51 protein-coding genes (1 of these 51 running past the window's edge) are annotated in these 57,671 nt (G+C 45.8%); 24 read left to right on the top strand and 27 right to left on the bottom strand.

Features of this window, described 5'->3' with window-relative positions; genetic code table 11:
• The 3 genes from KOD92_RS06360 to KOD92_RS06350 form a co-directional block, all read right to left on the bottom strand.
• Window positions 1-500: the beginning of an acyltransferase family protein gene (locus tag KOD92_RS06360; protein WP_215232718.1), read on the bottom strand. 538 nt of this gene lie to the left of the window's left edge; 500 of the gene's 1,038 nt are visible here — the first part of the coding sequence; its start codon is at window positions 498-500; its stop codon lies off the left edge, out of view.
• Window positions 501-582: 82 nt separating this feature from the next.
• Window positions 583-1,056 (bottom strand): DUF6644 family protein, encoded by a 474-nt coding sequence (locus KOD92_RS06355; RefSeq protein ID WP_215232717.1) that lies wholly within the window; start codon window positions 1,054-1,056, stop codon window positions 583-585.
• The gene (locus KOD92_RS06350; RefSeq protein WP_215232716.1) at window positions 1,056-1,409 is read right to left on the bottom strand and encodes a DUF6152 family protein; all 354 of its coding nucleotides are present in this window, start codon (window positions 1,407-1,409) and stop codon (window positions 1,056-1,058) included. Before KOD92_RS06350 ends, KOD92_RS06355 begins: the two co-directional genes overlap by 1 nt.
• Before the next feature lie 123 nt (window positions 1,410-1,532).
• On the opposite strand from KOD92_RS06350, the gene KOD92_RS06345 reads away from it, so the two are divergent.
• Window positions 1,533-2,075, top strand: a complete 543-nt coding sequence (locus tag KOD92_RS06345) for a DUF4468 domain-containing protein (protein ID WP_215232715.1) — start codon at window positions 1,533-1,535, stop codon at window positions 2,073-2,075.
• On the opposite strand, the gene KOD92_RS06340 is transcribed toward KOD92_RS06345, so the two are convergent.
• The 3 genes from KOD92_RS06340 to KOD92_RS06330 form a co-directional block, all read right to left on the bottom strand.
• Entirely contained in the window at window positions 2,068-2,895 is an 828-nt protein-coding gene (locus KOD92_RS06340) for an SGNH/GDSL hydrolase family protein (RefSeq protein ID WP_215232714.1), read from the bottom strand. The genes KOD92_RS06345 and KOD92_RS06340 overlap by 8 nt on opposite strands.
• 63 nt (window positions 2,896-2,958) lie before the next feature.
• Entirely contained in the window at window positions 2,959-3,831 is an 873-nt protein-coding gene (locus tag KOD92_RS06335) for a sugar phosphate isomerase/epimerase family protein (RefSeq protein ID WP_215232713.1), read from the bottom strand.
• 96 nt (window positions 3,832-3,927) lie between these two features.
• Window positions 3,928-4,692, bottom strand: coding sequence for a DeoR/GlpR family DNA-binding transcription regulator (locus tag KOD92_RS06330; protein ID WP_215232712.1), 765 nt, complete (start codon window positions 4,690-4,692; stop codon window positions 3,928-3,930).
• A gap of 178 nt (window positions 4,693-4,870) precedes the next feature.
• Here KOD92_RS06330 and KOD92_RS06325 point away from each other — a divergent pair, with 178 nt between their 5' ends.
• From KOD92_RS06325 to KOD92_RS06285, 9 genes are all read left to right on the top strand, one after another.
• Window positions 4,871-6,130: an MFS transporter gene (locus KOD92_RS06325; RefSeq protein ID WP_215232711.1), complete on the top strand. Its 1,260-nt coding sequence runs from the start codon at window positions 4,871-4,873 to the stop codon at window positions 6,128-6,130.
• Between the two features lie 42 nt (window positions 6,131-6,172).
• On the top strand, window positions 6,173-7,177 hold the full coding sequence (locus KOD92_RS06320; protein ID WP_215232710.1) for a 2-hydroxyacid dehydrogenase: 1,005 nt from the start codon (window positions 6,173-6,175) through the stop codon (window positions 7,175-7,177).
• Window positions 7,178-7,188: 11 nt separating this feature from the next.
• Window positions 7,189-8,637 carry an FGGY-family carbohydrate kinase gene (locus tag KOD92_RS06315; protein ID WP_215232709.1) on the top strand — a complete coding sequence of 483 codons (1,449 nt, stop codon included), beginning with the start codon at window positions 7,189-7,191 and terminating at the stop codon, window positions 8,635-8,637.
• Window positions 8,634-10,067, top strand: a complete 1,434-nt coding sequence (locus KOD92_RS06310) for an FGGY-family carbohydrate kinase (RefSeq protein ID WP_215232708.1) — start codon at window positions 8,634-8,636, stop codon at window positions 10,065-10,067. Before KOD92_RS06315 ends, KOD92_RS06310 begins: the two co-directional genes overlap by 4 nt.
• A gap of 31 nt (window positions 10,068-10,098) precedes the next feature.
• Window positions 10,099-10,695, top strand: a complete 597-nt coding sequence (locus tag KOD92_RS06305; RefSeq protein WP_215232707.1) for a histidine phosphatase family protein — start codon at window positions 10,099-10,101, stop codon at window positions 10,693-10,695.
• Complete coding sequence (locus KOD92_RS06300; RefSeq protein ID WP_229254566.1) at window positions 10,692-11,654, top strand: glycerophosphodiester phosphodiesterase family protein; 963 nt, start codon at window positions 10,692-10,694, stop codon at window positions 11,652-11,654. Before KOD92_RS06305 ends, KOD92_RS06300 begins: the two co-directional genes overlap by 4 nt.
• Window positions 11,655-11,786: 132 nt before the next feature.
• Window positions 11,787-12,482 (top strand): ABC transporter ATP-binding protein, encoded by a 696-nt coding sequence (locus KOD92_RS06295; RefSeq protein WP_215232706.1) that lies wholly within the window; start codon window positions 11,787-11,789, stop codon window positions 12,480-12,482.
• Between the two features lie 55 nt (window positions 12,483-12,537).
• Window positions 12,538-13,980 (top strand): ABC transporter permease, encoded by a 1,443-nt coding sequence (locus KOD92_RS06290; RefSeq protein WP_215232705.1) that lies wholly within the window; start codon window positions 12,538-12,540, stop codon window positions 13,978-13,980.
• Between the two features lie 2 nt (window positions 13,981-13,982).
• Window positions 13,983-15,329: a DUF3526 domain-containing protein gene (locus KOD92_RS06285; protein WP_215232704.1), complete on the top strand. Its 1,347-nt coding sequence runs from the start codon at window positions 13,983-13,985 to the stop codon at window positions 15,327-15,329.
• A 10-nt stretch (window positions 15,330-15,339) separates the two neighbouring features.
• Here KOD92_RS06285 and KOD92_RS06280 read toward each other — a convergent pair whose 3' ends face one another.
• Entirely contained in the window at window positions 15,340-16,059 is a 720-nt protein-coding gene (locus KOD92_RS06280; RefSeq protein WP_215232703.1) for a DUF3891 family protein, read from the bottom strand.
• Window positions 16,060-16,259: 200 nt separating this feature from the next.
• Between KOD92_RS06280 and KOD92_RS06275 the strand changes: the two genes are divergently transcribed.
• Window positions 16,260-16,439, top strand: coding sequence for a hypothetical protein (locus KOD92_RS06275; protein ID WP_215232702.1), 180 nt, complete (start codon window positions 16,260-16,262; stop codon window positions 16,437-16,439).
• An 8-nt stretch (window positions 16,440-16,447) separates the two neighbouring features.
• Here the strand turns inward: KOD92_RS06275 and KOD92_RS06270 are convergent, their stop codons facing one another.
• Window positions 16,448-17,296 (bottom strand): transglutaminase family protein, encoded by an 849-nt coding sequence (locus tag KOD92_RS06270; RefSeq protein WP_215232701.1) that lies wholly within the window; start codon window positions 17,294-17,296, stop codon window positions 16,448-16,450.
• A gap of 194 nt (window positions 17,297-17,490) precedes the next feature.
• On the opposite strand from KOD92_RS06270, the gene KOD92_RS06265 reads away from it, so the two are divergent.
• Both KOD92_RS06265 and KOD92_RS06260 read left to right on the top strand, forming a co-directional pair.
• Window positions 17,491-19,734 carry a glycosyltransferase family 4 protein gene (locus KOD92_RS06265; protein ID WP_215232700.1) on the top strand — a complete coding sequence of 748 codons (2,244 nt, stop codon included), beginning with the start codon at window positions 17,491-17,493 and terminating at the stop codon, window positions 19,732-19,734.
• Window positions 19,731-20,741: a glycosyltransferase family 4 protein gene (locus tag KOD92_RS06260; protein ID WP_215232699.1), complete on the top strand. Its 1,011-nt coding sequence runs from the start codon at window positions 19,731-19,733 to the stop codon at window positions 20,739-20,741. The genes KOD92_RS06265 and KOD92_RS06260 overlap by 4 nt, the downstream gene beginning before the upstream one ends.
• On the opposite strand, the gene KOD92_RS06255 is transcribed toward KOD92_RS06260, so the two are convergent.
• Window positions 20,730-22,211, bottom strand: coding sequence for a glycoside hydrolase family 130 protein (locus KOD92_RS06255; protein WP_215232698.1), 1,482 nt, complete (start codon window positions 22,209-22,211; stop codon window positions 20,730-20,732). The genes KOD92_RS06260 and KOD92_RS06255 overlap by 12 nt on opposite strands.
• 187 nt (window positions 22,212-22,398) lie before the next feature.
• Here KOD92_RS06255 and KOD92_RS06250 point away from each other — a divergent pair, with 187 nt between their 5' ends.
• The 3 genes from KOD92_RS06250 to KOD92_RS06240 all read left to right on the top strand — a co-directional run bounded on the left by KOD92_RS06250 (window position 22,399) and on the right by KOD92_RS06240 (window position 27,154).
• On the top strand, window positions 22,399-25,230 hold the full coding sequence (locus tag KOD92_RS06250; RefSeq protein ID WP_215232697.1) for a TonB-dependent receptor: 2,832 nt from the start codon (window positions 22,399-22,401) through the stop codon (window positions 25,228-25,230).
• A gap of 18 nt (window positions 25,231-25,248) precedes the next feature.
• Window positions 25,249-26,307, top strand: coding sequence for a phytase (locus KOD92_RS06245; protein WP_215232696.1), 1,059 nt, complete (start codon window positions 25,249-25,251; stop codon window positions 26,305-26,307).
• Between the two features lie 160 nt (window positions 26,308-26,467).
• Entirely contained in the window at window positions 26,468-27,154 is a 687-nt protein-coding gene (locus KOD92_RS06240; RefSeq protein WP_215232695.1) for a hypothetical protein, read from the top strand.
• Window positions 27,155-27,172: 18 nt separating this feature from the next.
• Here KOD92_RS06240 and KOD92_RS06235 read toward each other — a convergent pair whose 3' ends face one another.
• Together KOD92_RS06235 and KOD92_RS06230 are read right to left on the bottom strand one after the other, a co-directional pair.
• Window positions 27,173-27,607 (bottom strand): VOC family protein, encoded by a 435-nt coding sequence (locus KOD92_RS06235; RefSeq protein ID WP_229254565.1) that lies wholly within the window; start codon window positions 27,605-27,607, stop codon window positions 27,173-27,175.
• Window positions 27,608-27,701: 94 nt separating this feature from the next.
• A complete protein-coding gene (locus tag KOD92_RS06230) occupies window positions 27,702-28,856 on the bottom strand; it encodes a polysaccharide lyase (protein WP_215232694.1) in 1,155 nt (384 codons plus the stop codon).
• A gap of 972 nt (window positions 28,857-29,828) precedes the next feature.
• On the opposite strand from KOD92_RS06230, the gene KOD92_RS06225 reads away from it, so the two are divergent.
• The gene (locus KOD92_RS06225; protein WP_215232693.1) at window positions 29,829-30,272 is read left to right on the top strand and encodes a glycosyltransferase family 28 protein; all 444 of its coding nucleotides are present in this window, start codon (window positions 29,829-29,831) and stop codon (window positions 30,270-30,272) included.
• Entirely contained in the window at window positions 30,269-30,760 is a 492-nt protein-coding gene (locus KOD92_RS06220; protein ID WP_215232692.1) for a glycosyltransferase, read from the top strand. The genes KOD92_RS06225 and KOD92_RS06220 overlap by 4 nt, the downstream gene beginning before the upstream one ends.
• A gap of 156 nt (window positions 30,761-30,916) precedes the next feature.
• Here KOD92_RS06220 and asnB read toward each other — a convergent pair whose 3' ends face one another.
• The 11 genes from asnB to KOD92_RS06165 form a co-directional block, all read right to left on the bottom strand.
• Window positions 30,917-32,779, bottom strand: coding sequence for an asparagine synthase (glutamine-hydrolyzing) (gene asnB / locus KOD92_RS06215; protein WP_215232691.1), 1,863 nt, complete (start codon window positions 32,777-32,779; stop codon window positions 30,917-30,919).
• Between the two features lie 38 nt (window positions 32,780-32,817).
• Window positions 32,818-33,900, bottom strand: coding sequence for a glycosyltransferase family 4 protein (locus KOD92_RS06210; RefSeq protein ID WP_215232690.1), 1,083 nt, complete (start codon window positions 33,898-33,900; stop codon window positions 32,818-32,820).
• Between the two features lie 43 nt (window positions 33,901-33,943).
• Window positions 33,944-34,444, bottom strand: coding sequence for a serine acetyltransferase (locus KOD92_RS06205; protein ID WP_215232689.1), 501 nt, complete (start codon window positions 34,442-34,444; stop codon window positions 33,944-33,946).
• A 31-nt stretch (window positions 34,445-34,475) separates the two neighbouring features.
• Complete coding sequence (locus tag KOD92_RS06200) at window positions 34,476-35,459, bottom strand: glycosyltransferase family 2 protein (protein ID WP_215232688.1); 984 nt, start codon at window positions 35,457-35,459, stop codon at window positions 34,476-34,478.
• 26 nt (window positions 35,460-35,485) lie between these two features.
• Window positions 35,486-36,439 carry a glycosyltransferase family 2 protein gene (locus KOD92_RS06195; RefSeq protein ID WP_215232687.1) on the bottom strand — a complete coding sequence of 318 codons (954 nt, stop codon included), beginning with the start codon at window positions 36,437-36,439 and terminating at the stop codon, window positions 35,486-35,488.
• Window positions 36,440-36,491: 52 nt separating this feature from the next.
• Complete coding sequence (locus KOD92_RS06190) at window positions 36,492-37,715, bottom strand: acyltransferase family protein (protein WP_215232686.1); 1,224 nt, start codon at window positions 37,713-37,715, stop codon at window positions 36,492-36,494.
• Window positions 37,716-37,727: 12 nt separating this feature from the next.
• Window positions 37,728-39,026: a hypothetical protein gene (locus KOD92_RS06185; protein ID WP_215232685.1), complete on the bottom strand. Its 1,299-nt coding sequence runs from the start codon at window positions 39,024-39,026 to the stop codon at window positions 37,728-37,730.
• A 46-nt stretch (window positions 39,027-39,072) separates the two neighbouring features.
• Entirely contained in the window at window positions 39,073-40,425 is a 1,353-nt protein-coding gene (locus KOD92_RS06180; protein WP_215232684.1) for a flippase, read from the bottom strand.
• A gap of 49 nt (window positions 40,426-40,474) precedes the next feature.
• Complete coding sequence (locus KOD92_RS06175; protein WP_215232683.1) at window positions 40,475-42,835, bottom strand: GumC family protein; 2,361 nt, start codon at window positions 42,833-42,835, stop codon at window positions 40,475-40,477.
• Window positions 42,836-42,843: 8 nt separating this feature from the next.
• Window positions 42,844-43,662, bottom strand: coding sequence for a polysaccharide biosynthesis/export family protein (locus KOD92_RS06170; protein WP_215232682.1), 819 nt, complete (start codon window positions 43,660-43,662; stop codon window positions 42,844-42,846).
• A 230-nt stretch (window positions 43,663-43,892) separates the two neighbouring features.
• On the bottom strand, window positions 43,893-44,789 hold the full coding sequence (locus KOD92_RS06165; RefSeq protein WP_215232681.1) for a polysaccharide lyase: 897 nt from the start codon (window positions 44,787-44,789) through the stop codon (window positions 43,893-43,895).
• A 739-nt stretch (window positions 44,790-45,528) separates the two neighbouring features.
• On the opposite strand from KOD92_RS06165, the gene KOD92_RS06160 reads away from it, so the two are divergent.
• Both KOD92_RS06160 and KOD92_RS06155 read left to right on the top strand, forming a co-directional pair.
• On the top strand, window positions 45,529-46,464 hold the full coding sequence (locus KOD92_RS06160) for a nucleotide-diphospho-sugar transferase (protein ID WP_215232680.1): 936 nt from the start codon (window positions 45,529-45,531) through the stop codon (window positions 46,462-46,464).
• Window positions 46,465-46,560: 96 nt separating this feature from the next.
• Window positions 46,561-47,928 (top strand): exopolysaccharide biosynthesis polyprenyl glycosylphosphotransferase, encoded by a 1,368-nt coding sequence (locus KOD92_RS06155; protein WP_215232679.1) that lies wholly within the window; start codon window positions 46,561-46,563, stop codon window positions 47,926-47,928.
• Between the two features lie 81 nt (window positions 47,929-48,009).
• On the opposite strand, the gene KOD92_RS06150 is transcribed toward KOD92_RS06155, so the two are convergent.
• The 4 genes from KOD92_RS06150 to KOD92_RS06135 all read right to left on the bottom strand — a co-directional run bounded on the left by KOD92_RS06150 (window position 48,010) and on the right by KOD92_RS06135 (window position 50,461).
• On the bottom strand, window positions 48,010-48,537 hold the full coding sequence (locus KOD92_RS06150; protein WP_215232678.1) for a hypothetical protein: 528 nt from the start codon (window positions 48,535-48,537) through the stop codon (window positions 48,010-48,012).
• A gap of 95 nt (window positions 48,538-48,632) precedes the next feature.
• Complete coding sequence (locus KOD92_RS06145; RefSeq protein ID WP_215232677.1) at window positions 48,633-49,622, bottom strand: YsnF/AvaK domain-containing protein; 990 nt, start codon at window positions 49,620-49,622, stop codon at window positions 48,633-48,635.
• Between the two features lie 42 nt (window positions 49,623-49,664).
• Window positions 49,665-50,096, bottom strand: a complete 432-nt coding sequence (locus KOD92_RS06140) for a YsnF/AvaK domain-containing protein (protein ID WP_215232676.1) — start codon at window positions 50,094-50,096, stop codon at window positions 49,665-49,667.
• The gene (locus KOD92_RS06135) at window positions 50,096-50,461 is read right to left on the bottom strand and encodes a YtxH domain-containing protein (RefSeq protein WP_215232675.1); all 366 of its coding nucleotides are present in this window, start codon (window positions 50,459-50,461) and stop codon (window positions 50,096-50,098) included. Before KOD92_RS06135 ends, KOD92_RS06140 begins: the two co-directional genes overlap by 1 nt.
• 352 nt (window positions 50,462-50,813) lie before the next feature.
• Here KOD92_RS06135 and KOD92_RS06130 point away from each other — a divergent pair, with 352 nt between their 5' ends.
• The 4 genes from KOD92_RS06130 to KOD92_RS06115 all read left to right on the top strand — a co-directional run bounded on the left by KOD92_RS06130 (window position 50,814) and on the right by KOD92_RS06115 (window position 57,037).
• On the top strand, window positions 50,814-54,632 hold the full coding sequence (locus KOD92_RS06130) for a choice-of-anchor Q domain-containing protein (RefSeq protein ID WP_215232674.1): 3,819 nt from the start codon (window positions 50,814-50,816) through the stop codon (window positions 54,630-54,632).
• 106 nt (window positions 54,633-54,738) lie between these two features.
• Window positions 54,739-55,275 carry a glycosyl-4,4'-diaponeurosporenoate acyltransferase CrtO family protein gene (locus KOD92_RS06125; protein WP_215232673.1) on the top strand — a complete coding sequence of 179 codons (537 nt, stop codon included), beginning with the start codon at window positions 54,739-54,741 and terminating at the stop codon, window positions 55,273-55,275.
• 140 nt (window positions 55,276-55,415) lie between these two features.
• On the top strand, window positions 55,416-56,027 hold the full coding sequence (locus KOD92_RS06120) for a DinB family protein (RefSeq protein ID WP_229254564.1): 612 nt from the start codon (window positions 55,416-55,418) through the stop codon (window positions 56,025-56,027).
• A 290-nt stretch (window positions 56,028-56,317) separates the two neighbouring features.
• Entirely contained in the window at window positions 56,318-57,037 is a 720-nt protein-coding gene (locus KOD92_RS06115) for a hypothetical protein (RefSeq protein WP_215232672.1), read from the top strand.
• Between the two features lie 168 nt (window positions 57,038-57,205).
• Here the strand turns inward: KOD92_RS06115 and KOD92_RS06110 are convergent, their stop codons facing one another.
• Complete coding sequence (locus tag KOD92_RS06110; protein ID WP_215232671.1) at window positions 57,206-57,466, bottom strand: GrpB family protein; 261 nt, start codon at window positions 57,464-57,466, stop codon at window positions 57,206-57,208.
• Between the last annotated feature and the right edge of the window lie 205 nt (window positions 57,467-57,671).

The following is a 57,671-nucleotide window of genomic DNA, read 5'->3' as shown; positions in this document are numbered from 1 at the left end:
TCAAAATACCAGTCATTTACATAACTGATCAAAAGGCAAATAATGCCTATCAGCACAATGCCGGAAGTGTTAAATTTCGTCAGGATGAGATTACAAAACTGCTGCGTAAGAAACAGGCAGGGAACAAACCAGAATACGCCCAGATAGCCTGTCAGATAGCCACCGCCTAATACCAGCCGGCTCATACCCTGATTGGAAGTCCCGGTGAATCTGACTATGAAAAAAATAGTAAGTAAATAAATGAAATACGGAATAAGGAATTGGGCGGATTTTTCTATAAAAAACTGCCAGTAATTAATCCGGAGTGAAGACAAATAGCCTGATAGAAAGAAAAACAAGGGCATGTGAAACATGTAGATCAGCCTCACGGTGAGACTATCAAAGTCTTGATCCAGGACTATCACATGCGCTACTACCACACAGATAATGCCGAATCCTTTCAACATATCTATCTGCGCATAGCGGGACGCAGCTTGTTGCTTCGCAATTTTAAGAGTCAATAGAGGAGTATGTAGAGTAGTTAGGTTTCTGTGAACCTATTCAGCAATATTCCGAAAGAGATCGATCAATTCCAAAAAACGATCAATATGCCAGCAGCCTCCCGCAGGCAACCACCGCAATCCAGACAGAAATCGAAATCAATGCAGACAGTTTGGAAGAACCTGGAAGCTCGATTTCTTCGCGGGTAACTCCGGGTATTTTGTAGATAAATTTGTGAAATACCCACGCATTTAATGCGCCAACTGCGATCAGTGCGATCTTTAACCAAAAAGTGAAATCCGTGCCCAGCGTTTGTGCATTGGTGATGAAAAGCAGCAGTCCGGAAGGAATAATGAGGATCAAGCCGCGTTGAGACCAGGGTAACAAATGCTTTGCAAGACCGGCAACCGGCAAGTTTTTGGAAAATCCCAAGAGACGAAGATCGAAAAGAAAAGCGGCGCCGACCAACATAACTATACCCAGTATATGGATGATTTCCAATACCGGGTATAGATACAAAGATTGCCGGATACCGACAGCCCAGGAAGATTTTTCAAGCCACTCGAGTAATTCCACTAGCGCAGCTCAAATTTTTTCCCGTCCACAAAAATGCGTTCTGCGCGCATTTCATTTTTCTCCGTTTTGTGCGGGTAAGCGACCAATCTTACATCACTACCTTTCGTGATCATATCAGCCGTGAGTCCGCGATCGGTCATGCGGCTGGTAGGGGCTAGAAATACGGTGATCACATCTTTTTTGTATTTAACCTTCGCGAGTACGTGCGGATTTTCGTATACCGCTTCTTCAATTTTAGTCTTGAAATCAGCAGGTTTGGTTTGATCGTAATCGGCCCAGCCGTGATGAAGAACTGTAAATGATGCGAGCGATACAACTGTTAATGCAAGTGCAAATGTTTTTAAGTACCTCATAACCTGTCGATTTTAGTGTAGTTTAAAAGTAACGAAACAAATGATCTTTTGAAACTAAAAACACTTGAAAGCCGATAGTTTGCCTTTTCACTTATCTTTACCCACTAATCAACGCATAACACTTTGAAATATCTCGCTTCCCTTCTGATCCTTTTTTCCTTCGGTCACGTATTCGCTCAGGACGGTTATCTTCCGTTAGACGCTGACAAACAGATTCATTATTCAGATTCGGGACAACCCAATCTTTCGAAAGACGAGCTTTTCAAAAAAACGCAGGATTGGGTGGGCAAAACGTTTGGCAACTATCAGAATGCCGTCACTTTTGAAGATCCGAAGGCAGGCATATTGCGCATTACCAGCTACGTACCGCTTATTCACGCGCGCTTCGCCTACGCAAGGTTCGATCTGACCATCACTGTTTCGGACAACAAATATGACGCGCATATTACCACGCTCGACGGTGTATCCCCGGTGCACAGCCCGGAGCGTATCAGCGCCAAGGAAAACGAGACTATATCTTCGCAGGAAGTACTGATCAAGGCAGAAAACAACAGAAAAAAACGCGCCGAACTGGAAGAAGAACTGAAATTGCTGAAAGCTGACAACGACGGGATCAATACCGCCATGTACAACCTCCTCGGCAGCCTGAAACAGTTCACTAATTAAGACCTTTCCATTTGTCTGTCAGCATATTAGCGATTATTTCGTAGCCTTTATCTGAGGGATGAAGCCCGTCGTAGGTCATATTGGTCGCTTCGGCGGGATAGGGATATTCGTCCTTTTCGGGGTCAAATGGGATATTGGTGTAATCGGGATAAGTGTAATTCACGTACTCGCCATTTTCCGGGTTTTTTAGCCTTTTGAAATTAACCATATTATCGAGGTTAATGCCGCTTTCGTGGTACAGGTCTACAACCGGAATTTTTTCCAGCAGACCAATTTCCAGGATCGCATTTGCCACCTGTTCAAGCGTTTGGTCACGTTTTGGCTTGTAGGATCCGTGCGCGTTGTTTTTAGGGTTATTAATATAAACAAAATCTCCCCGCTGCATCGGCGTGATCAGGATGATCTGAGCGTTCTTGTTTAACGCTTTCAACTTGTTGGTAATCACCCGAAATGCACCGTACACGGTAGAAGCACCGTTCTGATTTTCGTAATCGGCAATCGTCCCGATCTGCTTTCCCTGCCACCAATCATTCGTACCCAGAAAAACGGTGTAAACATCTGCTTCCACCAGTTCCAGCGACTCGATCTTCTCGGCGATGTTGGTCGATGTCCAGCCGTTGTATCCTTTGTTAATATATTCGATATCAGGGTATTTCTCAGTGATCAGACTCAAATAACCTTTCGTAACCCGGTCGCCGGTTTCGTCTTTGTGATCATTCAGATAGGTGATCGAATCGCCGATTGCGACCCAGGTAGTTTTCTTGGGTGCTGCACCGAGGCAGACGAAGACCAGTAGCAGCAGGAAAATGCTTTTTTTCATTACGATAGTTTTCTTTCGATACAAATAGCTTTCGTTAAAGCGACACTTTAATCTGTTTCCTTTTTAAATGACCATTCTGTCGAAAACAGCCCGCTGCTCATGCATGGATTTTACTTTGTCTGCCGGGTTCGTGTGGCATTCTAGCAATACCCAGCCTTTGTAATTCATTTTGATCAGGTTGGCAATCAGCTCTTTATATGGATAATCCGTTCTGTCCAGCTCGCGCACGTGTAGCGTATCGCCGAAATACTGTTTCACCAGATCAAAATTGGATTGAAAACCCGCGCCATTCAAATCCTGCGGGTTGCAATTCCAGCAGATCTTCGCATTGGGGTGGCTGGCGTATTCCATGATCTTTTTGGTATTCGGCAGCTCCTGGGTTTCTTCGCCGTGCACTTCCAGCCGGAGTTGCTGGCCCATATCAGCCGCATATCCAGCCAGTTCATGCAGTGATTTGCCGATCTGCTCCAAAGTTTTCTCCGCAGGTACTTCCTTATGCAATGCATTCGGCTTCACTTTCACACCCGACGCGCCGATATCCGCGCTGAGCTTAATAAACTCTTTCGTCCGCTCGATCGAAGCTTTCAGTTTAGCCTGGTCGGGATAATCGTATTGCTGGTTGGTGCCAAGTCCCACAATCTTGACCGGGCTGTCTGCAAATCGCTTCTTCACTTCTACCCTGCCCGCCGCACTCAGCTCGGGCATTACGTTATGCGCGTGCTCCACCCGCAGTTCTACACCGTGAATTTTGGTATCCGTGCAATTTTTGATGATCGTAGGCACGTCCCAGTCCTTTCCCCACAAATAAGTCACCAAACCCAGCTTCATTTCAAGTTTCGCCGCCAGCAGCTCGGCAGCCGAAACATTTCTGGCCAGCATTGAAACGCCGGTCAACAGGGATAGTTCTTTCAGGAAAGTTTTTCTGTCAATATGCATAGCTGTCGGATATCGTGGATGATTTGCAACTAGAAGTCAATGCAATGCTAAATATCACTACCGGACGCACTATCCTTATTTATCCTGAGCCAGCTGTCAGGCGATAATCACCTTGATCCCACGCTCTTCCAGACTTTTTACAATATCCGAACTCGTCTCCTGATCGGTAACAATATAGTGGACCTGATCCAATTCGCAGATTTTGGCAATGCCACGTTTCCCAAATTTCGTGTGGTCTGCCAGTACCACAACACTTTGCGCAGTACTGATCATTTTCTGGTTCAGCCCCGCCTCAGTCAGGTTACTGATCGACAAGCCGAAATCCGGATCGATCCCGTCAACCCCGATAAACAGGATTCCGCAAGAGATATTGGCCAGAATATATTCAGCGTAAAAACCAGCGACCGACGAAGAATTCTGCCTGATCAGCCCGCCGAGCTGCAATACCTCCACGTTCGGCCGGTTACTCAGCTCCAATGCGACCTTCAAAGCCGGCGTGATCACGGTGATCTGTTTGGCGGGATAAAGGCTGCGCGCCAGCTCAAAAACGGTGGTACCCGAACCGATCATGATCGAATCATTTTGCAGGATCAGTTCCGCCGCAGCCTTCCCGATCCGCTGCTTTTCCTCTGCATTGATAAACTGCTTCTCATTGATCGGCCTTTCAATCGCGTAGGGATTATGCAGCGAGCCGCCACCGTGCGTCCGGTACAGCAATCCTTTATCTTCCAGGATTTTCAAATCCTTCCGGATCGTCACCCCCGAAACCTGCATCAGGTCCGATAGTTCGAGAATATTTACAATGCCTGTTTTTTTTAACTCCTGTAAAATGAGCTGGTGCCTTTCTGTGATCGTTTTCATAAGCTGATAAGTCGCTTAAAATTACTTTAATTTTCTTTTAATTTGTTTCATATTGTTTAATTAGCTTTGTTTATGTCAAGTTTCACACAGATCATTCCTAACAAAACCTCTTATATTACAAGTATCGACTTTCACTATTCCTATCCCTTAATTTCCTAACCCTTAACACTTTTACAAAATGACTTCACTGGCAGACAAAGCCGGCATGCCCAAACACCTTGCCTGGGGGTATTTTGGCATCCTCATCTTTATGATGGGAGACGGCGTAGAGCAAGGCTGGCTCAGCCCCTATCTGCTCGAACACGGCATGAGCATTCAGCAATCGGCGTTGCTCTTCACCGTTTATGGCGTAACCATCGCCATTTCTTCGTGGTTTTCCGGCGTCCTCGCCGAAGGTTACGGCCCCAGAAAAGCGATGCTGCTTGGCATTTTGCTGTATGTGATCGGCACGATCGGCTTCGTCGGACTGGGTATGCAGCAGCTCAACTTCCCGATCATGCTATTCACTTACGCGATACGCGGCTTTGGTTATCCACTTTTTGCGTATTCATTTCTGGTTTGGATCACTTACCGTACCCCGCAGCACCAGCTTGGTCGCGCGGTGGGTTGGTTTTGGTTTGTGTTCACAGGCGGTCTGAATGTGCTGGGCGCGTATTATTCCAGCTGGGGCATTGACAATTTGGGGTATCAAAACACGCTCTGGACGTCTATTTTCTGGGTTTCGGTGGGTGCATTTTTCGCATTGGTTTTAAATAAAGATCAGTTTAAATCGCCTTCTCTACTGGACAGTACATCTACAAAAGCAAAAGAATTGCTGAAAGGTCTCACGATCGTCCAGGAAGAGCCGAAGGTTTTGATCGGCGGCATTGTACGTATAATCAATACCACCGCCCAATTTGCATTCCCCGTTTTTCTGCCCATATACCTTGCTGAACACGGTTTTTCAACCAAAGAATGGTTGCAGATCTGGGGTACCATTTTCACGAGCAATATTATTTTCAACCTGATATTCGGCTTTGTCGGCGACAGGCTAGGCTGGCGCAATACGATCATGTGGTTTGGTGGGGTTGGCTGCGGGATCACTACGCTATTGTTTTACTATTCACCCGTCTGGTTCGACGGCAGTTTCTGGCTCGTAATGGGCAGCGGCGTGCTCTGGGGCGGTTTATTGGCAGGATATGTGCCGCTTTCCGCATTGGTTCCTTCTTTGGTTAAAGAAGAAAAAGGGGCTGCGATGGCGATTTTAAATCTGGGAGCGGGCTTACCTGTTTTCATCGGGCCGGCTATCGTGGGCGTTTTCATCGGTACCATCGGTAGTGAAGGCGTGGTCTGGATATTGGCGGTACTCTACTTTATCAGCGCCATTTTAACCAGGTTCATCACCTTGCCGCAGGACCATATCCTTTCTGTTACCAGCACCGGTCCCGTCCGTTCCTGACCCTTTTGTTTACTATTATATTCAAATGCTAAAACCGACAATATGAAAGTCTTAGTCACTGCACCTTATCATCAAAAAGCCCTTGACGCGCTGGAAAAGCAGTTTGGGGAGATTATTTATAAACCCTGGAAAACACAGGGACGCGCCTACAACGAGCAGGAGCTGATCTCCTTACTCAAAGAAACCAATGCAGAAGCGCTGGTCACCGAGCACGACGAAGTGACCGAACAGGTGATCGAAACCTGTTCCGATCTGGCGTTTATAGGAGTTTGCCGCGGCACGCCTTCGAATGTAGCGATTGCTACCGCGACCAGCTTTCAGATTCCGGTATTCCACACGCCGGCCCGCAATGCGCAGGCAGTGGCCGAAATGTTTATCGCCAATCTGGTCAATCTGATGCGGAATACCTTGCCGGCAATTGCGTGGCTGGAAGGTGAGAATTGGGAGGCTGGCGCGCATACTTCCTACCTTCAATTTAAGGGAAACGAGATTGCCGGCAAGACGATCGGAATGGTTGGTTTCGGGGCGGTTGGGCAAACGATAGCCAATCTGCTCCGTCATTTTCCAGCTGATATTCAATACTATGATCCGTTTTATACCTCCGAAGAAGAGACTTACAAGAAGGTCGACCTGCCCGAACTGTTCCGTACGAGCGACGTGGTTTCCATTCACCTGCCGGTCAACAAGGAAACGGAGGGGATGATCGGAGAAAGTCTGATTAGTCTCATGAAAAAGGATTCGATATTCGTCAATACCGCCCGCGCTGTGGTGGTGGACAGAATAGCATTACTGAATGCGATTGAAAATGACCTTATCCGCGGGGCGATCCTCGACGTTTTTGACCACGAACCACCCGACGAGCTGGACTACAAACTGATCCATCACCCGCACGTACTCGCCACGCCGCACATTGCAGGCGCGACTTTCGAAGTGGAAGACCATCATGCCAATATTATGAACAAAAACCTGCGTCAGTTTTTTGCCGAAGGAAATCACGGGATCCGGCAGCTGGTCAACAAGGAGGTACTTTCGGTTAAAACATTTTAATGCATACAGCGATGAAATCAGACAAATATTACCTGATCGTCGATGTCGGTACAGGCAATGTGCGCGTCGCGGTTGCGAACAGCAGCGGACTTGTGCTGGGGGTGGTTAGTGAAGATGCGCGTTACGAAAAGGACCTGCATTACCCCGAATCCATCTATTTTTCACCCGATGCATTATGGCAGCAGATCAATACTTTAACACAAAAACTACTCACAGAAACCGGCCCGGTCGAGATTGCCGCAATTACTGCGACCAGTCAGCGGGAAGGGATTGTCGTTATTGACGCAGCCGGAAACTCACTGATCGGAATGCCTAATATCGACCACCGCGGCCGCGAATGGGAAGATGAAATGCAAGATAAGAGCTCGCTTTACCAACTGACCGGCCGCTACCCTACTTCGCTATTTTCAGCGTTGAAGCTGGTCGGTTTACGAAACAGGCTGCCGGAATACTGGGATCGCGTGCAGACTTTCATGAGCATCAGTGACTGGGTCCAGTACAAATTCAGCGGCGTGATCGGCTACGAGCATTCCCAGGCTTGCGAAACGCTTTTATATGATGTTGAAAAAGGGTCGTGGTCGGCGGATTTATGTAAAATATTTGCATTAAATACCAATTTGCTCCCGCCGCTGCACGCCTGCGGAACTACGTTGGGCAATATCAAAACCGAGGTGGCAAATGCGCTTAATATCTCTCCCAATGCACTGATTATCGTCGGCGGATCAGATACTCAGCTTGCGATCATGAGTATGCACCCTTCGGTGGACGATATGGTAGTGGTTTCAGGAACAACCACGCCGGTGATCAGTATTTCGGGTAACTACGTGCTCGACGACGCCCAGCGAACGTGGACAAGCCGCCACACCGACCAGCAAAGCTTTTTACTCGAAGCCAATGCAGGGGTTACCGGGTTGAATTACCAGCGGCTGAAAGAGATTTTTTACCCCAATGAAAGTTATGAAATCATAGAACTGGAAGTTGCCGAGATCGATGAAAATCAATGCATTGCAGCGCTTGGCTCGCTGCTGGCAGATGAAAAATCGCCGCTCATCCGGGGCGGGTTTATTTTCAATACACCCGTTTCTCACCAGTTAAAAAGAGGACATTTTGTACTGGCGACGCTCTGGGATATTGCTTGCAGCATTTCCGAAAACTACAAAAGCCTGTGTGACGTCAAGCTACATAACCAGGACCATATCTGGGTTTGCGGAGGCGGTGTTCAGAGTAAGGTCTTGCGGCAGTTTCTGGCCAACTTGATTGGTAAAAAAGTGATGCTGCGCGATAATTACCGGCAAGCCTCGGTGACGGGCGGCGTACAAGTTTGCAATACTGCACTAGGTATTGAAAATGAGGCTCCATCTGTTCTGGAAGTGGTTTTTCCGCAAGATTCCGAGGTTCAGAAACAGTGGTACCAGCAGTGGAAACAGACTCGGGCAACGTTTAAATCGGTGCTTTCATGAATGTATATTTTATAGGGATTGATGTCGGCACGCAGGGTGTGCGTGTGGTGCTGCTGGATCAAAAGGGCCACACTTATGCCGGCGCGGAGAAAGTTTTTCCATTAACCGAAGCATCCAGGCTGGAACAATCGCCTGCGCTTTGGTGGGATTGCTGCCTGCTCTGCCTGCATGAAATGCTGGATGCTGTGAGTGGAAGTATTCATTTGGAGGCTATTCAGGCGGTTTCTGTCACTTCTACTTCGGGTACTGTGATTCCGCTGGATAAAAACAACGAGCCGGTCCACAATGCATTGATGTACAGCGACCCGCGTTCCGCGGAGGAAGGAAATTTGTGCCGGCAGCTTTCAGAAACATTTAATCCTGGCGGTTATACCGGCTTCAATGCATCTAGCGGCTTGTCTAAAATAGTTTGGTTTGTTAAAAATTTCCATGAAAAAGTGGAAAGGATCAAAACCTGGGTACACGCAACGGACTTCATCATCGGCAAGTTGAGCGGCAATTACCGTGTGACCGATTTTACAAACGCATTGAAATCCGGATTTGACGTGGCGTGCGCAACCTGGCCAGCTTATGTTCACGAGCAGCTTCCCGTCAAAAAAGAATGGCTGCAAGCGGTGGTTCCATCTGGTACAATGATCGGAAAACTTGTGCCCGAACTTGCCCGGGAGCTGCAACTACCTCAAATACAGATCGTCGCAGGCATGACCGACGGATGCGCCTCTCAGGTTGCCTCCGGTGCAGTGGCGCCGGGCGACTGGAATACGACGATTGGCACTACGCTGGTTGTAAAAGGTGTGACCACCCGCGAGATCAAAGATCCGCTCGGCCGCCTGTATTGTCACAGGCACCCGGAAGGTTACTGGATGCCGGGCGGTGCAAGCAATACCGGCGCAGACTGGATCAGCAGCGGTTTTCAGGATCAATTACCGGAACTTAACAAAGCCGCAGAGCAGCTGATCCCGACCTCGCTGATCTCCTACCCGCTGATGCAGGCGGGCGAAAGGTTCCCTTTCATTGCTCCCGGAGCGCGCGGTTTTGCGCCGGAGGGTATTGATAAAAATCAACTTTTTGCGGCCAATATGGAAGGTGTTGCCTACATTGAGCGGCTTTCCTACGAGCTGATCGAACAGCTTTCGGGCGAGAAGGTCAATGCCGTATTCACCGCAGGCGGCGCCAGTAACAGCGATACCTGGCTTACGATCCGGGCGAGTGTGCTCAACAAGCCGGTTTACAAATGCGGGCAGGTTACGGGGGCGGCCGGCGCGGCGATCGTGGCAGCGGCGGGAAGTTATTTCAATATATTGACCGATGCCGCAAAAGCGATGACGCACGTGGAAAAAGTAGTACAACCTATTCCAGATCTAACAAACAGTTACCAATCTGGTTATCAGAATTTTAAGAAAAAATTAGTTGAGAAAAACTACATTTAGACCGTGGTTTTTACCTGACAAAAAAGAAACTATGCTGACTGTATATCTGCTCCGCCACGGAGAAACATTCTACAATGCCGACGGCAATCGCTACTGCGGCACAACCGATATCGGCCTCACCGAAAATGGGGTACAACAAGCCCACGCGGCAGCGGCATTATTGCAAGGTATTAATTTCGACGCCGTTTATTCCTCGCCCCTGCAACGCGCCTATCTCACTGCCCGCATTGCTTCCGGTGAAAGAGAAGTAACTGCTGACCCACGATTGATGGAGGCAAATTTTGGAAACTGGGAAGGAAAGACACGGGCTGAATTCGTGGCCGAAAATCCTGAACTATGGAACGCCTGGGCCGAAAATCCGGACCATACCCGCGCCGGAGAAACAGGAAACACAGCCTTGGAGATCGTGCAGCGGGTAGATGATTTTTTCAACCAAAAACAAAAAGAACACGACGGCAAAACGATCATGGTCGTGGCGCACAATGGCCTGAACCGTTTTTACATGGCGTGGAAACTTGGTATGCCGCTCAGAAATTACCGCCGGCTGGTACAGGATAATTCCACCATCACTATTTTCAATCTCGACGATGCAGGCGAATTCAGTCTGCTTAAACTCAATGCCCGATGAATTTGATTATGAAAAGACGCAGTTTTCGTACTCTGACAGCATTTCTATCAGTGTTAATAATAGGTTTACAAGCCGCAGAAGCACAAAACGAGATCAACGTACTGAAACTGAAATCTGCGAAAGACCTGCAAGCATTCTTTAAATACACAGGAAATGACGTGCTGCTCATCGCCGGCCACCGGGGCGGAATGGTGAACGGTTTTCCCGAAAACTCGATCGCCACTTTTGAAAATACCCTTAAACATACGCCGGCATTTTTCGAGATCGACCCGCGGCTGACCAAAGACAGCGTGATGGTACTCATGCACGACGCGACGCTGGATCGCACGACCACCGGGAAAGGAAAACTCTCGGATTATACCTATGCGCAATTGAAGGATATCCGGCTCAAAGATGCTGAGGGAAATGTGACCGACTTTGCGATTCCAACTTTGTCGGAAGTAATTGAATGGGGGCGTGGGAAAACGATCCTGAATCTTGACCACAAGGATGTACCCCTGCAAATGACGGCCGATCTGATACGCAAGCACAAAGCCGACAACTTCGTGATGATGACCGTGCACCACCCCGATGAAGCCTTATTTTATCTGAAAAACAATAAGAACAGCGTGTTTTCGGCTTTTATTAAAACTAAAAAAGAGTTTGAAGACTATCAGAAAGCGGGTGTTCCTTTCACGCAAATGATCGCATACATTGGCCCGCACGTGAAGCCTGACAACAAAGAATTGTACGCGTTGCTGAATAATGCGGGCGCAATGTGCATGATTTCGGCGGCCTCTTCTTATGATAAACTCAAGACGGCTGAGGAGCGGCGGGCGGCTTACCAGGCTATCGCCCGGGACGGGGCTTCGATCATTGAATCGGACTACCCTATCGAGCTGGCTGATGCGGTGAAGGATTTCGTGAAAAAAGATACGCCCAAACAAAAGTTCTTTAAAAAAGCTCCGATTAAAAAGTAGTCTGGATTATCCGCTGTGGAAAAATATTCGCGCAACACCGTTGCATAAAGATGATCTTTCTATATTTGCAATGTTGTTGCATTAGAGAATGCGGCAACATTTTGCATTTTAGAATAGTAATCGAAACAGAATATGCTCGAAGCGAGAAGCTTAACAAAGAAATACGGCTCACATCTTGCACTTGACAACCTAAATCTGATCATCAAGCCCGGTGAAATTTTTGCATTGCTGGGTCAGAACGGAGCTGGGAAAACGACTACGATCAACCTGTTTCTTGGGTTTATCGAACCGACCAGCGGGAGCGCGCTCATCAATGGGATCGCCGTGGAAGAGCATCCGCAGGAGATCAAAAAGCACCTTGCCTATATTCCCGAAACGGTCACATTATATCCAAATCTGACCGGCCTCGAAAACCTGCAATACTTCTCTTCACTGGCAGGTTTCAATTATTCAAAGCAGCAGCTCAGTGATCTGCTGGCGCATGCCGGTTTGCAATCGCAATCGTTTGACCAGAAGCTGGCGGGCTATTCGAAAGGAATGCGGCAAAAGGTAGGTATCGCGATTGCTGTGGCCAAGAAAGCGAAAGTACTGCTCCTCGACGAGCCCACGAGCGGGCTGGATCCCAAGGCTTCCAACGAATTTTCCGAAATTATCCGGTCACTTGCCGCAGAAGGTACGGCGATTCTGATGGCGACCCACGATATTTTCAGGGCGCGCGAAGTGGCTACCAGCATCGGTATTATGCGGCAGGGAAATCTGGTCTCCACGATCAGTGCGCAGGATCTTTCAGCCAACGAGCTCGAACAGCTGTATTTGCAGACGGTTTAGCAGCTCCACCTTTCTGCAAGAGTGCTATTTTTTCAATTTGGTAAAGAAGTCCAGCATGCCTCCTCAATTATTAATCGCCCGAAATTTCCGCAGTAATGCGTTGAAAAACACGGCTGTATATTTGCTCATTTTATTTATCGGTATCCTGATCACCTACGCAGTGATCACCAGTTGGTCCGGATTTGTCAAACAAAACGAAACCACCGCGCACCACCAGGCCGAAACGCGGCATGACTGGCTGGATAATCCCGACAAACATCCCCATCGCATGGCGCATTACGGGAATTTCGCATTCCGTCCCAAAGCGCCGCTGAGCATTTTTGACTCGGGAATGGAAAGCTTTTTCGGCAATACGATCTTTCTGGAAGCCCACAAACAGAACTCGGTCAACTTTTCCGAGGCCGGATTTTCGACGGGAATGCTTCGTTTCGGCGAGATCAGCGTGGCGATGGTGCTGCAAATCCTGCTCCCGCTTTTACTCTTTTTTATAGGATTTACCAGCATAGCCGCCGAGCGCGAAAATGGTACTTTGAAAATCATCCTGACCCAGGGAATCAGCTGGAAACAGCTCATAACCGGCAAGATCATCGGCCTGGCACAGATTGCGATGGGCGTTTTTATCCCGGTAATGCTCGTCACTTTTGTTTTGTGGTTTTTCCTTCAAGACGGGCATATTACCTCCGATGAAACGGTCAGACTTTTACTGGTTTTCCTGTCTTACGGCATTTACCTGCTACTGTTTTGCGTGATCGCCGTGCTGGTTTCGGCGGCCAGCAGAACTTCTAAATCGGCACTCGTTTCGCTCATCGGTCTGTGGCTGATGCTCACGATCGTGCTCCCGCGCGCGTCCCAGGCATTGGGTTCTTACCTTTATCCTGCGCCTGTGAAAGTCACTTTTCTGGCCAATATTGAAAAGGATGTTCTCAAAGAAGGCGACAGTCATAATCCCGACGATATTCATTACAAAGCCTTAAAAGACTCGCTACTAACAACTTACGGCGTAGATTCTACTAGCCAGCTGCCATTCAATTACAGCGGATTTGTAATGGCCGAGGGCGAAAAGATCAGCGCGCGCATTTACAATAGTCACTTTGACAAACTGCTGCGCGTTTACGATGATCAGAACAGCTTTTTGAAAGCGACGGCATTTCTGGATCCGTTTGTGGCGATCAAAAACTTGTCGATGTCACTTGCCGGGACGGACTACCGTACTTATACCGATTTTCAAAAGCAGGCGGAAGCTTACCGGTATGCGATGGCGCAGAAAATGAATGAGTTACAGATCAAATACATCAGCAACAAAAAGCCAGGCCCAAATGAAAAACCAGTTGTGATCGATCAGAAACACTGGGAGGAAGTGCCGGAATTTGAATACGTACAGCCGATGGTTAACACGGTATTCGAGCATGAGACCACCAGCTTTTTTGCATTGCTGTTCTGGATCGGCCTGCTGTATTTTATGATTGAGATATTATCTAAAAAGCTGAAAGTGAATTAAGTATGTTTAAGCTAGCATTTAAAAATTTCTTGTCTTCTTCCGGCGTTAAGATTGGCATTGCATTTCTGATCATCACCGGACTTGTCAGTCTGATAGTAGGCAACCAGTTTCTTGCCAAACAGGCTGAAAATGTGGAAGCTACTGCGGCTTACCAGAAAGCGCATATCAGCAAAAATGTGCAATATCACCCCGATGAGCTGGGTCTTTTGCTTTATTACGTCAAGTTTTCACTCGTAAACCAGACCGAGCGAATCAATAGCCTTTCAATCGGCCAGCGCGACGTGAACCCTTCCATTCAGAGTGTGACGATCAGGGGTTTGGAGGGTCAGAAATACGATGCAGATCTTCAAAATCCGAGCAACCTGCTGCTGGGCAATATCGATTTCAGTTTTGTTCTGATCTATCTGTTTCCGCTTTTTATCATTGCATTTACCTACAATATCATTTCCGAAGAACGGGAAAGCGGTACGTGGAAAATTGCGGCGGTGCAAAGCAGCAATCTGTTTGGTTTGATCCTGAAACTGTTCACAGTACGATTTCTGGTAGTGGTATTTACACTGTTTTTAACACTTTTCCTCGCAACTACTTTTCTCAAAATTCCCCTGAATACCCGCTTCTGGCTGTTCAGCGGCGTCTCTTTCCTGTACATCCTCTTCTGGTTTGCGCTAAGTTTCTGGGTCGCCTCCATGAGCAAATCTTCCAGCTACAATGCAGTGACGCTGCTTTCGGCGTGGATCCTGCTCATTATTGTGCTGCCGGCGATGGTAAATAGCTACCTGGTAAGCGCCTACCCTGTTCCCGAAGCGATGGAAACCACCGTGAAGCAGCGAAACGGATACCACGAAAAGTGGGATATGGACAAAAAAGCGACAATCGACAAGTTTTACACTCATTACCCGCAGTTCAAAACTTTTGGCTATCCCAAAGAGGATTTTAACTGGCTGTGGTACTATGCAATGCAGCAAATGGGCGACGACGAAGCGGCCGGCGAGTCGAAGGCGCTCCGCGAGAAACTGGCAATGCGGAACCGGGCCAGTACCCGCATTGCCAGCTTCATCCCTTCGGTCCATATGCAGATCCAACTCAACGAGATAGCAGGTTCGGGACTGAGCAACCAGCTGCGATTCATGGACGAAACCGGTCGGTTTCACGAGCAGCTTCGTTTGCAGTTCTATCCCGCCATATTCAAAGAATCGCCGGCCAGCAGCCAGCAATGGGAAAAATTCGAGATTGAAAACTTCTCTGACAACAATATGACGAGCGCGACCAGTGCTGCCCTGCCCCTGGTAGTTGCGATATTGCTATTCTCAGTTTTGGGTTGGGTCAGGTTCCGTACGATGGTTTCATAGTCCGTGCCTCTTACCCTTCCTTCGAAATCGTCAGCGCACGTTGGGTCACATCGGTATCTTGCAGGATTTTCCTGAATTCGGCGGCGTCTTTGAAAGACAGCTGATTAACATTCCGGGCTTCGTAGTTCACTGTTATTGAATCCTGCTCAAAAGGCCAGGGCGATACGATAAGGTCCCCATTCTTGGCTTCCGATAACGTATAAGTAACTCCGTCGGGACCGTTGCTGATCTCGATCCTGCGCTGCTCGGGCTGCTGCAATCCCTGACAGATCAGTAACGACATTGCGTCGCAAAATTCGAGCAGTTCGTAGCTTTCCGAAATCTCTTTGGCGGTAGTACCTGCCTGTTTGATCCATTTTTTCTCCAATTCTTTTAGATTCTTGCAATACGACTTCGCAGCCGGGTCGCTTTCGTATAAAAAGAGCATGTGCCGGGAAATCAGCAGCGCAATATAAAGTCCCTTTTCGATGGCGCGCGCCAGCAGGCTATCGCAGTCGGCACTGTCAAATTTGTTGGTTTTAAAATTTTTCGGGCCTCCGTTTTCGTTCAGCAAATCGTCTGCTTCCAGCTCATTGCTCACATCATCGTGCTCGGTGGTGGCGATCATTGTCTCTACCCACCTGACCGGCTGCCTGTTTTTTTTCCAATGCGCGCAGATCTGCCCGGCGAGCAGCCCGTGAGAACGCTGTAAAACGATCGACCATCCGTCTTCGGTGTAATTGACTATCATTTGAATATGCTGAAATTAATGGCGATTGCTCCCGCTAAATTTACGTGCCGGTGCAGGTACAAATGTGAAATTTGCAACAAATAAGCTTAACTGAGCAACAGTATGTCCGGCTACAATCCGCACCTTTACAGCAGGTACCCTTGTCAATCCGAAAGATTAATGAGAATCTGTATTCAATTTAACCTTTTCACAAAGACAACATGCAGCAAACAATCTCAGACCAAAGGTTCACAGAAGGCCAGTTTATATTTGCCAAATCGAATCCGGACCAGAAATTAGTAATTCGCCGTTATTATAAGAGAATTTACTACTGTCGGGCTGCTTACGGCGGTGAGAAAGAATATCCACTTTTCGAAAGTGAGATCATAGCCGCCATTTAAACGAAATATCACAGCCGGAAAACGCGACTTTCATATTCGATCGTAGCGAAATTTGCTCCTACCATTCCTGTTACCGGGGCCGCGTCGGCGGGTCGTGACGTACACGCGAGCGGAATATGCCCCTCGGTCGTCAGCAAGCCCGAGGTGGTATCGAGTCCAACCCAGCCCGCTCCCGGAATATAGACTTCCGCCCAGGCATGCAGATCGGCGGAACCCTCCGTGGCTCCGTCCGAAAACTGCACCAGATATCCTGAAACAAACCGGCTGGCGAGTCCAAGGTGACGCAGTACCTGCACCAGCAGCCAGGCCGAATCCCTGCAAGAGCCGGTTTTATATTCAAGCGTTTGCTCCGAAGTGCGGGTACCCTCTTCGATCCTTGACAGATACCCTATCTTGCTGTAAATCTTATTGTTGAGATCCACAATGAAACTTAGTGTATCCTGTCCATGACTCGCTGCTGCTTCAACAAATTCCGATAATCTCAGCCCGTGATCCACAATTTCAAGATAAGGCGATAGATCTTTTGCATTGTCGGCCGAATAGTTGAAAGGGAATTTCTGCGCGTAATCGTCGATAAGTACATTGAACGGATCGTAGGAAGCGAGTGTCGCTTTCAGGTCAACCGCAACGCTCATTCCTACTACGGACCCACTGAAATCGGCGCGGGCAACGAAATTGCCGAATATATCCTGCTGCCAGTGCAGTATATGCGTTGCAGGTTCAATGCGGAGCGAATAGTCTTCGATCGCAGCGGGCGCATGCGCGGCGGGCCGGAGCCGGAAAAAGTGCGGCGAAAGAAATACCGGCCGGTCGTAGCGGTAAACGGTTTTGTGATGAAGTGAGATCAATGAGGGCATCCGGGTACTTTTTTCCTTTGATTTACAAATTCGGTTTAATGTAAGATAGGGCTTAAATATGGATTTTTGGTCGATAATCTGGCTTGCAAGCATAATTCCCGGCTATAAAATGTTTCCGCCGTCGCGCCGGACCTGTTAACCCCCAAGTGTCAGATAATAGGGTTAACTTGTAAGAAATCAACTCCGTGAGGTATATGAAGATTTCGTTTATAGGTACATTCCCTCCACGGGAATGCGGAATTGGGACTTTTACAAAAAATCTGTTTGATGCGATGCTCGCTGCACCGGGCGCCGATGGTCCGAACCAGGGTATTGTGGTGGCGATCAATGACCATGAGCAACGTTACGATTATCCAAAAGAAGTGAAACTGACGATCCGTCAGGAAGAGCAGGCAGACTACCTGGAAGCGGCCAACTTCATCAATATCAGCGGCGCCGACGTGTGTATACTGGAACATGAATTCGGTATTTTCGGCGGGCAAAACGGCATTTACATTCTCCCTTTGCTATACAGGCTCAAAATTCCACTGATCGTTACGCTGCATACCGTCCTTAAAAATCCTTCCTATAATGAACGCGCGGTACTCACTGAGATTTGCAAGATCGCGCAGTCGGTGGTGGTAATGAGCCAAACGGCTGTGGATATGCTGGTGGCCGAATACAGTGTGCCTGAACACAAGATCGCACAGATTGCGCACGGTGTTCCGGATATTCAGTTTGATCAGCTGCTGGCAAAAAAGGAATTCAAGCTTTCTTCCAAACACGTACTGCTCACATTCGGCTTTATCGGCAGGAATAAAGGCATTGAAACCGTTCTGAAAGCACTGCCAGCTGTGGTTTCAAAATACCCTAACCTGGTATATATCGTGCTGGGCAAAACGCACCCGAACGTGATCCGGCATTCGGGTGAGGAATATCGTATCTATCTGATGGGCCTTGTTAAAAAACTGGGCATTGAAAAGCACGTCATTTTCCTGAATGAATTCATAGATCAGTCCGAGCTGTTCAAATATCTCTCGGCCTCAGATATTTACATTACCCCCTACACCAACGAAGCGCAAATTACCAGCGGCACATTGTCTTATGCGATTGGCGCAGGTTCGGCAGTCATTTCCACCCCCTATTGGCACGCCGCCGAGCTGCTTTCGGAAGGAAGAGGCAGGTTATTCCCCTTCAACGACGAGCAGGCATTGAGCGAAGTGTTCCTGGATTTACTGGACAATCCGCAGGTGATGCGGGATTTGCGAAAAAATGCCTACGATTACGGCAGGGAGATCACCTGGCCTAAGATAGGTGAAAAATATGCGCAGCTTGCCAGCAAGATCGTCGCCGAGCAGCCCGACGAGTGGGTTGAAAAAGAAATGATCCTGGACCTGCTTGCATTGCCGCCATTTCTGCTCGATCACGTGCAGCGCCTCACCGACGACACAGGCATTATCCAGCACGCCAAATATGGTATTCCCAATTTGAAGGAAGGTTACTGCCTGGACGATAATGCGCGCGCATTGTTGATGGTGTTGATGACCTACAAAAGGAACAAACATCCGCTCGCCCTTAAACTATCGCCGACCTACCTGAGCTATATCAATTATATGCAAAACCCCGACGGGGCTTTCAGGAACTTCCTCAGCTTTAACCGGAATTTTTTGGATGAGGTGGGCTCGGAAGACTCTTTCGGCAGGGCAATATGGTCGCTGGGCTATTTGCTCGGCAATGCGCCTAATGATGCATATTATCAAACCGGACGGGAGATTTTCTTCGATGCAGCTCCTAATTTCGTCAAGCTCCAATCGATCAGGAGTATTGCCAATACCATCGTGGGGATATGTCACTATATGAAAAGCAATCCTTCCGATGAGGGGATGAAAGAGATATTAAGGCAGCTGGCCAACCGGCTGGTGGCGGATTATGAGATAAACAGCACCGCCGACTGGCATTGGTTTGAATCGCTTCTGGCTTACGACAATGCATTCCTGCCGCTTGCACTCCTACATGCAGCCGAGTTTTTGAATGATGAAAAAGTCGAGAAGATTGCGTTCGAAAGTATGGATTTTCTTTCCGGGATCACGCTCCGCAATGGTTATCTGTCCGTTGTAGGGAATGAAAAATGGTATAATAAGGACGGTGAAAATTCAATGTTCGCCCAGCAGCCGCTGGATGCACTGGCCATGGTACTGATGTTCCACCAGGCATTTCAGCTCACCAAAGACCAGGCATATATCAGGCAGCTTTATACTTGTTTCATGTGGTTCCTGGGTGAAAATGATCTGCGTATCAGTTTGTATGATTTTGAAACCAAAGGCTGCTGTGACGGGCTCGAAAGCTACGGCGTCAACCGCAACCAGGGCGCAGAAAGTACCCTGGCCTATCTGATCTCCCACCTGAGCGTGCTGGAAGCATTTGAAGAGGTTTCCAATCTGGAAGCCAGCGTAGTATGAAAGTAGCGATCCTATCGTCGGTTGCCTGGCGCACGCCGCCCCGTAAATATGGGCCGTGGGAGCAGGTAGCCTCCGACCTGACCGAAGGCCTGCACGCGCGGGGTATTGAAGTAACCCTTTTTGCCACTTCCGACTCGCTTACCAGTGCTGCGCTCGACGCGGCCTGTGCGACCGGCTACGCCGAGGACGGGCAGGTTGACGCGAAAGTGGCGGAATGCCTGCATATCAGCAACTTAATGGAGAAAGCGGAACAGTTTGATCTGATACACAACCATTTTGACTTCTTGCCCCTCACCTATTCGAAACTTGTTAAAACGCCGGTACTGACCACTATTCACGGTTTTTCGTCTGAGAAAATCAAGGAAGTGTACCGTAAATACAATGGGCACACCAGCTATGTCTCCATCAGCGATTCGGACCGCGACGCGGAGCTGGATTATGTCGCTACCGTTTATAATGGTATTGACGATCAGGCATTTCCCTTTGTAGCCGAACCCGAAGATTACCTGCTGTTTTTTGGCAGGATTCATCCCGATAAGGGAACCAGCGAGGCGATTCAGATCGCGTTAGCCAGCGGCAGGAAACTGATGATAGCCGGGCTGATACAGGATAATGCCTATTTTGAAAATGAAGTAAAACCTTATATTGACAATAAACAGATATACTACTGCGGCAATGTGGGCCCCGGTGAAAAGGAGGTATTGTTAGGAAAAGCTTTTGCATTGCTGCACCCGGTCAAATTCGAAGAGCCTTTCGGCCTGAGCGTGGCAGAATCGATGTTTTGCGGCACGCCCGTGATCGCATTTAAACGCGGCTCCATGCCAGAATTGCTGCGCGACGGAGAGACTGGCTTTCTGGTCAGCAATGTCGCTGGGGCGGTTGAATCCGTCTCGCAAATTGACCGGATCAGCAGAGCCTATTGCCGGCAATGGGCCGCTTCTAAATTTTCGAAAGAGAAAATGGTGGATGGATATATTGCCGTGTATGAAAAGCTGCTAAACCGCTGAAATGGCGCTGCTGGTCAATTCTGCCAGCAACTCAGCCAGGTCGACCGCGGCATAAGTAGAAGCATAATCGGACATCGCGTAAGGAATGATCAGGTTTCCGTTGTGGATCAGCGCCCCGCAGGAATAGACCACATTAGGCACATAACCTTCCCGCTCCTTGCGATTGGGCAGTAATAGCGGCTGTGAGAGTCGACCGATCTCCATTTCGGGATTATCGATCGCAAAAAGCGAGGCTCCCAGCACATATTCGCGCATTGGTCCTACGCCGTGCGTCAATACCAGCCAGCCGGCTTCCGTTTCCAGCGGCGAACCGCAATTGCCGATCTGCACAAATTCCCAGGGATATTTCGGCGACTGGATCATTACCGCGTCCCGCCAGATGCTGATATTATCCGAAAAAGCGATGTAATTATTGACCCCGTCGATCCTGCAAAGCATGGCATATTTGCCGTTGATCTTTCTTGGAAACAGCGCCATTCCTTTGTTCTGGGCGATTTCACCGTGAATTGGCAGTACTTTGAAATGGTAAAAATCACGCGTCATCAACAGTTTGGGCAAGATCGACATCCCGTCGTATGCTGTGTAAGTAGCATAGTAGATAGTCTCGTTGCTTTCGCTTGTGAATTTGACAAACCTGGCGTCTTCGATCCCCCGCTTTTCTGTGTCCGCAATCGGGAAAATTACGCGCTCGGAAATGTCGGTGTCGAGGGAAAAATCCATTTCATAATGCGATGAAGCCAGCCACATGACTTCGCGCAGCAAAACCTGGCTTGACTGGGTCGTTGGAACTTCTTTCCTGGTTTCGTCGACGTAGCGTTTCAGTTCTTCGTAGGTGAAAGTCTTCGTCAGTTTACCCTCAATCACGGCGTAGGCGGCGGTTTCCATATTCTGCATTTCGCCCAGCTTGGCCAAAAAAGTATCTTTTTTGTAAACGTGATTTCTCACGTGCTCGGGTGCATCCAACATTCGCCCCGGCGGTTCTACATTGATCGTATTGTTCTGATCAATGATCGCTGACCTGAAAACGATGGACGAAATATGCCCCTCGCCGGTAGCGCGGAAGCTAAGTATTACCCTTTTTTCACCAAAACCAATACGCGACTGATCGGGATCTTCTACAATGGAAGGATTAAAGAACGCTGCGGCTTCGATCGAATATTCCATCGTAAAATAGGAACCGATCAGCATTTTCTGCGTAGTGCTCAGCGAATGCGCCGCAATATTCATCTTATCAAGTATATGGGCCAGTTTGTTAAAATGCCTTTCAAAAATGCGCAGGATATTCCGGTGGCGCTTGGCATATTTTCGAAACACGTTACTGAGCTCCTGGTTCTGCTCCTGCTCGGAAAGTCCCAGGATCCGTTCAATTAAAAGGGTGCTGCGCTCTTCACTACTAAACAAAAAACGGGCAATAACCCGGCTTGAATCGGGCTGAAAAACAGTATCTTTTCTTATAATATGTATTGACATTTTCGCATTTTAAGACAAGATCAACTATTAATCCCGGATTCGAACCATAACCACATAGAAGTAAAAAGAAAACGGGATTTTCGGGGACAAAATACAGAGAGGCTATTCTGGTAATAATTTGATAACACTCGCCTGACATCTTGGTAACATTAGTCTGTGACTTTTGCAGATTACTAAAATCAGGCTGATGAAAAGAATTGTACTACGCTACTCGATCTCATTTTTAATCCTACTGTTTATCTCTTCACTATCTTTTGGGCAAAAGGCCGTGATCTCGGGAAAGATCATGGATGCGCAAAGATTATCGCTGCCCGGCGCGACTGTAAAGATCACGCCCGGTAACCAGTATACGATTTCGGATGTGTACGGAAAGTTTGAATTCCTGAATGTAAATCCGGGAACCTACCAGCTGGAAGCAACATATATGGGCTACCGGAACTACGCCGAAAGCATTGTGGTAGAGGCGGGCGGAAAAAAGTCTTTCGAGATGGTCCTCCAAGAAGGCGGACTGGATATGAACGAGGTAGTTGTTTTGGGAGACAGGCTGAAAGGTCAGGCCAAGGCGCTTAATCAACAAAGAAACAATGACAATATCACCAATATCATTTCCTCCGACCAGGTAGGCCGCTTTCCCGACTCCAATATCGGGGATGCATTGAAACGCGTACCAGGTATTACAATGCAAAATGATCAGGGTGAGGCAAGAAATATCATCGTACGCGGCCTGGCGCCCGAGCTCAACTCGGTTACATTAAATGGAGACAGAATTCCTTCGGCGGAAGGCGACAACCGCCGGGTACAAATGGATTTGATCCCGTCGGACATGATCTCGACGATCGAAGTAAACAAAACGCTGACGCCCGACATGGACGCAGACGCGATTGGCGGCTCGGTGAACCTGGTAACCCGGGCGGCACCAAACAGTCAGCGTATCTCGGCGACATTATCTTCTGGTTTCAACCCGATCCGCGGCAAAGCATTGTACACGGGCGGCTTCGTTTACGCCAACCGTTTTGCTAAAAGCGCAATAGGTATGGTATTGAGCGGATCTTATAATAACAATAATTACGGTTCGGACGATGTAGAGGCTGTTTGGTCGAAGGACGATTTCGGCAATGTATATATTAGTGAAACCGATATCAGAAAGTACGATGTGCAGCGTATTCGGAGAAGTCTTTCTGCTGCATTTGACTTTAAACTTGGTCAAAATCACACGATCACGGCGAATGCGATGTACAACTGGCGCGACGATATTGAAAACCGTTACCGGATGCGGATCGACGATATTGAGCCGCTTTACGATGATAATGACCAGATTACAGGTTTTGAAGGTCGCGTAGGAAGGCAAACAAAAGGCGGTATCGACAATAATAAAAACAAAGGCGGCCGGCTGGAAAGACAGACGGTTCAGAACTATTCTGTGCGCGGCGACCATTTGCTGAGCCCGAAAGTGGATCTGGATTGGAGCGTAAGCTATTCTACTGCGAGTGAAGACCGGCCGAACGAGCGTTATATCAGCTTCCGCGAAGGTGGTAACACATTGACCTACAATGGAGATTCCCGCGCCCCGCTTCTATCGCCGGCTGGCCTGGACGCCAGCTCGCTGGGCTTGCATGAAATTACCGAAAACCACGATTTCACAGAAGAAACCGAATTGGGCGCAAAAGTTAACCTGCGTTTTCCGCTGTCGATCATTGCCGATCAGAAAGGCCGGATGCGCGTAGGAGCCCGCCTGCGACTTAAAACAAAAGACAGGGATAACATATTTTACGAATATGCTCCTGTGAATGAGGATGCGATCGCGACGCTCGGTGATGCGGCGACGGTGAACTGGCCGGGCGACAAATTTCAGGCCGGCTCACACCTGGTACCGGGACTATTTGCTTCCAAAACGTTTTTAGGTAACCTCAACCTGACCAATACTTTGGAGTTTGAAGCGGAACCGGTTCCTGGTGAATTCCTCGGTGCGAACTACAATGCAAAGGAAAACATCGTGGCGGGTTATGTGCGTTTTGATCAGGATTTCAATGAGAAACTGTCTATGATTGTGGGTGTGAGACTGGAAAATACTTCCATTGATTATACTGGAAATATCATTGAAGATGAAGAAGAACTGGCCGGCGCGCGCTCTGTGAAGAATAACTATCTGAATGTAATGCCGAGCGTTTCCTTCCGCTACAATGCAACCGACAACTTTATCCTCCGCGCGGCTGCCACTACTGCATTGGCCCGCCCGAACTATTACGCGCTGGCTCCGTACATCAGCATTATTCCGGGCGATCAGCAAATTTCAGCAGGTAACCCCGATTTGAAGGCGACTTATTCCTGGAATTTTGATCTGATGGCAGAGAATTACTTTGAGTCCGTCGGCTTGATCTCAGGTGGCGTTTTTTACAAAAACCTTAAAAATTTCATTTACACATATCGCAACCAGCAATACTCGGAAGCAGCTTTTGCGAGCGATTTCCCAACTGTGAGCAACCCGATTTCGGACGGTCAGCAGTGGGACTTTTTACAGTCGAGAAATGGGGATAATGTAAATGTTTTCGGATTTGAACTCGCATTTCAGCGCCAGCTCGATTTCCTTCCGAGCTTTTTGAAAAACTTCGGTATTTACACCAACTACACATTTACAAAGTCTTTTGCGAACGGTGTTTATAATGAAGACGGGGACGCAAGAACGGACGTTTCGCTACCCGGAACTGCGCCGCACATGTTCAATGCTTCCTTGTCGTGGGAAAATAAAAAGTTCTCAGCCAGGCTTTCTGCCAACTATACAGCCGCTTACCTGGATGCGCTGGGCGGAGAGGATTTTGATGATATTTACTATGATAAGCAGTTTTTCCTCGATGCAAATGCGGCTTACAAGATCACTAAAAACCTGAGGCTGTTTGCAGAAGCGAACAACCTGACCAATCAGCCACTACGCTATTACCAAAGCATTTCGTCGCGCACAACACAGGCGGAGTATTACAGACCAAGGTTTAATTTTGGTTTGAAATTCGATATGACCAAGTAATATCAACAATCATTTTACATGAAACCCTATTCAATACTGGCCCTATTGGCCCTGATAAGCCTTTCTGGCTGTAATACTCAATCCTCCGAACATTCAGCCAGCGCCGATTCGACGATTATCCAGCCGGTCGTTATCACCGATTCGGTGGTGCACGATACCGACGATCCCGCAATATGGATCAACCCGCAGGATCCTTCCAAGAGCCTCATTATCGGTACGGATAAAGACGAAGACGGTGCTTTGTACGTATTCGATCTGGCCGGGAAAATCCAGCAGGACAAAGTGGTAAAAAACCTGAAACGTCCAAATAACGTCGATATCGCTTACGGTTTAATGCTCTCGGGCAAACCTACTGATATTGCTGTGGCTACCGAAAGAGCTGCCAACAGCATTCGTATATTTACACTACCTGATATGAAGGCGGTTGATCTGGGTGGGATTGAGGTTTTCAAAGGTGACTCCATGCAGGCGCCGATGGGCGTATCCCTCTATACGCGGCCTTCCGACAAAGCTATATTTGCGATTGTAGGAAGGAAAAATGGCCCGAAAGAAGGTTACCTGTGGCAGTACCGGCTGCAAGATGATGGAAAGGGAAACGTGAAAGCGGAACTCGTCCGGAAGTTCGGTAAATACAGCGGCAAGAAAGAGATCGAATCCATCGCTGTCGATAATGAAATGGGATTTGTGTACTATTCCGATGAGCAGGTGGGCGTGCGCAAATATTACGCCGATCCTGACAGCACAGGCAAAGAGCTCGCGCTGATTCCGAATACGGGTTTTACAGAAGATAATGAAGGGATTTCCATTTATAAAACAGGTCCAAAAACAGGCTATATCCTCGTCTCAGATCAGGGTGCAGACCAGTTCTATATATTCAGAAGAGAGGGTACAGCCGCCAATCCGCATGAACACGCGCATTTGAGGACCGTGAAGGTAGCCGCGCATAAAAGTGATGGTTCCGATGTGACTAACCTGGCGCTTTCACCGGCGTTTCCCAAAGGACTGTTTGTAGTGATGTCGGAAGGAAAAGTGTTTCATTATTACAAATGGGAGGATATTATTGGGGACATTAAATAGCTTTTCCCTGAACTTTTAAGCATAAAAAGGATCTGGCGCCCCAAAACGGGAACGCAATAAAAAGGTTGGACGTTCTGTTAAAGATAACAACGGTTACAAAGTTGAGTAACCATCACTTTAACGAGTCAAAGAGTTGAGTACGTTTGCCCTAGGAAATGTAATGTCTATCCACTTTCTGGACAGGCCTGCGCGGATCCTGCTTGGAAAATACAAGTATCAGCACAAATTCCTGTATGTATTGCGCGGTTCGGGGCAGGTGAAACTGGACCATAGTCTCTTCAATTTCAGCCAGGGTTCTTTTTATGCTTTCCGGATTGCAAATGGTGTAGAGTTAACGGCTTCGGTGCCGGTCACTGCGTTCGTCATTGTTTTCAACACCATCCCATTTCCAGATAACAGGCTGCCCCAAGATCTGAAAAGTCAGCTGCGGATTGTGGACAGGGTCAATAGTCTGGTGCCTATCACTTCTGAGATTCATGAATACCGGGTCCAGCACGTGGAAGACCAGGAATCGGTGGGTTCGCTGGTGAAAATGATCCGTAGAGAGATAGCGGTACCGCAGGAACATTCGGAAGAGATCATCCTCAATAATGCGCTGAATATCCTCAACATTGCAGTACGTATAGCCCCGGAGGGTGTAAGCCAGAAACTGGTTGCGGATCAGTCTTCATGCATTGCGAAAGTGACGCGCTTTGTGCAGGATAAAGTAAAGCACAACAAAAAGGTGACAGTTGCAGAAATTGCCCGGGAGTTGAAGACCACAGAATATGTACTCAACCGCACGTTCATCAAAGACTCAGGGACCACATTTGCCGCCTTTCTTAGAAAAACGAAAAGCCAGTTGTAACAGGATTTTGCTTTTCGTCTAAAAGTGCCTTTCCAGGACCTGGATCATATTCCCTTCCAGGTCAAAGCAATTTCTGACCTTCCCTCCGCCTATTGCGGGTATGATCTCTCCTGCCCATTTTATGTTTTTGGTATCAAGATAAGCGATCGCTGCTTCAAGGTCTGTGACGCGAAACGCAACGTGCGACCAGCCTGGCGTCCAGGTCGTGCGTTCCTGACGGAGTGTATGGTCTTTCGGCATGATTTCCAGCAAGGTACCGTCGGGCGCTTTGAGCATCCACACGGGCTTTGGATCTTTGAAATACCGCTCATATCCCAGCATTTCGCAGTACCAGTTTGCCAGTAACTCCACATCATCGGCCGCCACAGCCGGGTGATCAACACCTGTAAAAATTGCCTTCCATTGATCTTCCATCGATTCGAATAGTTCTTGAATAAGTCTGTTGTGGTTCAAACTTACAGTTTTTGTATAAAAAAAATCCTCAGCTGGCCAATGTTGCCTTGCTGAGGAGTTTGTATATTGATGTGAACGAGCCGGGTAACCAGTATCAGAATTTCACATTCTTGATAGCGCTGTAAGAAAAAGTCTGGTCGCGGTCAACCATTTTCAGGCGATAGTAACCAGCCCCGGAAAGCGGTTTTTGATCGGTAAATGTATAATTCCGCTTCGACTTGCTTTGTCCGGAAGCAGCCTTCCTGCCAATCTCTTTCCACGTTTTCGCATCCGAGCTACGCTGGACCACAAAGTAATCAGAATTTGATTCCTCAGCCGTTGCCCACGCTAAATTGGCCAATTTGCCGCTTTTTGATGCAGTGAAACTGGTTAATGTGACTGGCAATGCATTATCCTGGCTCACCGCTACTGTATTGTAGTTCGCCGATTGACTGCCGATCTTGATTTCATCCACATACATCGACCGGATCTGATTGGCGCCTCTGGCCATATTGCTCCACTCCCACTTGTAGATTCCGACTTTAAAATACGGGAAATGCTCGTCGTTGTAGAAATTAGGCTGATTTTCCCTCTTTAAAATGAGTTTCGAATTTCTCCAAACCTCCACAACACCATTGTTATCGTGTGACCATTTTACGTGAAAAACCCAATCCAGCCATTTATCCTTATCCACCGGGCCGAGGTCGATGCGGGTAAAAGTAAAATGATCCTGTATGGTCACCTTGTTTGCGTCTGATCTTATTTCGAGGACAAAACGGTCGTCAAGCACACCGAGCAGCATCGGCGGACTACGCCAGCCTTCGCCGGCTGCAAAGTCAGGAAGTGACTGCCACTGAACAATGCTCTCTTCGATCGGGTCTTTTACAAATGTATTCGGCAGGTACATAGAGAAGGCATACCAGCCTTCGGGATTATGATTGGGCGCTTCACCCAGCTCTGTCCGGGCACCATTTGGCAGGTCCCCCCTTCTCAGTTCAAATTTTAATGCACCAGTACCCGCACGTTTTACTTTCCTATCGACCGTAGCTGACCAGGAACAGCAAATTGCTTTTTCATACCAGTCACCCATTTCGTTATCGAAACTGTAATACGAAAGCAGCGGACCTTTGCCTCCGTCGCCAGTTTTAGCATTATGCCCGGCGGCAGTCTCATTATTTGCATTCTCAGGCAATACTTCGCCAGTTTCGGGAGAGCTGCAGCCGAAAAACCCGACCGCAAAAAGCAGTAGTAGTAAAGATTTTTTCTTCATGAGTTAGCGGGTAATAAGTTGTACTTCGATCGTCTAGCGACTGGGCAAAGCTAGAAAAATTACATACAAATACTACACAACAAGAAAATTATTTGTAGAAGTTAATACTACAAGAATGTAACTATCAAGTAACTAATTGCTGTCCACTTTCAAGCTAGTTTAATACACTCCATATATATAGCCAAAAAATGTCACCAAATCGCCAGTTTGGCGCATGAAGGAAGATTTGCTTAGGCGGTGAATGCGCAGGTCGGGTGATTCTGCGGCGTTGTGTACCAACCGGCACACTTCCCCACAAGCAATTAGAGCTATCGAATAAGTTCTACAATTGAAACAATTACAATCAGGAGGGTTAAGAAGGTCGAAAGAAGAGGTTTTTCGCACCAGCCAGGCAGGCATTCAATCCCGTTTTGGGAAAGGTAAAATCCGTTGCTTTTCTGAAAATTGTCTGGAAAGTTTCCAACTGGTCCTGGTCTGGAATATTCAGTTACTTATTTCGAACAGTTTTTCTGTAACTGCAATTCATACGCAGTTTGCATAACTACTTTTTTAATTTATAAATATAGTTTAAATGCAATTTGTAGAAATATTTACACGCCTGAAATTGCACCTAGTTACTAAATAAAACGCTTCCCCAACCTCTCAAAGGTTCACCCTCAAAATGCGCCTCGTCACCCCAAAATGGTCACGCAATAAATAGTAATCTATTATACTTGCTAACGATTTAGACCTATCCTCATTCAGTAATTTGTTTCGTTATTTACTCTCCTCTAAAATGAACTTGTCAGAAAATAAAATCACCTCTCAGATCTATTTGCAAAATCGAAATCCTGTGATCACAGGCAACCTTTTTAAGTCCGCAATGCCGCTTCCTAATTATCAAAAACAAGTAATCTATTAATCATTATTTAATCAATTAAAGACTCTAATTTAATTAGTGTTAAATACTCTCGTTTAAACCCTCGTTTATTTATGAAAATTCTAGCAATTGCCTCTGCCGGAGGACACTGGATTCAGTTATTAAGATTGAAACCCGCATTTGAAGGCCACGAATTGATTTTCGTTTCCACTAAGAAAAGCTTTAAAGACACTGTGGACGGATATGAATTCCACAGCATTCCTGATGCCAGCAGATGGAACAAAATGAAGCTGCTGTATTCACTGATGTGTGTACTGAAAATCGTCTTCCTTTCCCGTCCAAATATCATCATTACAACCGGCGCCGCACCCGGTTTAATGGGAATTATCGCAGGTAAAGTAATCGGTGCCAAAACGGTCTGGATTGACAGTATTGCCAACGTTGAGAATATTTCAATGAGCGGCAGAATAGCGACTTCAATAGCTGACAGAAGCTATACACAGTGGCCGGATTTGTCTAATTCAAAAGTTACTTTTAACGGAAGCGTATTATCATGATTTTTGTAACAGTAGGTACTCAGGGAGCCTTTGACAGGCTAATTTCCACGATGGACCAGGTAGCTGAGCTGCTGCCGCACATCACATTCGTCGCACAGGTGTCAACCGGCGGCAGCTACAAGGCCAAACATATGAAGGCACTTGAATTTATATCTCCAACAGAATTCGATAAATACTTTTCCGCCGCGGAATTGGTTGTCAGTCACGCTGGTATGGGTACGATCATTTCTGCATTCGAAAGAGAAAAGCCAATTCTGGTTTTGCCGAAATTGGTTAAATATGGAGAACACAGAAATGACCATCAGCTGGCGACTGCAAAAAGATTAGAAAGTCTCAATTACGTGCACGTTGCTTACGACGAACAACAGCTGAAAGAAAAGGTCTTATCCATGGCAAAAGGAGCACTTAATCCTTTGCACTCTGTGGGCAAATATGCATCTCTTGAATTAATCAATTCCCTGCAAAATTTCATGGCAGTTCCAGCTTAATATACGGAGCTCAAAAACTGACTTTTAACAAATAATAAAAAAAGGTACCGGGCAAATGTCCGGTACCTTTTTTTATTTACAACAAATGAATATTCAGGTAAATAAAAAAGGTGCAGTAATTACATTGCCGCACCTTTTTAGTAAGAACTATTTTTATCAGTTGAGCTTTGCCTTGAAGAAAGAACTGTACCACAATTCGAGTGACAATAAAATAAACAACTGCTTCTTGTAGTCCTTTTTCATCGACCTGTGCTGCTGGATCATTTTCTTGATAAATTCAACATTGAAATATTGTCTGCACAGTGAATCCGAACTATCGATCATTTGCATTAAAGTATCAGACAATTCATTTTTGAACCAATCCCCTACCGGCGTTTCAAATCCTCTTTTCTTGCGATGAATGACAGATTGTGGAAGCCACGCTTCCGACGCTTTTTTATGAATGTATTTACCCATTTTTCCTCTTAATTTTAAATCAATCGGAAGAGACTCCAGATAATTGACGAGATCAATGTCGAGGTACGGAACCCGGTTCTCAATAGAGTTGGCCATCGTGAGCTTATCATTGAAAAGCAGCAGGTTATCAGGCAGCATCGTGCGGGTATCCAGGTAAAGCAGCTTCGACAGGGAATCGGCGTTTTTGTCGGTTCTGTCGTAGAATTTCTCAAAATGGACTTTCTGGTTGCATTCGTTACGCGCCAGGAAATCAGGCTTGTACAAATTCTCCTTCATGTCCGGCGTCAGCAAGGTGTAAATCGCGATGAAGCGGTCGAGTTCGTTGCTAAACTGCGATGCATATACGCCGCGCTCCAAGGTGCTGTTATTTGAGAAAATTTTAGAAACCAACGAAAGTGGGAGCATAGACAAAATGCCCTTGTATTTCGAGATCAGCCGCTCACCCTGGTAGCGTTTGTATCCGGCCATCGGCTCGTCGGCACCCTGACCGCTCAATACCACTTTCACCTGCTGGGAAGCCAGGTTTGAAAGATAGTAAAGTGCCGGAATAGTCGGCTCAGCCACCGGTTCCTCGGTGTGGTAGAAAGATTTATAAAAGTAGTTCATGTAGGTTTCCTTTTCCATGAACGTTTCATAATGCTCCGAACCGATCAGCTGTGAAGTTTCGCGCGCGTCGTCCAGCTCATTGAAATTCCCTACGCCTTTAAATCCAACTGTGAAAGTCTTGATCTTATAAGCAGATTTTTTCGACATCAAATGCCCGAGTACGGCCGAATCAAGTCCGCCGCTCAGCAGAAGTCCAACCGGCACATCACTCAGCAACTGGCGCTCGACAGCTTGTTCGAGCAGACGCTGATATTCAGCAATCGCCTCTTCCTCAGATATGTTGTAGTTTATTTTCTGCGCTTTTGGCCAGTAATTCTTGAAAGTATGGCGGCCATCTGGTGAAAATTCAAGGTAAGTCGCCGCTTCCAATTTCTTGATTCCCTTGAAAAGCGTTTGCGGCGCAGGATTGTAGCGGAAAGTGAGGAACGTATTCAATGCAGCCTCATCGATTTCCCGCGCGTATATTTTGTTGTTGGAAATCACTTTGATCTCCGAACTAAAAATAAGCTTGTCGCCTGAAATGTAGTAATACAGCGGTTTTACACCAAAAGGATCGCGTACGAGAACCGTCTTGCCTGTTTTACGATTAAAAAATGCAAACGAGAAAATACCGTTGAAATCTTTAACGGAATCAATACCGAATTCGCGCAGGTAATATAAAATGGTCTCCGTATCAGACTGACCTCTGAAACTGATGTTAGGCAGCTTGGCCCTGAGCTCTTTGTGATTGTAGATCTCCCCATTGAAAGTGATGCAGTAATCCCCGCAATCGGTAAACATAGGCTGCTTTCCAGCTTCCGAAAGGTCCAGGATCGAGAGGCGCGTATGACCAAGAAAAACCCGGTAATTATCAGATTTCAATTCAATAAGCGCCTGTGAATCAGGGCCTCTGTGACTGATCAGATTGATATCCTCTTCGGGCAGTTCACAATTAATACTTCCGGCAATTCCACACATAGTAAAGGAGAGATAAGGTTATTAATATTTTTGATAAATTATTTTTCGGTCAGAAGCTCGGTATAAAAGGAATGCAGCTTCGGGATCACCGAGTTAGAGTAATATGGTTTCAAGATCAGGGACGACCGCTGGCCCATTTCCAATGCGAGTACCGGTGAAAGCACAAATGCTTTCAGGCTTTCGAGGATCGATTTCTTGTTGCCAGGCTCGACGAGGAACCCGTTCACATTATCGCGTACTACCTCGCCAATGCCCCCAACCGGAGTAGAGATAATAGGCAGATTGTAGCTCATTGCTTCCAATATAGAAACCGGAAGTCCTTCATTATGAGACGGTAATATAAAAATGTCACTCGTAGAAAGCAGTTCATCCTTCTTTTCGCCCGTTACCCAGCCTACGTATTCGACGATGTTTTCCAGCGAATGCGTTTTAATAATAGCTTCCAGTTTCTGCGACTCGCCGTTTCCGCCAACCAGCAGTTTGAGCCGACCGTTGAAAAATTCTTTGTTTTCAATAATTACATTAACCAGATCGTAAATACCCTTTCTGTCGCCAATATATCCCAGGAATAAAAGCGTAAGAACCGGCTTTTGTCTTCTCACCGGTGTTTTATCCGGATGATCTACAATGTTTTCAAGAATATGAATTCGTTTCGGGGAAAAATTCTCCTTGAAGAAATCGTTCCATTGAATCGAAAGACAAATGATCAGGTCGGCGTGGTTAATGAAATGAGCGACCAGCTTTTTCACAAACGCGCCGCTGCCGTTATAAAAAATGTGAAAATCGGAGCCGTGGCTGTGGTATACGACCGCTTTTCCAAACACATATTTGGCAATCAGAAACAATATGTATTTGCGAAAGAAGCTTCCGTTGTGCGCGCCGTGAATATGGACGATCTTGATTTTCCTGTTCGCTATCAATACGCCAACATATTTAAAAAGCGAAACAAAGAAATACGGAACATTCGCTAGTGTGCTGTAATTTCCTTCGTAGGAAGATACAAACTGAAAATCAGAAATGTTTTTATTGTAGGAGGCAATTACCGCGCCCATTCCGCCACGGTGATTTTTATATTGCGGACCTACGTGCAATGCGTGTTGAAAAAGGGAGCGTTCTGGCATTTTGAAAAACTTTTCTTATTGATGATAAAGGAGGGTAAGACTGTTACGCTAGTTCAGGCTCTGTCTGCCTGATAATTCGTGCGGGATTACCGACCGCCACAGAATAAGAAGGAATACTTTTCACGACCACACTTCCCGCGCCGATCTTCACATGATCGCCGATCCTTATATCTCCGATGATGCATACATTAGCGCCAATATCAACGTGGTTACCAATTACCGGGCATGAATCACTTGACCCGTTATTACCGATCGTGGTGGATTGGCGCAGCGTACAATCGGATCCCAAAACAGTATTAGAATGAACTACCAGCGCTTGTCCGTGAAATACGCGCAACCCTTTTCCGGCTTTCAGATCGTGTGGTATCTCTGTTCCCAATATAAAATTCACAAGTATTTTGTAAAATATGATATAGGGAAAAAGCAGGAGCGAAACGATGCCGCCACGAGAATAGTAGCTTGCAATTCTGAACAAAACCATCAGGAAACGTCCCCTTGAATTTTGCTGGTTGCTTTTCCAGTCCTGAAATATATATGTGATCATGTGGTGTTTTATAAATATGGAGAAGGGAATATTATTTCGTTCTTCTTAATACATCCGAATCTGCAAACTGGCAATACAGCCGAAGCAGGTATTTGTACACAACAGGTTGAAACAGGAAAATAGACAACGCATATTTATGCTTGCTCCGAACCGTTGCGTTCTTCGGATAATCTCTGTATTTCAATAGGTTATCTGAAATCAGTTTGTACTCAGACGCATATTCACTTGCATCAGACAAGATCAGCAGATTCAAAAGAGAGATATTGGTAACAAAGTCAAACATCACCGCAGATTCGAGTATTTCCCGGTCTGCATTTTTACTTTGCGCCAACATTTTGGTAGAGAAATCCAGGATATTCATGTACTTCTTACTGAACCTGGCCATGCTTTCCGAATTCTCCCGGACAATGTAATTATACTTTTCACTGCTCGTCCGTATCACCTTCGAAGCCTTTTGAAGCACATTGAAATTGTAAAACATGTCTTCATAAATATGCCCGGTAAACAAAACAGACTTAGCCAGATCAGCTCTGTATATTTTGTCGTAAACGCTGATCGGAAAATCGTTATTTAATAATGCGACAAGCGCTTCCTTTTTATTGAATAACTGTAACTCCTGGGCTGTACTATCCGAGGTCTGGTTGTTCAGCGTTGTCTTTTTCACGCCGCACATGGAGATATCAGCCTTGAAGTCAGATATATTGGTCAGCAAAATTTCATACATATCCTTTTCAAGCTCATCGTCGCAATCGACAAATCCGATATACCTGCCGGTCGCCAGTTCGACTCCTGCATTTCTGGCCTCCGAAACGCCCTGGTTATTTTGGTGCACAACGGTAATGCGCGGGTCGCGGCGGGCAAATGCATCACATCTGGCCGGGCTCGAATCGGTGGATCCATCGTTGACTACGATTACTTCGAAGTCAGTGAAAGACTGGTTTAATATCGAATTAAGAGAGGATTCTACGTATTGTTCCTTATTATAAACGGGAACAATAATGGATAATGCTGGCATAAAACTTCTTTTTAACGTTGAGGAAACTACCGGCTTGGCAATATGGATCTTTTCACATCCCAATACATCAGGTAAGCCATAGCAAGCGGAGCAATTCGCGAATATCCAAGCGTGTTAACGACTGACAAGCCAAGCTGATATCTTTCTCTTACCGAAACGGCCGTGGATAATATTACAACTGAAAAAGCCCATTTAAATTTATCCAGATTCGAAGTCTCTTCTGAAATATTATTGGCTTTGAAATAGTCTGCAACCCACTGAATATGCTGAACATTGGATTCCAGTTTCCGGAGTACAACAGATTTTTGTTTCAGGTTGGAAGAGATATTGGATCCGCTGAAACGCCACGAAACACGCGCATATGGGATAGTAACAATATCCGATTTCCGGCCGAACTTAATCCACGTTGCATCGTCGGAACACCAGGCGAGATCGTAGTTTTGAAAACCATCTTCCCGATAATAAACGCTTCTCCTGAAAATGTACTCGACAACCGAACTGTGAATTTTATGACGAATGCGCTCTGCGAAGAAATTTTCAACTCTTAATACAGCAGGATAATTGCTGCATTTCTTGATCGTTTTGCTTTCGCCGTCGATGATATCAATGTCAAAGTGAAAAAGGTCAGCCTTAACGCCGCTATTGAGTGATTTGTAAAATGAGCTCACGCAATTTGGATCCATCACGTCGTCATCGGAAAAGAGCCAGATCCACTCTTCATTGTTCGTCATCGCCACCGAGCGCTCCCAGTGTCCTACCAGATTTTGCGCGCCCATATTGTGCTCAAACCGCTTGTAAACAATGTCCAGATCGTAGGTGAAATCCTTGATGATTTTGAACAGATTATTGGGACTGCCGTCATCACCAATGTAAACGGTAAAATCTTTACAGGTCTGATTTCGGATCGACTCCAGTGTGTCGAAGAGATACTCGCTTTTAAATGCGGGAATCACTATGGCTAACTTTTGGTCGGATTTCATTGACGATTTAATAAATTGAGGAGGGTAAATAAGCAGATAGAGTTAGGTGATATTAATGCGCCTTCTCGGGGCTGATCCGATTTCTTAATTTCATGACAGGTGCTTCAATGAATCTGTAATTGATCGCAGATACGATAAAAACGAGGACCCAATAAGTCACATATAAAAGGATCGACATCGAAATGGAACTGGTCTCATATTTCTCGAAAAACGGAATATAGATCAGCGAATAATGGATCAGGTACATTGAATATGAAATGAGACTGATGTGCATTACCGCATCACGCAGTAATCTGTATTTTATCTTTTTTACGAATACCGCGTGCGGCAATAACATAGCAAAGAAAATAGGCATGACAGTATAGAAAGAACTGTTGATCAGCAGCTTAACGACGCTACTGTCACTATACCAATTGGTTTTCTCAAAAATCATAAAAACAACCGCCACTGCTAAAAACGACCCGATCAGCCCGATGACGGCCAGCGGCTTTTTCCATTTAAGCAGAAATGTGCGGGCGTTGTGAAAGGCAAGCGCGACGATCACTCCGTACATTATTGCATCCAAACGGAATACAACAACTTTCCTGATATCCGTATCCAGATTGATATCATTTCCGGTGAGGGATTTTATAAATCTTAATGAAATAAACAGGATCAGATAAGCGCTGAATGTATAAAGCAGGATCCGGTTTTTGCTGCTACCTTTTGCCAGATAATTAACGATCATCAGAGCGACCGGGACTGTCAGATAAAACCATTCTTCGACTGCCAGGCTCCAAGCTTCACCGAAAAACGGAGGGTGAGCAGAAGTCAGGTTTTGTATGAACAGGAAATATTTCCAGTTGAATTCGGTGTTATATAAATAGCTGTAAAGCAGAAAGCAAACCACCAGCATGAAGTAATAGTTGGGTACAGTACGCAACCACCTTCTCATCCAGAAATTAACAATTGTTTTGAAAGTAAACTGCTCTTCTTTCAGGAAAATCTTAATTAAAATAGAACCGATCAGAAAGCCGCTCAGAACAAAAAACAGATCTACTCCCAGCGGCCCGATCCAGGTGGAAGCGACATACATTTTCTTGAAAACCTGGCCAATGACAGGAATCGTAAAAAGCGGTTTCAATATTCCGAACGAATGGTACCAGACAACCAAAAGTATGGCGATCGCGCGTAATGCATCCAGTCCGGGTTTTCTTTCGGAGCTGTGTTTGGTTTGCTTCTTTTCCTGGGCAGGAATTATCGGCCTTTCCGTTTCCTGAAGTAAAACTTGTTCCATGTTTTAAGGGGTTTACGCTAGTTCTGCAACACGAGTTTCATGCTCATATTCAGCAGGTTCAATCGTTCTTATCATTATTTTCTGTGTGTAAGACCATTCAACGAGATAAAAAAGAAAACAGAAAAATGGAATTGCAGCTGCGTAAGAATAATGTTCACTGATCCACACTAATACCAGAGAATAGACAAAGAATAACCTGAGATATTTGGTTTCACCTGTATAATAGCGGCTGCTGATCCCTTTAATATTTACCCATAAAATATTGATCACATAAAAGATACCGAACAGATTGAATGCACCGATCAAGCCCACGTCGCTCCTGTACAATCCTAACTCCTGATTCATCCGAAGCATTTCCATTCCGTAATGCGAATTGTGATTTTCCATACCATTTCCGGTAAAAACTGTCATCCAGTGAGGCCAGTAGTCAAACAGGAAAAAGTCGGCAGCGATATTACGGATATCGTCTTCGTTTGAATTTAGCTGATCGTTGGTGAGCTCGACAAAGCTGCCGAACAATACATCGCTGAATGCATACGCAAAACAGGAAAGCGCGAGCGCCACGCCGAGTGCCATAATTTGGGTCCTTCCTTTCAGGCTCAAAGTAAATATCGCCATGCAACCCATCACCGCAGCCGCTACTTGTCGGGTTCCGAAATAGTAGAGCCCGGCCAGTCCTAGCAGGACAAATAGCATATAAACGAATTTCTGTTTTCTGAGGGATTCGCAATAAAAATAAATGGTCATAAATACCCCGAAATAATGAGGGTCGATCATGAACCTGTAAATATTCCCGCGCAATAATTCCTGTCCGTCTTCGCCGTCTCTGTTATAAAACAGGATCATTGGATATGTGAATTGCTGCACGATCGTAATTATGCACCATATTACTCCGATAGTCGCTATCAGATACACAATACGCTTGGTATCAATATTGAAAACGCGAACCACGAAATAGATTAGCCAGAAAAAATTAGTTCGGATTACCGACACTGACCAATGCAATTCCTGACCGTGAAATGCCGCTGCACCGAGCGCGCTAATAAGCGGTATGATCAGGAACAGCTTTACATTGGTCCCGAAAATAGAAACGGCAGGCGATCTGTCTTTTGATACGATCAGAATTCCAATACAAGCGACCACTACCACAATTTCGAGCACATCGAATATCCTTCCATTTACTCCATGAAATGCAAACAAATGGCTGCTTACCAACGTAGCGAATACAACAAATGCAAATTTGAGGTTCTGGTATTTGCCTGTTGTCATTTCAGCTGAGCCGATATTTTCACCGTTGAGCGTTAGTATCATTTTATTATTTCGTGGAGTGCCGGTTGATTACGGTTGTTAGTGTACGTTACAATCCCTTGTTAGCTGGCCTTACTGTTGCATACATTTTTTTGACCATCGGATTTAATAGCTCCGATATACTCTGGAATCTGAAAAACTCCCCGTTGATCGGGTTAAGTCCTTTTCTTTTCAATACCACATACATACTAACGAACAGGAATATCTCGGTAAAAAGCCAGTTAGCCGACGTTCCCATGTAGCCCCATTGTCTGACGATCAACAGGTTCAAAGAGATACTGATAATTCCCGCCAGTGCAGATATTGTAAAGAAGTGTTTGTCCATTTTCAGATTGACCATGATCTGAATTCCAAGCACATTATTCAGCGCGAATAACAGCGGAATAATTGCAAGCATTTGAAATACAGGAATAGCAGCTTCGAACTTCTCTCCGTAAAACAACCTGATCACTAATGGGCCGAATACAAATATGAATACCGAGGCGCTGCCAATAAAAAGGACAATCAATGGAATCAGTTTTTGAGCAACGCGCAGTCCGCTTTCCTTACTTTCCGAGAATGCGCGGCCAATATATGGGTAAAACGCCTGCGCCAGTGGCATTGTCAAAACTGATTGTGCGATGACGATCAGTCTCTGAGCGGAAGTGTAAAATCCAACCTGCTCCGGATTCTGGTACAAACCCAATATGACGGTATTGGTACTGGAATAAAGATTGACGAAAATCAGCGAAAAGAAAATGATCCGTTCTTCCCACAACACATTGAAACATCTTTTCAGATTGAACCGCAGAAATTTGATCTTGTAATTCTTTAATGCCCACACAAAAGACCAGACCGCGATTCCAGTTTGTATCAATCCTATTAAAAGTGGCTGCCAGATATAGTCTTCATTTTTTCTTACAAAAAACAAAATAGAAATCGTAAAAAGCAGCTTACTGGTGAGGTTGAAAATAGCCACTTTCGTTAGATCCTGCATCGCCTGGAAAAGCCAGTTTTGTGTAAATAATGAGGCTACACAAACCAGGTAGGAGAATATGATTACCAGCCTGTTGGAGGCAAAATCGGGCACCAGAAATAACGTGGCGACAAACACACTGGTCGCCACTAAAAACAGCAGGCATTGCGTATAAAAAACTTCACTGAAGACTTCGCTCCGATAGTCAACATTATCGGGATCTTTCAGCAGTTTTCTGGTAGCCGAAAAGTCAAAACTATAACTGACAAGTAGGGTGAAATAGGCAACATAGGCGACCGCAAAATTGATCAATCCATATTTCTCCGGGCCGATTATCCTGGAAATGACGGGCACCGAAAGGATCGGCAGCACGTAATTTCCTATCTGCACCAGGGTAAGCGACAAGAAGTTCTTGCCCAGTTGCTTCATCGAATTACTTTTGTCCATCGTTGAGTAGTTACAGTCTGTTCTGGCTGTTCTTAATGTATTGGCTTACTTAGAAACGGTCAGCGAAATTGCTGAACACCGGGCTCAGAATGCCGGGTTTCTGATCGTAATAGTTCATGTCGTAGCTGTATCCATATCCGTATTTACGGCTTTGCACGCCATTGAACACGATATTCAGGTTAGGCAAATGATTCTGGCTTTGCAGATCTTTAATGAACGCAAGTTCCGATTTGCTGGTCACACCCTGTCTCATCACATAAAGTGTCAGATCGGCCATTTTAGCGAAAAGCAATGCGTCTGAAATCAAATGCACGGGCGGACTGTCTATGATAATGTCGTCATAAACGTTCGCCAGATCCTGGATCAACTGCTGCAATTCGCCGTTTTCAAGGATTTGCGATGGATTTGGAAGCGCAGTTCCGCTGCCGATAATATCCAGGTACGCGTCAGCATTTGAATTTTGAATGATCTTGTCAACCGACGTTTCTCCGGCCAGGTAATCGCTCACACCAGGCAGCGAGCTGTCCATTTTGAAGTTTTTGAGAATTTTCGGTTTGCGCAGATCAAGTTCGACCAACACGGTTTTTCTTCCTGCGAACGCCGTAGCCAGTGCCAGGTTGCTGCTCAAAAAGCTTTTCCCCTCGCCTGCCACGCTGGAAGTGATCAGAATGACCCTACCCTTCCTTTTATCGCTGTAAATATGTTGTAACCTGATCCGTATCGCCCTGATCTGCTCGCTGATCGCGGTAGTCCAGTTACTGTTGGCAGGCACCTTCTTTTTACCCGTTTCAAGCAACAATTCTCCGATTACAGGAATCTTAACAGCATCAGTGATCTCGGAAACGTCTTCGATTTTGGATGTAAAGTGGATTCTCATGTACACGATCCCAAACGGCAGCCCAAATCCGAAGATTAGTGCCAGCGCGGCAGCCAGCGATTTCATCGTACCCGACGGAGCGCCCGCATAAGCCCTGTCCACCACCCTGTCTTCTTCGAGGCTCGATGCGTAGCGGATAGATACCTCTTCCCTCTTCTGTAACAGATAGTTATAAAGACTTTCCTTGATCGATTGCTGTCTCTTGATATTCACATATTGCCGCTCCTGCGTCGGAATATTCTTGATCGAAGACTCAAACTTGCGGTTGTAGGTTTGCAGCTTATCACGGGTATTTACCAGTGAAGTCCTGATATTCTCCACGTTCTCTTTAATAGCAGTTTTTGTGGTTAAAATCTGGCGGTTGATCGGTTCAAAGTCGGGATTGGTTTCCGGCGTTGTCGCAAGCAATTTTTCGCGTTGCAATTGCAGCAAAGCCAGTTTTTCAATCTGACTGCTCAACGCAGGATCGTCTATTCCAAGCGTGGTAGGCACTTTGTCCGGACCTTGAGCGGATCTGATATATTTTTCAACACCCGAAATCACGCTGAGCTTGATATTCACATCATTAAGTCTCGCATCATTCGCCTGCATATTTTCCAGACTGATCTTCGAGTCCGACGTCATATCAGTAAGCCCGCGGCTGCTTTTAAAGGTTTCAATCCCTCTTTCCGCATCATTCAGCTCCACACGCAGGGAGTTCAGGCGCTGGTCGAGAAAGTCGATCGTATTTTTGATCTCCTGGTTTTTCGAAACCGTTCTTACTTGGTTGTAGTTGTTAATCAACGTATTAAGTACATCTTTTCCACGCTGCGGAACCTGGTCGTGCAAAGACAATACGATCGTTGTAGAGAGCTTATTCGAAAGGGTTACATCAATGCGTTTCTGGTAATCAATGGCCAGAAAGTCAGGATCCAGATTAGCGATTTCGATTTCTGAATTGATGTAGGAAGTAAGGTCTTTTACGGCTTCCAGTTTCCAGGTTCCGTATTCGTCTTTTACTTCACTATTGAATGCAACTTCCTGCTCTCTATCATTTGGATATTTAATGATAAAAGTATTCGGGCTGTTAATAACGATGTTGAATTTGCCATACTTCGCTGCATCCGGCCCGCCCGGAACGGTTAACTTAACGGGGCTGTCCTTATACAGATCCGTGTAGCCGAAACTATCCTTTTTGCGATACTGAACTGCCAGCTGCAAATCGGAAATAACCTGACCGATCAACTGCTTTGATTTTAGAACCTCGAATTCATTTTCGATGATCCGGGTTGAATTCAGAAGGTTGATTTCTTGAAGCGGCGCCTGTTGATTAGGGGTCTTTTTTTCATCCTGGATCAGCAGTGAAGCTTTCACTTCGTACACCGGCTTATCGGTTTTTAGGTAAAAGAAAAACAACGTTCCAGTTATTGCCATTCCTATTACGAAAAGCGGCCAGTGGTACAGGTAGCGCTGGATGGACGAGCTTCCTTTTCCATTTTTATTCTTAGGGTCTGAAAAGGCGAAGGCGGTAATTTGTGCCTGTTGGATATTCATTATGACTGTTATCTATATAAGTTTGACAGAACGATGGCAATGATAGAAAGCCCGGAAAGTGCGAGGGTTGTGATGCGGAAGCCGCGGTCGACAGTGGCGTATTTCGTACGATCAGGTTGAACGTAGATCTCGTCGTTGTTTCTCAGATAATAATAGGGAGATTCAAAGAGCTTCTTGGAAGTAAGGTCAATAGGAATAAAGTTGCGCTTTCCATCCTGCTCACGAACGAGGATAATATTGTTGCGCATCGCTGTGATATTAAGATCTCCTGCGAGTGTCAGCGCCTGCGTGATCGTTGTTCTTTCGTTGTGCAGCGTGTAAATATCAGGTCTCTGAACATCTCCATAAACAGCTACTTTAAAATTAAGGATGCGGATATTAACAACCGGATCTTTATAATAAGTCAGCAATACTTCGGTTAATTTTTTACGCAATTCCGAAGTCGTTAATCCGCTTACTTTAAAATTACCGATTAATGGAAGCTGTATTTCTCCGTTGTAATCGACAAGATATCCCGTAACCGGATTGTCGGCAGACTGATCATACATGTTTCCATTAACACGGTTCAAATTATAATTAAAGACAGAGGAGGATTCGGGGTTTCTACTGCTGACATTAATTCCAAGTATGTCGGCAGGCTGCACAGTAATAGGCACGTAATTCTTAACATTCTCGATGATCAACGAATCACGATTGAGGTCTTTAAAATAAGGTACCTTTTTGTAAGAACTGCAAGAAAAATTGAGAAGAATGAATAAGAACGGAAGGTACCTGAAAGATGAAGTAAGGCTCTTAGACAACTTAATAGAGGGCAAAGGTAATTTCATGTTGAGTAGGGTATTTATTAACAGAACAAAGTAATGCATTAGTATTTATTCAATCACTTATTTTGGGGTATCATTCCTATACGTTGGGGCGGAATGGGTATTTACAGGGGTTTCAAAATTGAGAAGCAGGCTATGTATTTGCATTCATTTTATAAATTCGGAAATCTGCAATATTTAAACGTTTTACTATATACGTAACCTTAATATAACGATCCGATCTAAAAATTGAATTATTTACTTTTTGTGTGAACGTGGTTATAATCAAGCTTCGCGTTTCCCACCGTGATGTCGTCTACGAATATTACCCTGGGTTCGTCACTGGCTGAAACCCTTGTATTCACAGAGCCCGGTGCATTGGTCCAGCCAATTCTTAAAATACCGATTTTGAAATAGGGAAACTTCCTGTCATAATAGGAATTAGGCTGGTTCAGTCGCTGGAATACCAGCGCATCGTTTTTCCAAACCTCTATTTTTCCTGTATTATCGTAAGCCCATTTGATGTGAAAAACCCAGTCAAGCCATTTGTCCCTGGCTACCGGCCCGAGATTAAATCTTTCGAACGTATATTCATTAGGTCTCGTCACCAGGTTGTGGTCTGACCGTATTTCCAGCACCAGACTATCGTTGAGCACCCCAAGCAACAAAGGCGGGCTGCGCCATTCTTCACCCGCATCAAAATCAGGAAGTGACTGCCAGGAAACGATGCTTTCCTCTATCGTATCCTTTGTGAAAGTTTGCGGAAACAGCACTGAAAACGCAAACCAACCCTCCTTCACATCGTTAGGTATCAGCCCGTAAACCGCTTCGGGACCGATGAGTGTATTTTTTTGCGCTTTCGTAAAAGACGCTTCCTGTATCTCAAAGCGCAGCGACTTCTTGCCTCCCCTACTTACTGAACTGTCCAGTTTTGCTGACCAGGGGCAGCATACCACCTTTTCCGGCCACTCGCCTATCCCATGCTCAAAATCAAAATGGGCGATCGTGTCATTTGCTACCTCCGGCTTTGTCGGCTCATGTTTCTTCTTGGAAATCCCAAGACGTTCGCATGATTGAAGGCAGAAGAATATGGCTGCTGAGCAAACTGCATAACCAACAAAGTTTGCGATCCGGTATGAAGAAAAATTCATTGAGTGACGAGGAGTTGTATTTAAATATTCTGAACGAAGAGGGTTGTTAAGTCGGTGCCCGGAAGCATTTCGTTCACAATATTAGTATATGCAATATTTACCATCCCTGCTTTTGGGGTGATCGTATCGAAATTCGGGGGTGTAAGTCGGGGTTATTGTGGAGACGATATATATTTACAAATGTACTCCCTGATACTAATTATTTATTTCGACACGAGTTGTAGTACTAACGCGTTTATTGTAAAAATAGTAGCTGGTATCTGCCTATTTAGTTTACATTTCAATATACATATACTTAAATATATTTTTCAACTAATACGGTTTCTTATTAAAACTAGTATTGGAAAAATAAATCCAAAATGCATATTTAGTTATCGTTCCGAATTTAAATTGAAATAATATACAACTGAACAACGATTAATATTCTATTTACATTTTCGCAGGATACATATTTATATTCTTATTAATTTTGAAATTGAAATTCCGTACCATTTAGATAAAGATTTAATACGACAACTTAAATCAGCTATTTATCTATTCTAATTCGGTTGTAAAATACCCCGATCAGATAGTTTGTGACCCCAATTTACGTGCACTTTGCCCCAAAAGCCCGCTACGGTTATATTTAATGTAATACCTTCGATTTACAAATTCCAGAATACATACACTAAAGACTCAACCCTCCTCCGATCAACACCGGCTGGAACAGATATGACCCTCTAAAATTTTAAAATTCTTAATGGATAAGAAATTGTTTGACATTCCTGTACTGCTGATCACATTCAACAGGCCAGAGACTACATGTCACGTATTTGAACAGATCAGAAAATTAAAACCTTCCAGGCTATATATATTTTCAGATGCACCCCGAAACGGGTTGCCCGAAGAACTGGAACTTGTTGACACTTGCCGATGCTTTTTTGACGAATCGCAGATTAATTGGGAATGCAAAGTGGAGCGTTGGCTGGCCGAAACAAATATGGGAAGTGCCCTCGGGATTTCTTCCGCGATTAGCTGGGCATTTGAAACATGTGAAAAATTGATAATTCTGGAAGACGATTGCCTGCCTCATCCTACCTTCTTTACATTTTGCAAATCCATGCTCGACAGATACAGTACCAACGATCGTGTCATGCACGTATCGGGAGCCAGATGGAATGAAGAAGTAAACATGCGCGGGCCGGATCACTTCTTTTCCCTGGTTGGAAATATTTCCGGCTGGGCAACCTGGAAAAGAGCCTGGAATAAATATGATTTCTGGATGGAACAACTTCCCGAGATCAAGAATCAGATGCGCGCACAGAGGCTTTTCAAGAATACGGACATTGCGAAGTATTGGCAGGAAAAATTCGATGAAGTGTACGGTGAAACCAAAAAGCACACATGGAGTATTCAGTGGCAATATACGCTGTTCAAAAACTACGGCCTCGCCGCAGTCCCCAACGTCAACCTGATCAGCAATATCGGTCTCGAAGATGCATACTTCAATCCCAAGAGAGACACTGAGCTTACAAATAGTTTTTACGAAACAAAAAACTGGAAAAGCACCGGATCAAATGTAGAAGTCAGGGCAAACGACCAATACGAAAGAAATTATGCTGAAAGATCACCTGGTAACAGAGGCTCATTCAGCAGCCGCATCATTCAGAAATTCAGGAGCCTGATGTCCTGCTAATTCTGAGTTGCGATAGCGCCAATATGTATCTATCATCATTTTAAACCAATACCCTTTACTACTCACGTTCAAAAAGTTAACCTCCCGGAATCGTTTATGAAAAATTACTTTACCTCCTCCCTGCCAGCTTTTCATTTATGGACTGACATTTTACTGCTAAACATTTCTTTCCTGATTACGCACGAAATGGTGCTCACATCGCTGGCCCCGTTTTCGTATCACGCTTATCTCAATCTGTTCCTGGTCAGCAATCTGATCTGGATCCTGTGTATCAATGTTTTTCGGCTCTATTCATTTACCCGCGTTACTTACAACAGTTACAGCCGGTTTCTGAAACTGATCCTAGCTATTACCGTTCATTTATTTTTCCTCGAACTGTTCGTTTATGTGAGCGGTGAGCAAAGCGGGTTCAGTGAAAACCTCGTTTTTATTTCCTACAAAATCTTCACTTTCCTTGCCCTGCTGACGCATGGAGCGGCTACGCTGGTTCTGCAATACCTCCGGAAATCAGGCTACAATCTGAAACGCTATGTGATCATCGGAAATGGTGATCTGAGCGGGCTGGCGAAGGGATTTTACGACAACCGCCAGGAACTAGGCTACTTCTTTTGCGGAACATTCAAGATCCAGAACATGCGAACGCAGGCAGAAAGTCTGGAAAACTTTATCGAAACCGAGCGCCCGGACTATATTTACTGCTGCCTGTCCGAAATGAACAATGAACAGATTAAAGACGTGATCAGGCTGGCGGAAAGAAAGAAAACGCACGTGCGGCTGGTACCAGACTACCACGGTTTTTTGAATAATAAATTCGCATTCGAGCCGCGCGAAACGTACCCGATCATTAATGTTCAAACAAAGGCATTTACCGAAATCGACGAACAGTTTACGAAACGCGCTTTTGATATTGCCTTCTCCTCAGTGATCATGATCCTGGGCTTGCCTGTGTTTCTTCTGGTTATGCTGCTGGTAAAAGTTTCGTCGAAAGGAACTGTGTTTTTTATGCAGGACCGTACCGGCCGATGGGGCCAGACTTTCAAGATCATCAAGTTCAGGACGATGTATATGGACGCGCACACCTATGGATTGCAGCATTCACTCGGCAAAAAAGATCCTCGTCTGACACCGGTAGGCAACTTCCTGCGCCGCACCCGGCTCGACGAGCTGCCACAATTCCTGAATGTATTGATGGGACAAATGTCGATTGTAGGCCCGCGGCCACTGAATCAGTACGATGTGGATATGCTCATGAAAGAAGCCAGTCACGAATTCCAGAAAGTGCTGACGATCCGGCCGGGTATCACGTCGATCGGGCAGGTGAAAGTGGGTTACGCAACGAGCTCGTCTGAAAACTTGCTTAGATTAAAATACGATATGCTTTATCTCAACACGTACAGTCTGGTTACAGATCTGTATGTGATCGGATTAACGATTCAGGTGGTCCTCCTGGGCAAAGGCCGTTAATAGAGCCTTATAATGCAGCCGGGCGCTCTCCTATCTGGAAAGCGCCCGGCTTTTTTTGTTTCAGGCTGATTTTAAAAGTGCCTAAAACATTTTTGACAAATCGCGCAGATCTACATCTCCGTCACCGTCCTTATCAAGGCCCAGTTTTCGTCCCGCACTGTTGATAGTACCTCCCAAACCGCCACTTTGTGTGGTATTGGTACCCCCGGCGTTTCCGCCTGTCAGGCCTGAGAGCAAACCGCCCAGATCAAAACCGCCTGCGCCGCCTTGCTGGTTATTCCTGCCAACTACCTTACTGATTACCATTGGGATAAGCGCCGCTGCAATAGAAGCCGCTGCACCTGAACTGATCCCGAATTTATTCATAATGCTCCCCATGAAATTATTAGAGATCTGCTGCACCGCCGGATTAGACTGCGCTGAGCCGCTTTGTACAGACTCAAAAAGACCGTTTGCCTGATCAGTATCTTTAACATTTTCTAGTCCGCTGACCACAGCATTGTGGGCTTCTTTTAAAACGTCTTCGTTATGCTCATTCGGAACCTGCTCGTTGTCGATAACAGTACTTTGGCCGCTTTGGCGGATCATATCAAATATCTGATCAAACATATATTAAAAGTTTAGTATGAATAAAAAATAGACACTATGGGAAAACAAAACCCCTGCCGAAGCAGGGGCCAGTATGCATTTTAAAATATCACTTCTTACAAATCTAAACCCGACCTCCGAAGTCTTTCTTCATCTGTCAGATCCTCGACGTCTACTTCGGTGTGACGCACAGTTTCGCTGATAATCTCGTCGCGTTCCTCCACAGTTTTATTCAGGCTAACCTCTTCTACCACACGCGCCTCTTTGCTCACAACTGGTATTTCAGCATATTCCTTCATTTCAATGGTACCTTCTCTGAAAGTATCAAATTCGGAATCTGTCGCAACGCGGTCAACCGGCGTTCTGTTGATAGTCACCTGCTCCTGACGGAGGCGGATGCTTTCCTGAACGGGGCGTTGAATAATCCGGCTTCTCAACCGCACGCCACCCGTCTCAATTTCCTGCTTACCTACCGTAAGTTCTTCTTCAATGATAGGCAGAGAAGCCGACTCGTCGCCAGCAACGAAATTCTTATTAAATACCGAGTCTGACTCAGTTACATCATCTGCACCAATCAAGGAGTCGGAACCGATCCGCGAATCAGAAGCAGTTACCGGCTCAGAATCAATGTAGGAACCGGAATTGGTAACTGGTTCAGATCCAATGTAAGAGTCAGAACTGATCACAGGTTCAGACCCTGCGACAGTACCAGTACTTGCTGTTTGGTAAGACGAATAGCCCTCTGCAGTACTTCCTAAGTTATTTTCGTTTACATCTATTGCACCGAAATCATCCAGAACAGCGGCTGCCGCCTCTGCTTCTTCCAGGGTCGCTGCATGAACAGTTACAATGGTTCCACGTTTTCCGGCTTCCGAGTAACGGGTAGTTTCGTCATCATCCCCATCAAAAAGGTCTCTAAAAAAATTTCCGACGCGGTCTCCGAAATCCTGGTCCCGGTCAGTTACGGTTTCTTCCTTCGCATCCGACTTGTAAGACGCAGTTTTAATATCTACATCTCCATCAGCGAATCCGTTTGCCAATAAATAGTTTTGCGCTTGCTGCGCGTCACTTTCATATTCGAAAATTCCAACTACTGTATTTGCCATGATTATTTTATTAAAGGTTGTTTGTTGATTTGGCGCCGAATTCTAAATATCCGTGCCTGAAGTGTTTCTTGTTATTACGACTTTTTCTTCCCTGATAGTCTCAGTAAATGTCTCCTGATCGTGATGCTCACGTTTTGTAATATGGAGTTCTTCCACTAGCATCAACTTCTTTTCTACAACCAATACCTCTTTCATCACCGAAATAATGGTAACATCTCCTTCCTGCCGTACAGCCGGGGGAGCCTGTTCTACATATTGGTTGATCTGTCTGCGTTCCACCAGCACCTCTTCACTGATCATGTCAGCTGTGATTTGTGCCTGTTCTGCAACAATTTCTTTCGAAACCAGCACGCGACCAGTTTCCACACGCTCCGTGCCAACTACCAGTCTTTCCCTGATCACCGGAATTTGATAGCTTTCGCCGACAGGCAGATCAGTGCCTGCCGGCTTATCACTTGTTCCTTCCAAAGACATCAATAACGGTTTTGGAATTGATCGGCGGCTGATTTTGTCTCGTCAGCTACTCTATCCACAGTTCCTTTTGCTTTATCAGCATAAGTATCCACAGCTCCTTTTGCCTGTCCGGCAACAGCTTCTACCTTTTCGCGGGCAGCATCAACAACCTCAGTTGCTTTTGCTTTTGTTTGCTCCCATTGATTTTTAAGGTTGTCTTTTTGCTGATCGGCCAGATCCTTAATTTGCTGACGTGTTTCGTAACCAGCTTTTGGTGCGAAAAGTATCGCAGCCAGTGCTCCTACAGTAGCGCCAACAAGCAGGCCAAGGGCAAAGCCACCACCATTACTGTCTTCTCCGTCGTAATCTTCATATTTTGAGCTCATCACAATTTGGTTTTGGTTTGAGCATCAAGCTAAGCGAAAAACGTGCCAGGCCTCAGAGTATTCGCTTCATTTGCTGAAAAAGACCCTTTATTAATGTTAGGCAGAGCGTGAGCCGGCCGCTATACTCACCGTGCCGTTCACACCGGAACCAGCACTTGATAACGTATATTGTCATTAGTAACCACGACTTTTCACTACCTTTTTGTACAGGTTATTTTACACATAACCCTTTGGAAAATAATAGTTTAGAATGCGACCAGGGCTGCAAGTAGTTGCTATTTGCTTTCGGCTTTGGTGATAGGCCCTTTTTTGGGCTGCATTTAGTTTATTCTATTATTAATCAACGTTCAGTATGAAACAAAGAACTTTTACGCTTCTCTATCTAACAATCCTATTATCTATTCTTACCATTCCATGGTCGCAGGCGCAGCAGCGCACAAGAGCGAAATCGGCTGAGGGGATCAAAAAATTTCAGAAATACGCTGATCAGAACAAGGACCGTTTTGACAAGATTATCAAATCAACAAAACAGCAGTCCAGGCTTCCGAGGACAAATGCACCATTGGATTTGCAGAGCTGGAAAAAAATGAAGGCTGACAGTGCGCCGAAAAGTGCGATCAAGAGTTATATGACCACTGTAAGAAAGGCGAAATCTGCAACGCCGCAGCGTCCGTCCACAGCCAGATTAGCAGCAACTGCCGATGCGCCTGCGATCATTTACGTGCGTCAAGGCGACCAAGTCTTACAAGATGGGACCAGCTGGGAGAATGCATACTACGAGCTGGCTGATGCACTCCTTTTTGCCAAACAAAATCCAGGAGTTGAAGAAATCTGGGTTGCGAATGGGATATACCACCCGCTTTACAATCATAATTATGTAAATGAAGGGGACGATTTTCAGTACCAGGATCAGGTATTCATTATGCTGCCGGGAATTAAAATGTACGGCGGCTTCGAGGGAATCGAGGAATCGATCGCAGACCGGAAGCTCAGGATTAGTTCGACCGGACTCCCAGGTGACGAAGAGTTTACCACAATTCTGAGCGGGAACCTAACCCTTGATGAGGAAGAGCCTGAAACAGAAATGCATACAAACCACGTCGTACTGGCGGTGGGCGATCTGGGCGACGCAGCTCTCGATGGTTTCGTGATTGCTGGCGCACAAGCATTTGGTGAGGATGCGGTCGAGCTCAATGGCGAAGTAATTTCACAACAGATTGGTGCAGGCATCACAATTATAAACTCCTCGCCGGCACTGACCAACCTTATCGTTGCGCATAACTCAGGGGCTAGCGACGGTGCAGGTATTTATGCTACGGGGTCGACGTTTGTCATGACCAATTCTTTAATCTATGAGAACAACAGCAGCACCCGGGGAGGTGGAATGTATATTACTAACTCCCAGCCGGTACTTACAAACGTTACCATAAGCGATAACTTCGCAGAGTTGGAAGGTGGCGGCGCGTACTTTAACGGAAACACGAATGCGAAGGTGAGAAATACGATTTTGTCACGCAATATTTCGACCGCCTCCGAAAACAGTTACCGGGCTCCTGCTGCGACAGTGACCTTTTCTGCCTCCGTTGTTCGCGACAGCGGTGGGAGCAGTAATTGGGATCCAGCAATCGGGACAGATGACGGAGGAAATCTGGACACAAATCCATATTTCTTTTCGGGAGAAGGTGTTTATGGTTTAAGACCTTACAGTGAAGCGGTTAATGCAGGCCGTGACCTGTATTTTGAGCCGGGACAAGTTCCTGACCTATCGTATCTTGAAACAGATCAGCGCGGAATGCAGAGAAAAATAGGTTCATCGATAGATATCGGCGCACTTGAAAGTCAGTTTGAAAACCTTTCCACTCCTTTATTTCCTAGCGACGACGGGATAATGTACGTAAAAAAGGGCGGAACGGGTAATGGAAGCAGCTGGACAGAAGCCGCGGGAGATTTGGCCGACGCAATTTTTGCAGCAAACGTCAACCGTTTTGTCGATCAGATCTGGGTAGCTGGCGGAACATATACTCCGCGTTACACGCCACATACATTATCGGATGATAACCCTCAAAGCATATACAATACATTCTTGATACCCAGGAGTGTATCTGTTTACGGCGGCTTTGCGGGAGGAGAAACAGAGATCGGACAACGTGTGACAGGTGACCCTGCCAACAAGACCATTTTAAGCGGAGACCTGGCAGGAGACGATAATTTCAATTTCAATAAGCTTTACGAAGAAGGTCCTTATGAGGCACTGGGAAATAATACACTTCATGTAGTGACCATTGTAGGCTCGCCTGGATCTGAGGTACTGCTGGATGGAGTCACCATTGAGGGCGCATTCAACCTGAGTGACCCTAATGAAGCTCTACTTGGCGAAACGCTATTGATTAATGAGAACATTGTGCCGGTGTATCTTGGAGCCGGTGTTTACGTGCAAAGTGCGCTGGCGGGATTTGTAAATTCAATGATCCGGAACAGCCTGGGAAATCTCGGTGGCGGAATAACGAATGTAAACGGGTTGACTTTCATTTCAAACTCCCTTATTTATAACAATACCGATTTTTTCAGTGGCAGCGGGATTACGACAATCGGACCTGGGAGCTCGCTGGCATTATTCAGCTCTACTGTGTCGCAGAATTTGGGAGTAGGTAACGGAGCGGCATTCGGGTCACTTTTCTCCGATATTTATGTGGTCAGCAGTATAGTTTACGATAACCTGTCATTTTCCTACGAATTCGACGAGGAAGGCAATTATATAAAGAATGATTTTTCGTCGGATGGTTCGACCGGAGCTATTTCAAACAGCGTTGTTGGTGGCAGTGGAGGCAGCGGAAACTGGCAAGTAAACGACGATGAATTTCCACCGGCGATAATTCAGGATCTGGGAGGAAACCTGGATGAAGATCCGGCCTTTAAAGATGTATTTCAAGGCGACTTTACACTGACAAATTGCAGCCCTGCTATTGACGCGGGTGAAGTACTTGAGGATTTGCCGATCTCTGAATATCCCCTGACCGATCTGGCAGGTAATGCAAGGATATTCAATGATGTACCGGATATCGGTGCGTATGAACTTCAAAGTCTTCAATCGTCCGACGGAACAAGTCTTGCCGGAAATAAAAAACAGAGTGCTTTCACATTTACAGACTTTTCGTCGCACACATTTACCGCAGAAACGGGCGTTTGCGATCTGGATGTGCTGACATTCGCACCTTCGAATTTTGGAGGCCAGGTGGTAGCAAGAGTATATCTGGACAGAGAGGTTTATTCCTTCAATGATGCATTTTACCTGCAAAGGCATTATGACATTACGCCTACCGAAACCGATCCGGAAGCAGCTCAGGGCCAGGTTACGTTGTATTTCACACAGGCTGAATTTGATGCGCTGAACTTGAAGCTGACCGCAGGAGACAGACTTCCTACCGGTGTCGCAACAGGAGAAGCTGCAAGAATAGCTAACATCAGAATCTATCAGTTCCATGGCGACAGCTACGATTTAAGCGGTGAGCCGTGGAGTTATGAAAGCAAGCGTACTGTGATAGATCCGGACGACGACGACATCGTATTTAATGCGGATCAGAACCGCTGGGAAGTGACTTTTAATGTGGAAGGTTTCAGTGGCTTTTTCGGTGGATCCGTGGGTCAGAACCCGCTGCCTGTTCGTCTGGTAAGCTTCGATGGAAAAAGGCTGGACGACCAGAAAGTGAAGCTGGAATGGAAGGTTGCCGAGCAGGTCGGTATTGACGTGTACGATGTGGAATATAGTGAAACCGGGAAAAAATTCGGTAAGATCGGTCAGGTAGCTGCGAGTTCTCTGACTACAACTGAATATAGTTTCACCGACTCTCTGTTCCGCACTGGCGACCGGGCCTATTATCGTTTGAAAATAAAAGAATTGGACGGAAAAATGGCTTATAGCCAAATTGTTACGATTAAATCGTTAGCAAAGAACGGCATGATCGCCTACCCTGTTCCGGCTAAAAACGAACTTTGGATTGACTGGAAAAAAACAGAGGCAACATCGGTTGACTTGCTCGACTACCATGGAAGGGTTTTAAAAACGATCAAAAGAATTTCTCCATCTCAGAAAGTCGATATTTCAGCACTACCCGCAGGCATATTTCTCTTGAAGGCTGAGGGAAATAGTGTGTTAAAGGTTGTGAAAGAATAAGTTGAAAATGGCGGGACGATTGCACGCAACTCGTCCCGCCATTTTTTCTATCGGGAAGGCGAAGCCGCCGGATCAAATCGTTAATATGTCTTAAATATCTTGCTCCGTGCTGAACCAGCTGATCAATGTATTCTGGACGATCGCATCTTTTGCGGCGGTTGGATATTACTGGGGATTGTATTTTGCTGAAAGAAAATCTCCCTATATTCTCATTGTATTCGTCGCATTGAGCATAATAGGTTCTATGCTGTCAAGAAAGTGGCTTTCCGCACTGACATTGAGTACTGACCGCAGAACCTACGAGCGACTCGGCGTTACATTCATTTTATGGTTTGTTCAAAATGGTACGTTTGTCAAGCGCATAGAAGCGAAATTTGGTAGAAACGTGAGTATTGTAAACAATCGGAAAAAAGCCCGCGCCTACCTGGGTATCATTAATGTTCAGGAGCGATACCACTACTGCTGCCTCGTATTCTTTATCCTGAGTTCAATAAGCGCATTACTCATCGGAAAGATCGCACTCGCGCTACTCATCACGCTCTCAAATATTATCTACAATATTTATCCGATCCTGCTGCAACAATACAACAGGCTCCGGATCCATTCGATGTTATCAAGACAAAGAATGCCAGCTACATATTAATGGGCTGATCATGTTTAAAAGAGCCCCACTACGAAAAAGACGCTTATCCGATCCCCGTTTGCTCAATAGAGTTACCGTTTAAACAATGCGCTCGTCCATTTTTGCATTTCCATTTAGTTTTGGGCAAACCTATAATCCAAATGGAAATGAGACTTTCAAACTATTGCACCTTACTGTTATTCATTTGTCTTGCGTGCCCCTCTTTCGGCCAGGAAAAGCTTTGGACAGAAACTGATCGTCAATATACTATCGATCAATTAAACCGGACCCGGGATGAATTAGTAAAAGAAACAGAAAATCTGACACCCGCACAGTGGGAATTTCGTGAGTCAAAAGACCGGTGGTCGATCGGCGAAATTGTCGAACACCTGGCATTGTGGGAGATTATCTGGGCGCGCGAAATCAGTATGGGCTCCCGCAGTAAGCCGCAGCCGGAATTAAACAAATCAAGCAGGCCTGACAGTTACTATTCCGAGTTCATTATGGAGACAAATCCTCACGTAGCTGCCGATATTGCTTTTCCGACTGGTTTAATCAAAGGAAAGGATAACTTGAAATTTTTCCTTAGCCGCCGCGAACAAAACATCGCTTTCGTGAAGAAGACAGACGCAGATATGCGTGCACACTTCGAGCTAACCGCCACTCCAAATCCAAGAAACATGCACCAGGTGTACATTTATCAATGGGGCCATGTTGACAGGCATTTAAGACAGATCCGGAAAGTAAAAGCGGATGCAAACTTCCCGAAATAGGAAGTGATCCATACATTATCCCTTGGCCTTAGCTCATACTGGATTTGCCTAACTGGCTGGCGCGGTTGCCTGCAACTACCTGCTGCCACGCCGGGAGGGCTTCGTCCAGGGCTGTTATTTATTTTACTTTCCCTATCTGAAGTAAACGGTTACCCGCGAACATCTCTTCGTATTGTAGTGCCAGTCCCGTTAATAGACTTTTCTAAGATCCTGATTTCAAGGCATCTTGCTTGCGGGTATGACAGTAATTTCACATCTTTGAATACTCCATAGTTCTTAACCGTAAGCACATGCTTATTCAAATTTTACGTTCTATTTTGATTGCTTTTGTTGGCCTTTTTTTATCGAAAACGGTTCAGGCGCAATCTTCATCCTCATGGTCCTACGGATTGGCAAGTCATTATTCTTTTGAAAAACATACGCTAAGCTGGACCAGCTATGCACAAGGTGAACCTGCACAACAGTCTGAAAACAAATTCACACCGGCATTTGCAATTGGAGCTGGGATTTGGACAGAGAAAAAGATCAGTACCGTATTTTCAATATATTCCCGACTCGACTACCACTATCTTAGATTTGACGATCAATATCTGTCCGGGTGGTATATCAAAGTCGGTGGTGGGAGAAATTACCAGGAATGGCACAATTCCCTTGCATTTTCTTTGCAAGGCCGCTTTTACATTCCAACCAAATCAAAACTAAGGGTCTATTTTGATGCGGGAGCAAAAGTAGATCGAATGGTTAAATTCCGTAGTCGCTACGCCCATTTCGATTTCCCAAATTGGAATCCGCAATACATGAATGCTGTCAGTCCTGCACTGATAGGCGCCATTGGCATTCAGTACGGTCGCCTTGGTTTATCACTGGAAAGTCAAAACTACTTATGGAATGACGCCTTAACAGAAGATCTGGCAGCAAGTGAAAGACAACAACTGTATAGCCGCGACATATCAAGGCGAAATTTAACACTGAACTTGTCATATCGTCTGAATTTTAAGGCCAATAATTAAATTGCTTGCTCTTTTAAATGTAAGTGTACAGTAGTGGGTTTCCAATCATAATCTTTCCGATAGGCAAATGGAGAAATTTGGTAAACCTGATCGCAACGTGAAGGAAAATGCTTTCATTCCCTCAAACCCCACAAATGAGTGAACGGCATTGTTCCTGCACATGCTCTTTTACAAATCGCTTTGAGCGTGTGACCACCTTACAGAGGATGCCCATATTTCTGCTCCTGCCATCAAGACATCAAAAACGGGATCTTTGATTTCGTAATAGGCATTGACATCATCGGGAAAGTGCTTGGCCAGGTTTATCTTTATTACCTCATAAGCCTTGGCTGCCCTGGTATCCCATGCGTGAGTTGCATCTTTTAGCAAGGTTGCAATCTGCTTAAACTGTATGGGCCAATGTGGCCGATAAGGAACTATTTGAATCATTGTTCAATACATTTTACACAAAAAAAGCAGACGTTGAACTTCAAAAATATACAATTCAGCACCTTATGCCTTCTTAATTGGATATTCCTCTCCAAAGTACTCCACGATTCCTCTGAAATGACGCCAATTATTCCTGCGCAAAGTACGCCACCGATCTGATGAAAGTTGCGGTTTTTGAGAGGCCTTCTGTATTGGATTCCAGGTT

Source organism: Dyadobacter linearis (assembly GCF_907165045.1).
GTDB classification, from domain to species: Bacteria; Bacteroidota; Bacteroidia; order Cytophagales; family Spirosomataceae; genus Dyadobacter; species Dyadobacter linearis.
Note: the sequence above shows the minus strand (reverse complement) of the source record. Positions and strands in the feature narration are given on the sequence as shown.

Excerpts from the sequence above, each read along its gene's own strand:
- KOD92_RS06340 (WP_215232714.1), bottom strand. The coding sequence starts at position 2,895 with ATGAAAAAAAGCATTTTCCTGCTGCTACTGGTCTTCGTCTGCCTCGGT.
- KOD92_RS06200 (WP_215232688.1), bottom strand. The coding sequence starts at position 35,459 with ATGCCAGCATTATCCATTATTGTTCCCGTTTATAATAAGGAACAATAC.
- KOD92_RS06240 (WP_215232695.1), top strand. The coding sequence starts at position 26,468 with ATGTCTATCCACTTTCTGGACAGGCCTGCGCGGATCCTGCTTGGAAAA.
- KOD92_RS06110 (WP_215232671.1), bottom strand. The coding sequence starts at position 57,466 with ATGATTCAAATAGTTCCTTATCGGCCACATTGGCCCATACAGTTTAAG.
- KOD92_RS06220 (WP_215232692.1), top strand. The coding sequence starts at position 30,269 with ATGATTTTTGTAACAGTAGGTACTCAGGGAGCCTTTGACAGGCTAATT.
- KOD92_RS06305 (WP_215232707.1), top strand. The coding sequence starts at position 10,099 with ATGCTGACTGTATATCTGCTCCGCCACGGAGAAACATTCTACAATGCC.
- KOD92_RS06270 (WP_215232701.1), bottom strand. The coding sequence starts at position 17,296 with ATGCCCTCATTGATCTCACTTCATCACAAAACCGTTTACCGCTACGAC.
- KOD92_RS06195 (WP_215232687.1), bottom strand. The coding sequence starts at position 36,439 with ATGAAATCCGACCAAAAGTTAGCCATAGTGATTCCCGCATTTAAAAGC.
- KOD92_RS06335 (WP_215232713.1), bottom strand. The coding sequence starts at position 3,831 with ATGCATATTGACAGAAAAACTTTCCTGAAAGAACTATCCCTGTTGACC.
- KOD92_RS06130 (WP_215232674.1), top strand. The coding sequence starts at position 50,814 with ATGAAACAAAGAACTTTTACGCTTCTCTATCTAACAATCCTATTATCT.
- KOD92_RS06265 (WP_215232700.1), top strand. The coding sequence starts at position 17,491 with ATGAAGATTTCGTTTATAGGTACATTCCCTCCACGGGAATGCGGAATT.
- KOD92_RS06230 (WP_215232694.1), bottom strand. The coding sequence starts at position 28,856 with ATGAAGAAAAAATCTTTACTACTACTGCTTTTTGCGGTCGGGTTTTTC.
- KOD92_RS06300 (WP_229254566.1), top strand. The coding sequence starts at position 10,692 with ATGAATTTGATTATGAAAAGACGCAGTTTTCGTACTCTGACAGCATTT.
- KOD92_RS06260 (WP_215232699.1), top strand. The coding sequence starts at position 19,731 with ATGAAAGTAGCGATCCTATCGTCGGTTGCCTGGCGCACGCCGCCCCGT.
- KOD92_RS06330 (WP_215232712.1), bottom strand. The coding sequence starts at position 4,692 with ATGAAAACGATCACAGAAAGGCACCAGCTCATTTTACAGGAGTTAAAA.
- KOD92_RS06210 (WP_215232690.1), bottom strand. The coding sequence starts at position 33,900 with ATGCCAGAACGCTCCCTTTTTCAACACGCATTGCACGTAGGTCCGCAA.
- KOD92_RS06290 (WP_215232705.1), top strand. The coding sequence starts at position 12,538 with ATGCCTCCTCAATTATTAATCGCCCGAAATTTCCGCAGTAATGCGTTG.
- KOD92_RS06280 (WP_215232703.1), bottom strand. The coding sequence starts at position 16,059 with ATGATAGTCAATTACACCGAAGACGGATGGTCGATCGTTTTACAGCGT.
- KOD92_RS06155 (WP_215232679.1), top strand. The coding sequence starts at position 46,561 with ATGAAAAATTACTTTACCTCCTCCCTGCCAGCTTTTCATTTATGGACT.
- KOD92_RS06185 (WP_215232685.1), bottom strand. The coding sequence starts at position 39,026 with ATGATACTAACGCTCAACGGTGAAAATATCGGCTCAGCTGAAATGACA.
- KOD92_RS06250 (WP_215232697.1), top strand. The coding sequence starts at position 22,399 with ATGAAAAGAATTGTACTACGCTACTCGATCTCATTTTTAATCCTACTG.
- KOD92_RS06225 (WP_215232693.1), top strand. The coding sequence starts at position 29,829 with ATGAAAATTCTAGCAATTGCCTCTGCCGGAGGACACTGGATTCAGTTA.
- KOD92_RS06245 (WP_215232696.1), top strand. The coding sequence starts at position 25,249 with ATGAAACCCTATTCAATACTGGCCCTATTGGCCCTGATAAGCCTTTCT.
- KOD92_RS06315 (WP_215232709.1), top strand. The coding sequence starts at position 7,189 with ATGAAATCAGACAAATATTACCTGATCGTCGATGTCGGTACAGGCAAT.
- KOD92_RS06115 (WP_215232672.1), top strand. The coding sequence starts at position 56,318 with ATGCTTATTCAAATTTTACGTTCTATTTTGATTGCTTTTGTTGGCCTT.
- KOD92_RS06275 (WP_215232702.1), top strand. The coding sequence starts at position 16,260 with ATGCAGCAAACAATCTCAGACCAAAGGTTCACAGAAGGCCAGTTTATA.
- KOD92_RS06170 (WP_215232682.1), bottom strand. The coding sequence starts at position 43,662 with ATGAAATTACCTTTGCCCTCTATTAAGTTGTCTAAGAGCCTTACTTCA.
- KOD92_RS06175 (WP_215232683.1), bottom strand. The coding sequence starts at position 42,835 with ATGAATATCCAACAGGCACAAATTACCGCCTTCGCCTTTTCAGACCCT.
- KOD92_RS06320 (WP_215232710.1), top strand. The coding sequence starts at position 6,173 with ATGAAAGTCTTAGTCACTGCACCTTATCATCAAAAAGCCCTTGACGCG.
- KOD92_RS06150 (WP_215232678.1), bottom strand. The coding sequence starts at position 48,537 with ATGTTTGATCAGATATTTGATATGATCCGCCAAAGCGGCCAAAGTACT.
- KOD92_RS06295 (WP_215232706.1), top strand. The coding sequence starts at position 11,787 with ATGCTCGAAGCGAGAAGCTTAACAAAGAAATACGGCTCACATCTTGCA.
- KOD92_RS06285 (WP_215232704.1), top strand. The coding sequence starts at position 13,983 with ATGTTTAAGCTAGCATTTAAAAATTTCTTGTCTTCTTCCGGCGTTAAG.
- KOD92_RS06180 (WP_215232684.1), bottom strand. The coding sequence starts at position 40,425 with ATGGACAAAAGTAATTCGATGAAGCAACTGGGCAAGAACTTCTTGTCG.
- KOD92_RS06325 (WP_215232711.1), top strand. The coding sequence starts at position 4,871 with ATGACTTCACTGGCAGACAAAGCCGGCATGCCCAAACACCTTGCCTGG.
- asnB (WP_215232691.1), bottom strand. The coding sequence starts at position 32,779 with ATGTGTGGAATTGCCGGAAGTATTAATTGTGAACTGCCCGAAGAGGAT.
- KOD92_RS06310 (WP_215232708.1), top strand. The coding sequence starts at position 8,634 with ATGAATGTATATTTTATAGGGATTGATGTCGGCACGCAGGGTGTGCGT.
- KOD92_RS06120 (WP_229254564.1), top strand. The coding sequence starts at position 55,416 with ATGGAAATGAGACTTTCAAACTATTGCACCTTACTGTTATTCATTTGT.
- KOD92_RS06140 (WP_215232676.1), bottom strand. The coding sequence starts at position 50,096 with ATGTCTTTGGAAGGAACAAGTGATAAGCCGGCAGGCACTGATCTGCCT.
- KOD92_RS06350 (WP_215232716.1), bottom strand. The coding sequence starts at position 1,409 with ATGAGGTACTTAAAAACATTTGCACTTGCATTAACAGTTGTATCGCTC.
- KOD92_RS06135 (WP_215232675.1), bottom strand. The coding sequence starts at position 50,461 with ATGAGCTCAAAATATGAAGATTACGACGGAGAAGACAGTAATGGTGGT.
- KOD92_RS06255 (WP_215232698.1), bottom strand. The coding sequence starts at position 22,211 with ATGTCAATACATATTATAAGAAAAGATACTGTTTTTCAGCCCGATTCA.
- KOD92_RS06165 (WP_215232681.1), bottom strand. The coding sequence starts at position 44,789 with ATGAATTTTTCTTCATACCGGATCGCAAACTTTGTTGGTTATGCAGTT.
- KOD92_RS06190 (WP_215232686.1), bottom strand. The coding sequence starts at position 37,715 with ATGGAACAAGTTTTACTTCAGGAAACGGAAAGGCCGATAATTCCTGCC.
- KOD92_RS06205 (WP_215232689.1), bottom strand. The coding sequence starts at position 34,444 with ATGATCACATATATATTTCAGGACTGGAAAAGCAACCAGCAAAATTCA.
- KOD92_RS06160 (WP_215232680.1), top strand. The coding sequence starts at position 45,529 with ATGGATAAGAAATTGTTTGACATTCCTGTACTGCTGATCACATTCAAC.
- KOD92_RS06145 (WP_215232677.1), bottom strand. The coding sequence starts at position 49,622 with ATGGCAAATACAGTAGTTGGAATTTTCGAATATGAAAGTGACGCGCAG.